Origin of the sequence: Maricaulis salignorans (assembly GCF_900103475.1) — a bacterium.
Lineage (GTDB): Bacteria > Pseudomonadota > Alphaproteobacteria > Caulobacterales > Maricaulaceae > Maricaulis > Maricaulis salignorans.
In genome coordinates this window covers 1-55658 of the sequence record NZ_FNHG01000011.1, presented here as the reverse complement: position 1 = coordinate 55658, position 55658 = coordinate 1, and the positions used below count along the sequence as shown (strand labels likewise).

The 55658-nt window shown below is 63.2% G+C and carries 57 protein-coding genes (1 of these 57 running past the window's edge); 35 read left to right on the top strand and 22 right to left on the bottom strand.

Translation table 11 applies throughout. From position 1 onward, the window contains the following. Positions 1–1416, bottom strand: partial view of a LytTR family DNA-binding domain-containing protein gene (locus BLT42_RS09715; protein ID WP_091770188.1) — the 5' portion only. It extends 117 nt beyond the left edge of the window; the window shows 1416 of its 1533 coding nt (coding positions 1–1416); it begins with the start codon at positions 1414–1416; its stop codon lies beyond the left edge, outside the window. A 141-nt stretch (positions 1417–1557) separates the two neighbouring features. Here BLT42_RS09715 and BLT42_RS09710 point away from each other — a divergent pair, with 141 nt between their 5' ends. The 13 genes from BLT42_RS09710 (at position 1558) to der (ending at position 11860) form a co-directional block, all read left to right on the top strand. Then, the gene (locus BLT42_RS09710) at positions 1558–3045 is read left to right on the top strand and encodes an alpha/beta fold hydrolase (protein WP_233342421.1); all 1488 of its coding nucleotides are present in this window, start codon (positions 1558–1560) and stop codon (positions 3043–3045) included. Positions 3046–3116: 71 nt separating this feature from the next. Next, positions 3117–3965 (top strand): redoxin domain-containing protein, encoded by an 849-nt coding sequence (locus BLT42_RS09705; RefSeq protein WP_091770184.1) that lies wholly within the window; start codon positions 3117–3119, stop codon positions 3963–3965. 101 nt (positions 3966–4066) lie between these two features. Continuing rightward, positions 4067–4480, top strand: a complete 414-nt coding sequence (locus BLT42_RS09700; RefSeq protein ID WP_091770182.1) for a hypothetical protein — start codon at positions 4067–4069, stop codon at positions 4478–4480. After that, on the top strand, positions 4480–5019 hold the full coding sequence (locus BLT42_RS09695; protein ID WP_091770180.1) for an RNA polymerase sigma factor: 540 nt from the start codon (positions 4480–4482) through the stop codon (positions 5017–5019). The genes BLT42_RS09700 and BLT42_RS09695 overlap by 1 nt, the downstream gene beginning before the upstream one ends. Further along, on the top strand, positions 5009–5329 hold the full coding sequence (locus BLT42_RS09690; protein WP_091770178.1) for a hypothetical protein: 321 nt from the start codon (positions 5009–5011) through the stop codon (positions 5327–5329). The genes BLT42_RS09695 and BLT42_RS09690 overlap by 11 nt, the downstream gene beginning before the upstream one ends. Before the next feature lie 77 nt (positions 5330–5406). After that, the gene (locus BLT42_RS09685) at positions 5407–5964 is read left to right on the top strand and encodes an NnrU family protein (RefSeq protein ID WP_091770176.1); all 558 of its coding nucleotides are present in this window, start codon (positions 5407–5409) and stop codon (positions 5962–5964) included. Continuing rightward, the gene (locus BLT42_RS09680; protein ID WP_233342420.1) at positions 5964–6428 is read left to right on the top strand and encodes a DUF6249 domain-containing protein; all 465 of its coding nucleotides are present in this window, start codon (positions 5964–5966) and stop codon (positions 6426–6428) included. The genes BLT42_RS09685 and BLT42_RS09680 overlap by 1 nt, the downstream gene beginning before the upstream one ends. Before the next feature lie 11 nt (positions 6429–6439). Beyond that, on the top strand, positions 6440–6982 hold the full coding sequence (locus BLT42_RS09675; RefSeq protein ID WP_091770174.1) for an RNA polymerase sigma factor: 543 nt from the start codon (positions 6440–6442) through the stop codon (positions 6980–6982). Beyond that, on the top strand, positions 6979–7320 hold the full coding sequence (locus BLT42_RS09670; RefSeq protein ID WP_143024103.1) for a hypothetical protein: 342 nt from the start codon (positions 6979–6981) through the stop codon (positions 7318–7320). The genes BLT42_RS09675 and BLT42_RS09670 overlap by 4 nt, the downstream gene beginning before the upstream one ends. A gap of 113 nt (positions 7321–7433) precedes the next feature. Continuing rightward, a complete protein-coding gene (gene panB / locus BLT42_RS09665; RefSeq protein WP_091770170.1) occupies positions 7434–8261 on the top strand; it encodes a 3-methyl-2-oxobutanoate hydroxymethyltransferase in 828 nt (275 codons plus the stop codon). A 74-nt stretch (positions 8262–8335) separates the two neighbouring features. Further along, the gene (locus BLT42_RS09660) at positions 8336–9091 is read left to right on the top strand and encodes a tetratricopeptide repeat protein (RefSeq protein WP_091770168.1); all 756 of its coding nucleotides are present in this window, start codon (positions 8336–8338) and stop codon (positions 9089–9091) included. Further along, positions 9084–10451: an outer membrane protein assembly factor BamB family protein gene (locus tag BLT42_RS09655; RefSeq protein WP_091770166.1), complete on the top strand. Its 1368-nt coding sequence runs from the start codon at positions 9084–9086 to the stop codon at positions 10449–10451. The genes BLT42_RS09660 and BLT42_RS09655 overlap by 8 nt, the downstream gene beginning before the upstream one ends. Positions 10452–10462: 11 nt before the next feature. Then, the gene (gene der / locus BLT42_RS09650; protein WP_091770164.1) at positions 10463–11860 is read left to right on the top strand and encodes a ribosome biogenesis GTPase Der; all 1398 of its coding nucleotides are present in this window, start codon (positions 10463–10465) and stop codon (positions 11858–11860) included. Between the two features lie 49 nt (positions 11861–11909). Here the strand turns inward: der and BLT42_RS09645 are convergent, their stop codons facing one another. The 9 genes from BLT42_RS09645 to rpsF form a co-directional block, all read right to left on the bottom strand. Next, positions 11910–12620: an SDR family NAD(P)-dependent oxidoreductase gene (locus BLT42_RS09645; RefSeq protein WP_091770162.1), complete on the bottom strand. Its 711-nt coding sequence runs from the start codon at positions 12618–12620 to the stop codon at positions 11910–11912. Then, positions 12617–14098, bottom strand: a complete 1482-nt coding sequence (purF, locus tag BLT42_RS09640) for an amidophosphoribosyltransferase (RefSeq protein ID WP_091770160.1) — start codon at positions 14096–14098, stop codon at positions 12617–12619. Before purF ends, BLT42_RS09645 begins: the two co-directional genes overlap by 4 nt. Beyond that, the gene (locus tag BLT42_RS09635; RefSeq protein WP_091770158.1) at positions 14095–14751 is read right to left on the bottom strand and encodes a CvpA family protein; all 657 of its coding nucleotides are present in this window, start codon (positions 14749–14751) and stop codon (positions 14095–14097) included. Before BLT42_RS09635 ends, purF begins: the two co-directional genes overlap by 4 nt. Before the next feature lie 11 nt (positions 14752–14762). Further along, complete coding sequence (gene radA, locus BLT42_RS09630) at positions 14763–16139, bottom strand: DNA repair protein RadA (RefSeq protein WP_091770156.1); 1377 nt, start codon at positions 16137–16139, stop codon at positions 14763–14765. 60 nt (positions 16140–16199) lie between these two features. Then, a complete protein-coding gene (alr, locus tag BLT42_RS09625) occupies positions 16200–17324 on the bottom strand; it encodes an alanine racemase (protein WP_176780321.1) in 1125 nt (374 codons plus the stop codon). Next, positions 17296–18777, bottom strand: a complete 1482-nt coding sequence (locus BLT42_RS09620; RefSeq protein ID WP_091770153.1) for a replicative DNA helicase — start codon at positions 18775–18777, stop codon at positions 17296–17298. Before BLT42_RS09620 ends, alr begins: the two co-directional genes overlap by 29 nt. A 173-nt stretch (positions 18778–18950) precedes the next feature. Then, a complete protein-coding gene (gene rplI / locus BLT42_RS09615; RefSeq protein WP_091770152.1) occupies positions 18951–19577 on the bottom strand; it encodes a 50S ribosomal protein L9 in 627 nt (208 codons plus the stop codon). A gap of 12 nt (positions 19578–19589) precedes the next feature. Continuing rightward, positions 19590–19829 carry a 30S ribosomal protein S18 gene (rpsR, locus tag BLT42_RS09610; RefSeq protein WP_091770326.1) on the bottom strand — a complete coding sequence of 80 codons (240 nt, stop codon included), beginning with the start codon at positions 19827–19829 and terminating at the stop codon, positions 19590–19592. Positions 19830–19856: 27 nt separating this feature from the next. Further along, positions 19857–20213: a 30S ribosomal protein S6 gene (gene rpsF / locus BLT42_RS09605; protein WP_091770150.1), complete on the bottom strand. Its 357-nt coding sequence runs from the start codon at positions 20211–20213 to the stop codon at positions 19857–19859. Positions 20214–20449: 236 nt separating this feature from the next. Here rpsF and fabD point away from each other — a divergent pair, with 236 nt between their 5' ends. The 7 genes from fabD (at position 20450) to gmk (ending at position 26444) form a co-directional block, all read left to right on the top strand. Then, positions 20450–21403, top strand: coding sequence for an ACP S-malonyltransferase (gene fabD / locus BLT42_RS09600; protein ID WP_091770148.1), 954 nt, complete (start codon positions 20450–20452; stop codon positions 21401–21403). Between the two features lie 2 nt (positions 21404–21405). After that, entirely contained in the window at positions 21406–22143 is a 738-nt protein-coding gene (fabG, locus tag BLT42_RS09595) for a 3-oxoacyl-[acyl-carrier-protein] reductase (RefSeq protein WP_091770146.1), read from the top strand. Between the two features lie 162 nt (positions 22144–22305). Then, on the top strand, positions 22306–22542 hold the full coding sequence (locus tag BLT42_RS09590; protein ID WP_091770144.1) for an acyl carrier protein: 237 nt from the start codon (positions 22306–22308) through the stop codon (positions 22540–22542). Between the two features lie 10 nt (positions 22543–22552). Beyond that, on the top strand, positions 22553–23830 hold the full coding sequence (fabF, locus tag BLT42_RS09585) for a beta-ketoacyl-ACP synthase II (protein ID WP_091770142.1): 1278 nt from the start codon (positions 22553–22555) through the stop codon (positions 23828–23830). 29 nt (positions 23831–23859) lie between these two features. Next, complete coding sequence (gene mltG / locus BLT42_RS09580) at positions 23860–24918, top strand: endolytic transglycosylase MltG (RefSeq protein WP_091770140.1); 1059 nt, start codon at positions 23860–23862, stop codon at positions 24916–24918. Between the two features lies 1 nt (position 24919). Beyond that, positions 24920–25801, top strand: coding sequence for a YicC/YloC family endoribonuclease (locus tag BLT42_RS09575; protein ID WP_091770138.1), 882 nt, complete (start codon positions 24920–24922; stop codon positions 25799–25801). Further along, the gene (gene gmk, locus BLT42_RS09570) at positions 25791–26444 is read left to right on the top strand and encodes a guanylate kinase (protein ID WP_091770137.1); all 654 of its coding nucleotides are present in this window, start codon (positions 25791–25793) and stop codon (positions 26442–26444) included. Before BLT42_RS09575 ends, gmk begins: the two co-directional genes overlap by 11 nt. Here the strand turns inward: gmk and rsmA are convergent. From rsmA to BLT42_RS09540, 6 genes are all read right to left on the bottom strand, one after another. Next, complete coding sequence (gene rsmA, locus BLT42_RS09565) at positions 26431–27291, bottom strand: 16S rRNA (adenine(1518)-N(6)/adenine(1519)-N(6))-dimethyltransferase RsmA (RefSeq protein WP_091770135.1); 861 nt, start codon at positions 27289–27291, stop codon at positions 26431–26433. The two genes, gmk and rsmA, sit on opposite strands and share 14 nt — an antisense overlap. Continuing rightward, complete coding sequence (gene pdxA / locus BLT42_RS09560) at positions 27288–28304, bottom strand: 4-hydroxythreonine-4-phosphate dehydrogenase PdxA (RefSeq protein ID WP_091770133.1); 1017 nt, start codon at positions 28302–28304, stop codon at positions 27288–27290. Before pdxA ends, rsmA begins: the two co-directional genes overlap by 4 nt. Next, positions 28304–29578 (bottom strand): peptidylprolyl isomerase, encoded by a 1275-nt coding sequence (locus BLT42_RS09555; RefSeq protein ID WP_233342418.1) that lies wholly within the window; start codon positions 29576–29578, stop codon positions 28304–28306. The genes pdxA and BLT42_RS09555 overlap by 1 nt, the downstream gene beginning before the upstream one ends. Positions 29579–29645: 67 nt before the next feature. Then, positions 29646–31829, bottom strand: a complete 2184-nt coding sequence (locus tag BLT42_RS09550) for an LPS-assembly protein LptD (RefSeq protein ID WP_091770131.1) — start codon at positions 31827–31829, stop codon at positions 29646–29648. A gap of 80 nt (positions 31830–31909) precedes the next feature. Further along, on the bottom strand, positions 31910–33007 hold the full coding sequence (locus BLT42_RS09545) for an LptF/LptG family permease (RefSeq protein ID WP_091770129.1): 1098 nt from the start codon (positions 33005–33007) through the stop codon (positions 31910–31912). A 3-nt stretch (positions 33008–33010) separates the two neighbouring features. Beyond that, the gene (locus BLT42_RS09540; protein WP_176780320.1) at positions 33011–34126 is read right to left on the bottom strand and encodes an LptF/LptG family permease; all 1116 of its coding nucleotides are present in this window, start codon (positions 34124–34126) and stop codon (positions 33011–33013) included. Between the two features lie 122 nt (positions 34127–34248). Between BLT42_RS09540 and BLT42_RS09535 the strand changes: the two genes are divergently transcribed. The 4 genes from BLT42_RS09535 to BLT42_RS09520 are packed head-to-tail and all read left to right on the top strand — an operon-like array spanning position 34249 to position 36936. Then, on the top strand, positions 34249–35727 hold the full coding sequence (locus tag BLT42_RS09535; protein ID WP_091770125.1) for a leucyl aminopeptidase: 1479 nt from the start codon (positions 34249–34251) through the stop codon (positions 35725–35727). Positions 35728–35772: 45 nt separating this feature from the next. Next, positions 35773–36225, top strand: coding sequence for a DNA polymerase III subunit chi (locus tag BLT42_RS09530; RefSeq protein WP_091770123.1), 453 nt, complete (start codon positions 35773–35775; stop codon positions 36223–36225). Then, positions 36222–36524: an I78 family peptidase inhibitor gene (locus BLT42_RS09525; RefSeq protein ID WP_091770121.1), complete on the top strand. Its 303-nt coding sequence runs from the start codon at positions 36222–36224 to the stop codon at positions 36522–36524. The genes BLT42_RS09530 and BLT42_RS09525 overlap by 4 nt, the downstream gene beginning before the upstream one ends. 19 nt (positions 36525–36543) lie before the next feature. After that, positions 36544–36936 carry an I78 family peptidase inhibitor gene (locus tag BLT42_RS09520; protein ID WP_091770118.1) on the top strand — a complete coding sequence of 131 codons (393 nt, stop codon included), beginning with the start codon at positions 36544–36546 and terminating at the stop codon, positions 36934–36936. An 18-nt stretch (positions 36937–36954) separates the two neighbouring features. On the opposite strand, the gene BLT42_RS09515 is transcribed toward BLT42_RS09520, so the two are convergent. The 3 genes from BLT42_RS09515 to BLT42_RS09505 all read right to left on the bottom strand — a co-directional run bounded on the left by BLT42_RS09515 (position 36955) and on the right by BLT42_RS09505 (position 40932). Beyond that, positions 36955–37875, bottom strand: a complete 921-nt coding sequence (locus BLT42_RS09515; RefSeq protein WP_091770116.1) for a calcium/sodium antiporter — start codon at positions 37873–37875, stop codon at positions 36955–36957. A 96-nt stretch (positions 37876–37971) separates the two neighbouring features. Further along, positions 37972–38367: a TspO/MBR family protein gene (locus BLT42_RS09510; protein ID WP_091770114.1), complete on the bottom strand. Its 396-nt coding sequence runs from the start codon at positions 38365–38367 to the stop codon at positions 37972–37974. Positions 38368–39048: 681 nt separating this feature from the next. Next, positions 39049–40932 carry an ABC-F family ATP-binding cassette domain-containing protein gene (locus tag BLT42_RS09505; RefSeq protein WP_091770113.1) on the bottom strand — a complete coding sequence of 628 codons (1884 nt, stop codon included), beginning with the start codon at positions 40930–40932 and terminating at the stop codon, positions 39049–39051. Between the two features lie 294 nt (positions 40933–41226). Here BLT42_RS09505 and BLT42_RS09500 point away from each other — a divergent pair, with 294 nt between their 5' ends. The 5 genes from BLT42_RS09500 (at position 41227) to BLT42_RS09480 (ending at position 44992) form a co-directional block, all read left to right on the top strand. Next, a complete protein-coding gene (locus BLT42_RS09500) occupies positions 41227–41895 on the top strand; it encodes a DUF2268 domain-containing putative Zn-dependent protease (protein WP_176780319.1) in 669 nt (222 codons plus the stop codon). 147 nt (positions 41896–42042) lie between these two features. Next, complete coding sequence (gene ndk, locus BLT42_RS09495; RefSeq protein WP_091770319.1) at positions 42043–42465, top strand: nucleoside-diphosphate kinase; 423 nt, start codon at positions 42043–42045, stop codon at positions 42463–42465. A gap of 128 nt (positions 42466–42593) precedes the next feature. Beyond that, the gene (locus BLT42_RS09490; protein ID WP_091770109.1) at positions 42594–43190 is read left to right on the top strand and encodes a demethoxyubiquinone hydroxylase family protein; all 597 of its coding nucleotides are present in this window, start codon (positions 42594–42596) and stop codon (positions 43188–43190) included. A 90-nt stretch (positions 43191–43280) separates the two neighbouring features. After that, on the top strand, positions 43281–43901 hold the full coding sequence (locus BLT42_RS09485) for a LysE family translocator (RefSeq protein WP_176780318.1): 621 nt from the start codon (positions 43281–43283) through the stop codon (positions 43899–43901). 71 nt (positions 43902–43972) lie between these two features. Further along, entirely contained in the window at positions 43973–44992 is a 1020-nt protein-coding gene (locus tag BLT42_RS09480) for an adenosine deaminase (protein ID WP_091770105.1), read from the top strand. On the opposite strand, the gene arfB is transcribed toward BLT42_RS09480, so the two are convergent. From arfB to purM, 3 genes are read right to left on the bottom strand one after another with little or no spacing between them, the layout of a single operon-like run. Beyond that, entirely contained in the window at positions 44989–45408 is a 420-nt protein-coding gene (gene arfB, locus BLT42_RS09475) for an alternative ribosome rescue aminoacyl-tRNA hydrolase ArfB (protein WP_091770103.1), read from the bottom strand. The two genes, BLT42_RS09480 and arfB, sit on opposite strands and share 4 nt — an antisense overlap. 19 nt (positions 45409–45427) lie before the next feature. After that, complete coding sequence (gene purN / locus BLT42_RS09470) at positions 45428–46078, bottom strand: phosphoribosylglycinamide formyltransferase (RefSeq protein WP_091770101.1); 651 nt, start codon at positions 46076–46078, stop codon at positions 45428–45430. A gap of 45 nt (positions 46079–46123) precedes the next feature. Next, the gene (gene purM / locus BLT42_RS09465) at positions 46124–47164 is read right to left on the bottom strand and encodes a phosphoribosylformylglycinamidine cyclo-ligase (RefSeq protein WP_091770317.1); all 1041 of its coding nucleotides are present in this window, start codon (positions 47162–47164) and stop codon (positions 46124–46126) included. A 130-nt stretch (positions 47165–47294) separates the two neighbouring features. Here purM and BLT42_RS09460 point away from each other — a divergent pair, with 130 nt between their 5' ends. The 6 genes from BLT42_RS09460 to BLT42_RS09435 all read left to right on the top strand — a co-directional run. Beyond that, entirely contained in the window at positions 47295–48374 is a 1080-nt protein-coding gene (locus BLT42_RS09460; RefSeq protein ID WP_091770099.1) for a DUF2066 domain-containing protein, read from the top strand. 22 nt (positions 48375–48396) lie between these two features. Beyond that, a complete protein-coding gene (locus tag BLT42_RS09455) occupies positions 48397–49077 on the top strand; it encodes a P-loop NTPase family protein (RefSeq protein WP_143024101.1) in 681 nt (226 codons plus the stop codon). Further along, a complete protein-coding gene (locus tag BLT42_RS09450; RefSeq protein ID WP_091770095.1) occupies positions 49074–51251 on the top strand; it encodes an RNA degradosome polyphosphate kinase in 2178 nt (725 codons plus the stop codon). Before BLT42_RS09455 ends, BLT42_RS09450 begins: the two co-directional genes overlap by 4 nt. Before the next feature lie 5 nt (positions 51252–51256). Then, positions 51257–52780, top strand: coding sequence for a Ppx/GppA family phosphatase (locus BLT42_RS09445; protein ID WP_233342417.1), 1524 nt, complete (start codon positions 51257–51259; stop codon positions 52778–52780). A 115-nt stretch (positions 52781–52895) separates the two neighbouring features. Then, positions 52896–55301: a putative bifunctional diguanylate cyclase/phosphodiesterase gene (locus tag BLT42_RS09440; RefSeq protein ID WP_176780317.1), complete on the top strand. Its 2406-nt coding sequence runs from the start codon at positions 52896–52898 to the stop codon at positions 55299–55301. 73 nt (positions 55302–55374) lie between these two features. Next, on the top strand, positions 55375–55658 hold a 284-nt coding region (locus BLT42_RS09435; RefSeq protein ID WP_143024100.1), incomplete at its 3' end, for an IS5 family transposase.

Below are 55658 nucleotides of genomic sequence, written 5' to 3'. Positions count from 1 at the left end.
GGCGCTGACATAGCCGGTATTGACGATATGGGAGCGGTGGACGCGCAGGAAGGTCGGCGGCAGGCTCGCCTCGAGGCCGGAGAGTGAGCCGGTATAGAGCGACGTCTGGCCGTTCTCGAAATGCACTTCGACATAATCACCGGCCGCCTTGAGCTGGGCGATGCGGTCGGTCGCGATGTAATCGGTGCGGCCGGCGCTGACGAGTTCGATCTGGACCGGGTGGTCCTTCTGGCGTGCCTGGCTCAGCGCGATCTCGAGCCGGTCGGCGCGGGTGGCTTCCAGCGCGCGGATGCGGCGTTCATTGACCAGGGCAATGGCTTGCTGTGCGAACAGGAAGAGCAGAAGGCCGGCGATCGCCTGGTAGAAATAGCGATCGATGAAGAGTTCCGGGAAGAGCACGGCCAGAGCGGCCAGTCCCGCCAGCACGGCGAGATGGGCGCGGGCGCCGGGCTTGCGCTGCCAGACCCAGACACCGCACCAGGCCAGGCCGGCCAGGATCGTGGTTTCAAAGGCGAAGAGAGTCTTGGCATCATAGCCCGCATGCATTTGCAGGATGGTTATGAGCAGGGCGCCGACGGCAAGCCCACGCAGGAGACGCGCGCGCAGGGAGAGGCCGGAGAAGCGGTGCAGGAGATAGGCGATCAGGGTCAGCCCGAAGGCGGCGGTGCAGGCGACGATCAGCACCAGACGCAGATCATGCATCGGATAGGGATAGGCATAGAGGCCGCGACTGGTCTCGATCAGCAATTGCGCCACGGCGATCAGGGACATCGCACTGATCAGGGCAGAGCCCTCCCGGTCGCCGCCGCGGATCGCCATCGCGGCGAAGAAGACGAAGCCCAGCACCAGAACGCCGAGTGTTACCAGGCTGGGCGCATAGACGGCCGCGAGCATGCTGGTCGGGGGCTGGTAGCGCTCCAGCCCGATCCAGTGCACCGGCCAGCCCAGCTCCAGAAAGCCATGCTGAGACGACATCAGCAGAACCAGTTCATTGCGTCCGGGCCGCAGGCGCTCGCGCGGGACATAGAGCACGGAATCCATGCGGCCGGGAATTTCCGTGGCCCGGTCCGGTCCCGGACGACCATTGGAGCCAAGCTCATGACCATTGAGCCAGGCCGTGCTTGCAGCCTTGCCGGAGATGAAGAGGCCGATCGGACGATCCTGTGGCCATTGCGCGCCGTCCCAGTCGATCTCGGCCCGGACCCAGACCTGCCGGCCCTGGGGATCAAGCTCGCTCAGCGTGATGTCGGTGCAATCCTCGCCAGTGAAATCGGGTGTCGAACCGGCCGCGCCATGGGTCGGGCAGACCCGCAGCGATGTCGCGCCCAGCGCAACAAGACGCTGTGCCGCGGCCGAGCCGACCGGCAGCGCCAGCAGAAGGAGGGCGAGGAGGAGGGTGAGGGGCGTGCGTGTCATGACGTCACTCTAGCGCGCAGGCGCGTGAACGTCCCGCCGTTCAACGGCCAGAAGTGACCATTGCCCGATTGGCGCGTGCATGGGCGTGCCTGGAAGGCAGGATGCGTGCGAGCCGGGGGGCTCAAGGTTACGGAGTGAAACATGATGTCCTGGAAGCAATCCATTCTGGCAACGGCGCTGAGTGCCATCTTGCTGTCGCCCGCCGTCTTCGCGCAATCAGTGCCTGGCGCCAATGCCTATGGCGAGGATGCCATCGAGTTCACCGCGCGCAGCGGCGACAGCGTCGCGGCCTTTCACGGGACGGTCCTTGTGCCGGAAAACCGTGCCGACCCGGCCAGCCGCATGATCGAGGTGAGCTATATCCGTTTTCCCGCGACGGGCGAGAATCCGGGCTCGCCCATCGTTTATCTCTCCGGCGGACCGGGCGGTTCGGGCAGCGGCACGGCACGCGGACCACGCTTCCCCCTGTTCCAGGAGATGCGCCAGCATGGCGATGTCATCGCCTTTGATCAGCGCGGCACGGGCGGTTCGACCGAATTGCCGCGCTGCGTCTCTTCGCAGCCAGTCTCCGAGACCCAAAGGGTCAGCGATGCCGAATACGCGGCGGCCTATCGGCGTGCTGTTGAAGAGTGTGGTGTGTTCTGGCGCGAGCAGGGCGTCGACGTCACGGGCTATACGACGCGCGAGAGCGTGCAGGACCTGGCCGCGCTGCGGGAGCATCTCGGCGCCGAACAGATTTCGCTGTGGGGGATATCCTATGGCAGCCATCTCGCCCTGGCGGCGCTGAAGGAGATTCCCGAACAGCTCGACCGGGTAATCCTGGCCAGCGCGGAAGGGCTCGACCAGACGGTCAAGATGCCGGCCGAAACCGATCGTTATTTCGCGCGTCTGCAGGCGGCCATCGACACCCAGCCGGCGGCGCGGGCCCTCTATCCCGATGTCGCTGGCCTGATGCGACGTGTGCACGCCCGGTTCGAGGCTGAGCCCATGCTGGTGCAGGTGCCGCAGGAGGATGGCGAAACACGGCCCTTCCTGTTGCAGCGCCGCAATCTGCAGGAATTCTCATCGGGCCTGATCTCGGACCCGCAATATGCGGCCCTGCTCTTGATGCTCTATACCGAGCTGGAGGCTGGCCATAGCACTCTGGCAGTCCTGCTGTTACAGCGCTTCTGGTCTATGGGTGAGCCTATTACACTGAGTGCGATGTCGACGGCGATGGATCTCGCCTCCGGGATCGATGATGAGCGCCTCGCTGAATTCGAACGCCAGGCTGAAACCGGTCTGATCGGTGGCTATCTCAACTTCCCGATGCCGCAGATCCGGGGCGCCTGGGACGGATTTGATCTTGGCGGTGAATTCCGCGAGCGCCCCCACGGTGATACGCCGGTCCTGCTGCTCACGGGGACGCTGGACGGGCGGACCTATCCCGACGCCCAGGCCGCTTCCGTCTCTGGCCTGAGCCATGTCGAGCAGATCATCGTGCGCAATGCGGGGCATAATCTCTTCATGACCACGCCGGAGGTCGCCGCGGCGATGCATCGCTTCATGCGCGGCGAGGCCGCAGCCAGCAGCGAAATCATCATCGATCTGCCGGACATGACTGCCAATCCGCTCGACCAACAGGGCTGATAACCCGCTCGTGACTGCCCCTGCGTGACCCCAGCTGCTAGAGCTGGCGTCACGCAAACGGGGAGGCGGTCATGAATACGCTCAAACGCATCTATGTGATGGTCTATCTGACCGGCGCAATCATCCTGGTGATCAAGGCCGGACAGGGCCTGGACTCCGGTCATCACTGGATCGGCTGGCTGGGTGTGCTGCTCACGGTCGCGCCGATCGTGGTGATCCTGTCGATCGCGATGCTGACACGCCGCATGGCCCGCACCAGCGCCAATCTCCCGCTCTTCATCGCCGCGGGCCTCGCGGGCGTGTTGCTGGCCGCCTGGGAGGCGCATTTTGCCGGCGGTGAACGCGATCTGGTCTATTGGGCGCTCGCGGGTTTTGCCAGCTTCCTGATCTATGTTTTCTGGTATTCGCGCTTCAACCGCAAGCCGAGCCCGGCGATTGCGGCGGGTAATGCCTTGCCGGACTTCGAGGTGCTCGACAGCGCGGGCGATGTTGTGAGTTCCCGGGCCCTGACCGAAACTCCCGCCGTGCTGATCTTCATTCGCGGCAATTGGTGTCCGCTCTGCATGGGGCAGGTCAATGAGATGGCAGCCGGGATTTCACCCTTTGTGGAGCGCGGCATCCGGGTCGCCTTCATCGCCCCGCAATCGGTTGGCAAGACGAGGGCGCTCGCCCGGGGCAGGCCGGACGGGCTGGAATTCTATTCCGACACCGGCAATGCCGCAGGACGCCTGCTCGGAATTGATAATCCGGCCGGCCTGCCGCTGGGGATGGAATTGCTGGGCTATCGCTCCGAGACCGTCTTGCCGACCGTGATTGCCCTTGCAGCGGGGGGCGGGATCCTGTGGACCCATGAGACCGATAATTACCGGGTCCGGCCGACACCGGCCGAATTGCTGACGGTCTTCGACGGCGTGGTGTGATGCGAGAGGCGGAATAATCTGCACAGGGTTTGCATCCATATCACGCCGCAGCGGCGACCTGTTTATGAAAGCAAGATCGCTACGGCACGAAAGGACTGATTATGATTGACCTGTTTCAAAGCTATTGGTGGCTCCTCTTCCCGCTCTTCTGGTTTGTCGGAGCCGGCTGGGGCAGCCTGATGCGTTTCAAGCGGACCCAGGCCAAGATCGATCTGATCAAGACCTATGCGGCTGCGGGTAAAGAGGCGCCGGCCGAATTGATTGCCAGCCTGGACGCGCCGGACACCTCCGACGATGACGATACGGGGTATGATGGCGAGCGGCATTCCGGCGGTGGCCGGGCCTTTCTGGTCGTTCTGTTTGGCGGTCTCGCCGGGGTGTTCGCCTTTACCGGCTATACCGGGTGGATTGGCGGCGTCGATACGGAACTCTACTTCGTCGCTATGATTTTGGGCGTGCTCTCCTTCGCCTTTCTGGTCTCGGCCATGTTCAAGAGCGGTCGCAAGGGCGGCTGATGTCGGCGCACGGGACCGATGCCGCGCTGGTCGCAGCGGCTCGGGCAGGCTCGGACAATGCGTTTGCAAGACTTGTGGACCGCCATCAACAGGCGGTCCGCAGCTTCTTGCGCCGTGTCTGCCGGCATGAGGCCGATGCGGATGATCTGGCGCAGGAGACTTTCCTGGCGGCCTGGACATCGCTGCGCACGCTGGACAAACCCGAACGTGTCCGGTCCTGGCTGTTCGGTATCGCCTGGCGGCGGGCCCAGGGCATGGCCCGGTCGATGTCGCGCAGCCGCCAGCGCGAGACCGACTGGCAGGAGGAGCGACCCGGGCATGACCAGCCCGGTACGGAAATGAATATTGCGATGCAGCAGGCGCTGGCACAATTGCCGCCGGACCAGCGCGCCGCAGTCGCCTTGTGTCTCGCCGGCGACTGGTCGCATGCCGATGCGGCGCAAATTTTGGAAATGCCGCTTGGTACGGTAAAATCACATGTCTCACGCGGCCGGGCCCGGCTGGTGGAGATATTGGGAGTGCGTGAAGATGACCACTGATCCGCTCAAGGCGTTTTTCGAGGCTGGCGAGGCGCCGGTTGTCGATCAGGCTTTCCGCGCCGCCACCATGCAGCGCATTGCCCAACGCCGGCTGCACCTGGGATTGGCACGCGCCGCGCTGGCCGGTCTCGTCGTGTTTGTCGCGCTCCTGCTGCTTCGCCCCATTCTCGTGATTCTGGTGCTGAACCTGCCGGCATCATTCGGGCAGGCCGTCTTGATGCTCGCGGCGACCGGACTGCTGGCGCTGGCGGGCTATTATCTGGCGACGCGCACCGTGCCCTTGCCGGCCTGGGTCCAGCGACTGCTCTAGCCGGCGGATCGTTTTGCAGGTTTTCCGTTCCTGAGCTGATGAATCGCCTATAGTCGCGGCGAAACGCGGGGGGCGACATGTTGATACTGGCAGCTGGACTGATCTTGTTTCTGGGTGTGCATTCGCTGCAGGTCATTCCCGGATTGCGCCCTCGGCTCAAGGCGGGCCTGGGCGAGATGCCCTACAAGCTGATCTACACGGCTCTGTCGCTGATTGGTTTCGGTCTTTTGATCTACGGCAAGATCATCGCCCATCCGCCAGTCGTCGTGTGGGTGCCGCCGATCTGGAGCCGGCATGTCGCCTTCCTTGTTGTGCCGCTCGCACTCATCCTTCTGATGTCGGCCTACGCGCCGGGCCATATCCGGCGCGTTGTGCGGCACCCGATGCTGGCCGGTGTTGCGCTCTGGTCGGGTGCGCATCTGCTCGCCAATGGGGAATTGTCGGCGATGCTGCTGTTTGGCGGCTTTTTCATCTGGTCGTGCATCACCTATGTCTCCGCCTGTCTGCGCGAAACGCCGCCGCCTGTGGTCAAGGGCTGGGGCGGGGACCTGACCGCGATCGTTCTGGGTGCCTTGCTCGCCCTGATAATCATCAATGTTCACATGTACTTGTTTGGTGTAGCCATCATTGGCTGATGTCTCTGCATCCGTTTGCGGGTCGGGATGCATCTTATCGATATGAGGCGGCGTGGTGTTGCCTGGTTATGGAGGTTGATATGGGTCCGGCAGTACTGGTGCCTTTCTTCGGTTGTGTCATGATTGCATTGATCGTTTTTATTGCGGTCAATGGCGGAACGCAAAAGCGCAAGGCCGCGCTTCACACGGTCGAAGAGGCTATTCGCGCAGGGCAACAGCTGACGCCCGAACTGGTGAGTTCGCTGGGCATGCCCAACAAGGATCGCGGTGGCGATCTCAAATCCGGTGCCATTTTGCTGGCAGTCGCCATCGCCTTCGTCGTGCTGGGCTGGACGGCCACGGGCATTGATGACGAAGTAGAGGACGCTTTCCGCGTCATGGCCGGCATCGCCGCGTTCCCGGGCTTGATCGGACTCGTCCTGATCGGGTTCGGCCTGATGGGTTCGAAAAAAGACGCGAAGTAGGGGCACGGGCCATGCGGGCGTCGGACGAAGAACTCACAGCTCTGGTGATGGCGACGAAGAATGTCGCCGCCTTCGGAGAGCTGGTCCGGCGCCATCAGGGCGTGGTGCGCGGCATGTTGCACCGTATGTGCCGCAATCATGCCCTGGCCGATGATCTCGCCCAGGACACATTCATCCGGGCTTTCGAGAAAATTGGCAGTTTCCTGGGTACGGGCAGCTTCAAATCCTGGCTGTGCTCGATCGCCTACACGGAATTCCTCAAATCGGCGCGCAAGCGCAAATCGACCGACAGGGCGATGGAGCGTTTCGGCAGCGGTATGGAAGATAGTGAGGCGCCCCGGGACATGGGCAATGTGGTTGATCTCGACCGCGCCCTCACCACATTGAAAGACGAAGAGCGCGTGGCGGTGGTGATGTGTTATTCTTGCGGGATGTCGCATTCGGAAGCTGCAGAGGCGACCGGCATGCCGCTGGGGACCATCAAGTCGCATGTCAATCGCGGGCGTGCCAAATTGCAGGCCTATTTTGCGGAATCGGAGGTAGTGGCGTCATGACTATGAACGATGCCTTTGACCAGCGGCTCATGGCGGCCTTCGCGGAGGCGGCAGAGCCTTTGAATGAACAGGCCGAGGCGGACGCCTTTTCGGCCAAGGTCGTGGCGCAGCTGTCGCATCCGGACCGCAAGCGTGCCCTGGTGCTCGGTGGGGCCGGCTCGATCGGCTCGGCGATTGCCGGCACCCAGCTGGAAGGCGTGTTCACCCAGGTGCAGATCCCGGCCGATGGCCTGATCGCGAATTTCGCTTTCCTGATGTCTCCGGAGACGATGGCGGCACTCGCCATGGCCGTGGCGTTGGGGATGGTGGCGCTGATCCTGCCGCGCCGGCTCGCCTAGAGTCTGACCAGCAAAAGTCGCAGCCAGTTTGACGGGCCGGAGTGCTCAAGACTTTTGCGCTGCAGCATGGTGCGCTAGTCTCAAGGCAATCCCAGCCCCGAGAGGCCGCACCCATGTCCGCCCAGACCCAGACCCGTCGTATCACCGCCGCCGATATCCGCGCGCGCAAGGGGCTCGAACCCCTGGTCTGCCTGACCGCCTATGATGCGCCGATGGCCCGCCTGCTCGACCCGCATTGCGACCTGCTACTGGTCGGCGACAGCGTCGGCATGGTCGTCCACGGCCTGGCGAGCACGATCGGTGTCACCCTCGACATGATGATCCTGCATGGCCAGGCGGTGATGCGCGGTGCGAACCGTGCCCTGGTGGCCGTCGACATGCCCTTCGGCAGCTATGAAAAATCACCACAGCAAGCCTTCGAGAACGCGGCCCGTATCATGAGCGAGACCGGCTGCCAGGCGATCAAGATCGAAAGTGGCACCTATGCTGGCGACACGATTGAATTCATGGCGCAACGCTCCATCCCGGTGATCGGTCATGTCGGCTTGCGGCCGCAGGCGGCGCTGGCCGAGGGCGGGTTCAAGGCGAAAGGCAAGACCGGTGCCGAGCGAGATCGCGTCATCGAGGAAGCGGTCATCGCGGAGAAGGCGGGCGCCTTCGCCATTGTGATCGAGGGGGTCGATGAGGAATTGGCCCGCGAAATCACCGGGACCGTCAAGGTTCCGACGATCGGGATCGGCGCGTCGGGCCATTGCGACGGACAAATCCTGGTCACCCAGGACATGCTGGGCGTGTTCGACTGGACGCCCAAATTCGTCAAGCGCTATGACAATATGGCCGAGCGCACCGATGCTGCCGTCGCACGCTATGCCAGCGAGGTGCGTGATCGCAGCTTCCCCTCGGGCGACGAGGTCTACACGCTGAGACGGATTGACGGTTGAGGTCTGTTGCCGCTTGGGCGCGCGGACGCTAGGGTCGCGCGGATATTATCCCATAAGCATGGAGCCGCTTCGACGTGGTCGATATTTTCGAAGAAGTTGACGAGGAACTTCGCAGAGACAAATACCAGGATCTGGCGCGCCAATACGGCCCGCTTGTGCTCGGTGTTGCCGCTGCGATCATCGTTGGAACCGCTGGCTATCAGGGCTGGCAGGCGTGGCAGACCTCAACGCGCGAGCAGTCCTCGGATTCCTATGAAGTGGCGATCAACGCGCTGGAGGCCGATCGTTCGGCCCAGGCCGTTGCGGGCTTTGACACTCTGGCGGAAACCGGAACCGCGTCCTATGCAACCCTGGCGCTGCTGCAACGCGCTGCCATGGCGCTCGAAGCCGGCGACAATGCGACGGCGGCCGCCTTCTATGAGCAGGCCGCCTCGCGTACAGCCGAACCGCTGATCCGCGACCTCGCCAGTCTCAAGGCCGTCTGGGCGTTGTGGGATACGCTGAGCTTCAGCGATGTCGAGATTCGCCTGACGCCGCTGACAACGGCGACTTCGCCCTATCGGCATCTGGCGCGCGAAGCGATTGCCGTTGCAGCCCTGCGCGCTGGCGACAGGGAGCGCGCCCAGCGCGAATATCAATTCCTTTCGACGAGTTTTGATGCACCGCAGGGTGTGGCCCGGCGGGCGCTGGAAGGCCTGGCACTGATTGCCGCCGACGGCGCGCCCGCGACCACTGAAATCGCGGCGCCTGCGCCGGTCGATGACGCTGCTGGCAGCGAGATCGAACCAGAGACTGAACAAGCTAGCGCCGGGGATTCGGGCGATGATTGATGTAAAGCGTTTTCGTACGGCCGTTCTGGCCCTCATGCTGGCCCCATTGGCGGCCTGTTCATCGGTGCCCAATCCGATGAACGCCTTCGACTTTCTGTCGAATGGCGATGAAGATAGCGATACGGCGCCAACCGACGGGCGTGTCTCGATCCTCAGTTTCGAGCAGACGCTGCAAATCAGCGCTGATGCGGACATCCCGGCCGTCACCTTGCCGCCGGCCTATGTCAATACGGTCTGGCCGCAGCCGGGCGGCTATCCGACGCACGCGCTGCAACACACCCAGGCCAGTGGCGATCTTGCCGTCGCCTGGCGCCAGTCTGTTGGTCAGGGCTCCAATAATGACCGCCGGCTCAATGCGCGGCCTGTTATCGCTGACGGCCATATCTTTGCAGGCGATGCGACCGGGCAGATTTCTGCGCTTGATGCTGAGTCCGGGCAGGAAGTCTGGTCCGTGCGTCTGGACGTTCCCAACCGCTATGACCGCATGTCCTTCGGTTCCGGGCTGGCCCATGATTCAGGGCGTATCTACGCTCATTCCGGATTTAATTTTTTCGTCGCGCTTGACGCGGCCACGGGCGCTGAAGTCTGGCGCACCGAAACGCTCGTCCCCTTCCATGGCGCCCCAACCGTCGCCGATGGCCGCGTTTTCGTCACCAGTGATGACAATGAATTGCTGGCGCTGGACGCCGCGACCGGATCGGTCCTGTGGACCTATCAGGGCATCGTCGAGACGGCGCGTCTGCTGACCGGGCCGAGCCCCGCTGTGCTGGGCGATATCGTCGTGGCCCCGTTTGCCTCCGGCGAGCTGGTGGCGCTGCGGGTGCAGAACGGCAATCCGGTCTGGTCCGACAGTCTCACGCGCGGCGCGGGCCTGACGGCCATGTCGGAAATCAATGATGTTGCCGGTAGCCCGGTCATCCTGGACGGCACCGTGTATGCGATGAGCCATTCAGGCACGCTGGTGGCGATTGAATTGCGCACAGGCGAGCGGATATGGACACAGCCGGCCGGTGGTCTCCACACGCCGTGGGTCGCCGGGGATTTCCTCTACGTCACCACCAGCGAAGCCGAACTGGTTTGCCTCAACCGCAATACCGGCGTGGTCCACTGGATCACCCAGCTCGATTTGTTCGAGAATCCGAACCGGCGCAAGAACCGTATTGCCTGGGCTGGTCCTGTTCTCGCTGGCGGCCGGGTTTTCCTGGCCTCGAGCAGCGGCGATGGTGTTTTGGTCAATGCATATGACGGCGAAATCATCCGTCAGTTCTCGTTGGGCGCCACGGTCTTTGTGGCACCGGTGATTGCCAACGAGACTGTTTATGTGGTTACCGATGAGGCGCGCCTGCTCGCGCTTCGATAGGCCAAAAATCCATGACTGATTTTATACCCCGCATCGCCGTCGTCGGACGGCCCAATGTGGGAAAATCGACGCTGTTCAATCGCCTGGCGGGCAAGCCGCTGGCGATTGTCGATGACCGGCCGGGCGTGACGCGCGACCGACGCGAAGCCGTGGGCCGTCTGGGCGATATGGATCTGCGCCTGATCGACACCGCCGGCTATGACGACGAGAAAAAGGAAGGTCTGGAGGCGGAAATGCGCGCCCAGACCGAGATCGCGATCAAGGATGCGGATATCTGTCTGCTGCTGATCGACGCGCGGGCCGGCATCATGCCGCTCGACCAGACCTTTGCCGAAGTCATGCGCAAGGCCGGTAAACCCGTCATTCTGCTGGCCAACAAGGCCGAAGGCCGGGCCGGGCAATCGGGCCTGCTCGATGCCTACAGTCTTGGCCTGGGTGAACCGGTTGCGATCTCTGCGGCCCATGGCGAGGGTATGAGCGAACTCTATCAGGCGCTCATTGATGCGATCGGCCAGCAGCCGCAAAAAAGTTCGAAGGCGCGTCCGGATTCGCCGCCCCTGCGCATTGCGGTCATTGGCCGGCCCAATGCGGGCAAGTCGACCCTGATCAATTGCCTGATCGGCGAACAACGCCTGATCACCGGTCCCGAGGCGGGCATCACGCGTGACGCGATCGCTGTCGACTGGTTGTGGGACGGGCGCAGGGTGCGCCTGCACGACACGGCCGGTCTGCGCAAGAAGGGCAAGGTCTCTGACCGGCTCGAGCGGATGAGCGTCGCCGATACGCTGCGCGCGATCAAATTCTCCGAAGTCGTGCTCTTGCTGATGGATGCCAGCCATCCCCTGGAGAAGCAGGACCTCCAGCTCGCCGACATGGCCTTCTCCGAAGGCCGGGCCGTCGCAGTGGCGATTTCGAAGTTCGACCTCGTGCCGGATCGCGAAGCCTATCTCAAGGAAGTGCGCGAGGAATTTGACCGGCTTCTGCCGCAAATGTCCGGCGCGCCGCTCCTGCCGATCTCGGCCCTGAAAAACAAGGGCCTCGACAAGATCATGCCGACCCTGTCGATCCTGCACCGAAATTGGGACGCCAAGGTGAAGACCCGCGATCTCAATGACTGGCTGCATGAGATGATCGAGCGGCATCCGCCGCCGGCCGTCAATGGACGCCGGATCAAGCCGCGCTATCTCACCCAGACCAAATCACGCCCGCCGACCTTCGTGCTGATGTGTTCGCGCGCCGCCGACCTGCCTGATAGTTATAAACGCTATCTGATCAACGGTTTGCGTACGGCATTTGATCTTCCCGGCGTGCCGATCCGTCTGATCGTCAAGGCCGGCAAGAATCCCTATGTCGATAGTGAGCCGGGCAATGAGCGCGGCGGCAGCGGGCCGGGCCCGAAGAAGCGCTAGCGCCGACGACACGTCAGACTGGGCGCCCGGGCCTTGGCCCGGGCCAGCCTCAGGCTTTGACGATTTCGCGGTGACGCTGGCAATCGTCCGAGACCAGCTCGGCGATCAATGGCCACAGGGTGGCCGGTTCCGGCAGTGAATTGGCGTCTTCGCCCGGGAAAGCCTTGGCGCGCATCACCGTGCGCACGGCGCCGGGATAGACCAGATTGATCCGCAGCGGATTATTATTGTGCTCATCAGCCCAGGACTGGACCAGGGCGTCGAGCCCGGCCTTGCTGGCCGCATAGGGCGCCCAGAAGGCGCGCCGTGAAGTCGCCGCACCCGATGAAATGAAAACGGCGCGTCCACCGGTATCCGATTTCAGGAGCAGGGCTTCGAAGGCGCGGATCATCCGCGCCGGCGCCAGCAGATTGACGCCAATCACCTCATTCCAGGTCTTCGCCTTGATCTGTGCGGCCGGCGTCAGGACGCCGAGCTGGCCGGCATTGGCCAACAGAATGTCGAGCTTGCCCCAACGCTCTTCGACGATGGCGCCGAGTTGCTCGATCCCGTCGCTCGACATCAGGTCGAGCGGGACCAGGGTCGAGGAACCGCCCGCAGCGCGGATCAGGTCATCGACCTCTTCCAGGGCACCGGTGGTACGGGCTGTGGCGATCACATGGGCGCCAGCCTTGCCGAGTTCGAGCGCCATGGCGCGGCCAATGCCACGCGAGGCACCGGTCACCAGGGCGACGCGGCCGGTCAAATCAATTGCGGTCATGCATCCACCAATAGGGAGAGTTGGAATTCTTTCGCCGACAGCGACCGGTCATGATCCATCAGACGCGTCGGATATTCGCCGGTGAAATAGTGATCTGAAAGCTGCGGCGCGCGGTCATTGCGTGGCCCGCCGGTAATCGCCTGGTACATGCCGTCGACGGTGAGGAAGGCGAGGCTGTCGGCCTCGAGCTTGGCCGCCATCTGCTCGACATCCATATTCGCCGCGATCAATTCCTTCTGGCCGGCCATATCAATACCGTAGAAGTCGGGAAACTTGATCGGCGGACAGGCCGAGCGGAAGTGGACTTCCGTGGCGCCGGCCTCGCGCATCAGGCGCACGATTTTCAGCGAGGTGGTGCCGCGGACGATGGAATCATCAATCAGCAGGACGCGCTTGCCGCGAACGGCGGCGGCATTGGCCGAGTGCTTGAGCCGCACCGACATGTCGCGGCGGTCCTGATTGGGCTGGATGAAGGTGCGGCCGACGAAGTGGCTGCGGATAATGCCCAGTTCGAAGGGGATGCCGCTGGCTTCCGAATAGCCCAGCGCGGCCGGCACGCCGCTATCGGGCACGGGAATGATGACATCGACATCGACCGGCATTTCGCGGGCCAGCTGGCGGCCCATTTCCTTGCGGGCTTCATAGACGCTGCGGCCACCGATATTGGAGTCCGGCCGGGCAAAATAGATGAATTCGAAGGCGCAGGGCCGTGCGGCGCGCGCGGGCGAGAAACGTTCGCTGCGCATTTCGCCATCGGACAGGATGATCGCCTCGCCCGGTTCGACATCGCGGGTATAGGTGGCGCCGACCATGTCGAGCGCTGTCGTTTCCGAAGCGAAGACGACCGCATCGCCCAATTGACCCATCACCAGCGGCCGGATGCCATGCGGGTCGCGGGCAGCGATCAGGCGGTCATTGACCAGCACCACGAAGGCAAAGGCGCCCTCGATCTGCTTGAGGGCATGCGACAGGCGATTGGTGAGCTTGGACTTGCGCGACAGGGCGGCGAGATGGAGCACGACTTCCGAATCGCTGGTCGACTGGAAGATGGCGCCATTGGAGACGAGCTCCTCGCGCAGCACCCGGGCATTGGTGATATGGCCATTATGGGCCAGCGCGATGCCACCGCCGCGGACGTCGGAATAGAGCGGCTGCACATTGCGCAGCACCGAGGCGCCCTGGGTCGAATAGCGCACATGGCCGATTGCGACATTGCCGGGCAGGCGTTGGGGCATGTCGGCTGATGTGAAGTTCTCGCCGACCAGGCCGAGATAGCGTTCGACATGGAAACGCGACCCGTCATGGGTCGCGATGCCGCAGGCTTCCTGTCCCCGATGCTGGAGTGCGTGCAGGCCGAGCGCGGTGAGAACACCGGCATCTTCTGACCCGTAAACGGCGAAAACGCCGCACTCTTCCTGGGGGCGATCCGTGACGGGATCGTAAGTCAGCGTGGCGGGAAGTGCGTGCTTATCGCTCATCCATCGTCATCCTGGTCATCCGTGGTCGAACCGATCAGCTCATCTAGTCGGTTTCTGTCGCGGCTGCCATAGGAGGTCGCATCATTTCTTATAGTTTCTGCAATCGGGTCGCGGGCAGCGCCCGGGCTGGCCTCGGGCAGTAGGTCGGTGCCGGCAATTCGCGAGGTCGACGGCGCCAATGTCTGCAGCGCGTCTGCGGCAGCCTTCACGAGCGGATAGATCCGCGATTCGGTGACGGCGCGCGGCGGTTGCCCGTCTATGCCCAGGGTCGCCGCCATGAAGATGACGCCGAGGGCCAGCAAGACCAGGCCGCGCACCACGCCGAAGGCGAAGCCCAGCGTCCGGTCGACGACATTGACGTCATCACCCTTGGCCAGGCCGTTCGACAGCGAGGAGGTCACGAAGGTGATCGACAGATAGACCAGCAGGAAGATGACCGCGCCGATCGCCAGCGGCGCCAGCCAATCGGGATCGATCAATTCCCGTGCCGGACCGAGAAAGGCAGGCAGGGCCCAGAGTGTCGCCAGCGAGGCGGCGACAAAGGCAGTCACCGACAGGGCTTCGCGGACAAAACCGCGCACCAGGGCCAGCAGGCCGGAGACCAGAAGGATTGTCAGTCCTATTCCATCGAATGCACTCAGGGAGCCGTCCATCGGCGTCTTTCCTATTCGCCTGCCATCGCCTGCAGAGTTTGCACCAGTTCGAGCGCCGTGGCCACGCCCAGCACACGTACCGGCGCGGTATCATCAGCCGAGGCTTTCGGGGCAATGGCGCGTGTGAAGCCCAGCTTGGCGGCTTCCTTGAGGCGTGAATCACTCCGACCGACGGGGCGAACATCGCCGGAAAGACTGATTTCTCCGTAAACAACGCCGTCCGAGGGCAGGGCAACATCCAGCGCCGATGAGACAATGGCGGCCGCGACGGCGAGGTCGGCCGCGGGTTCGGCGATCTTCAGACCGCCGGCGACATTGAGAAAAATATCGCGATTGGAAAAATCCACACCGCAGCGCGCTTCCAGTACGGCGAGTACCATGGCCAGCCGGCCACTATCCCAGCCCACCACAGCACGGCGTGGTGTGCCAAACGCTGCCGGGGCGACCAGGGCCTGGATTTCGCTCAGGACGGGCCGTGTGCCTTCCATGCCGGCAAATACAGCGGCTCCAGAGGTCGATTCGCCGCGTCCATCGAGGAAGAGGGCAGAGGGATTGGCCACTTCGCCCAGTCCGGCATCACCCATTTCAAACACGCCGATCTCGTCGGTCGGGCCGAAACGGTTCTTCACGGCGCGCAGGATGCGGAATTGATGCGAGCGCTCGCCTTCGAAATACAGCACGGCATCGACCATGTGCTCGATCACCCGCGGACCGGCGATCTGGCCGTCCTTGGTGACATGGCCGACCAGGATGACGATGCAATTGCGCTGTTTGGCAAAACGCACCAATTCCTGTGAACAGGCACGCACCTGGGCGACCGTGCCCGGTGCAGCGGCGAGTTGGTCGCTCCACATGGTCTGGATCGAATCGATGACGACAATGTCGGGTTTTTCCGCCTTCAGCCCGTCGAGAATATTATTGAGCGAGGTTTCCGCCGCCAGCGAGACCGGCGCATCGGCCAGCCCGAGCCGCCGCGCGCGCAAGCGGACCTGGGCAACGGCCTCCTCGCCGGAAACATAGATCGCGCGGGCATCGGCGCGGGCCATCAGGGCGACGAGTTGCAGCAGCAGGGTGGATTTGCCGATCCCCGGATCGCCGCCGACCAGTATCGCCGAACCGCGCACCAGCCCGCCGCCGCAAACACGGTCGAGCTCGGGAATGCCCGATTTCAGCCGCGGCGCTTCGGGCGTATCGGCACCGAGATCGACCAGGTCGAGTGTATTGCCCTTGCCGCGGCGTTTTGCGGTCGTGGCCTGGGTGCCCAGCGGTGCCGCCGGGGTTTCCTCGACCAGCGTATTCCAGCTGCCGCAGGCATCGCAGCGCCCGGCCCATTTGCTCTGGGAGGCGCCGCAGCTCTGGCAGACATAGATGTTTTCAGCACGGGCCATGGCGAATCGTCTTCTGTGGCTAGGCGTCTAGTTCACACTCTGTTCCGCGCCGCCGCAAGCTCACTGCGCGGTGGCTGTGCCCGGCAGATAGACGCGCCGGAAGCGCAGGCCGAGCCGGACGAGGAATTCATAGGTGATGGTGTGGGCCGCCGCGGCCATTGGTTCGAGATCATCGCCGAGAAAGCTGACCCAGTCGCCCGGTGCGACCGGCGCTGTGACATCACTAAGATCGAGCGTGGTCAGATCCATCGAGATGCGCCCGATAATGGGCACTTTCATCCCGCCAATGCGGCCGAACCCGCCATCGCCGCAGGCCCGCAGCAGCCCGTCGGCATAGCCGGTGGCGACGGTGGCGATGCGCATTTCGCGCGTTGCCGTGAAAATGGCGCCATAGCCGGCGCAATCGCCGGCCCTGATCGTGCGCACCTGCAGCACCGGTGCCTCGACGCGCACGGCGGGGACAAAGGGATCGTCGCAGTCCTGGGCGGGGTGGCCGCCATAGAGTGCGAGGCCGGGCCGCAGGACATCGAAATGATAGCGCGCATCGAGCATGGCACCGCCGGAATTGGCAAAGCTGGCGGGGATATCGGGGAAATGCGCGCGGACTGCAGCAAAGCGTTCCAACTGGCGCGCATTGAGCGGGTGGGCCGGTTCGTGGGAACAGGCCAGATGGCTCATGATCTGGCGGACATCGAGACCGGTCAGCCAGTCGGGATTGTCGAGCAGGCTCTGCGTCGCATTCGGACCCAGGCCCAGCCGGTTCATGCCGGTATCGAAATGGATCGCGCAAGGCAGATCCGGCGCCAGGTCGCGAAGATGGTGCAATTGGTGCAGATCATTGATGACCGGGAAGAGCCGCGCCTCGCGTAGCGAGGCCAGTTCGGAAGGCCAGAAACCATTGAAGACGAATATCTCGGCCTCGCGCCCGTCCAGCGCTTCGCGGGCTTCACGGCCTTCGGCGGTATGGGCGACATAGAAGGTGCGGCAACCGGCATCGGCGAGGGCGGGGATGACACGTGACGCGCCGAGCCCATAGGCATTGGCCTTGACCACCGCGCCGGTCCGCGCCGTTGGAGCGAGGCGCTGCAGGGCCGCGAAATTGCGCTGAATCGCAGCCAGATCAATGACCAGGCGTGGTGCAGGCTGAGCTGCGGGTTCAGCCGGGTCCGTCTTCGTATCGTTCATCAAGATCGCTAAACTTCGTGCGGGCCCCGTCAAAGGCGAGTTTGGCCGTACCGATGGCACCATGGCGTTGCTTGCCGATGACCACTTCGGCCAGTTTTTCAATAATGCGGAATTCTTCCTGCCAGGCGAGATATTCAGGCGTGTCCTCGCGCGGCTTTTCGCGTTCCTTGTAATAGGCTTCGCGATAGACGAACAGCACCACATCGGCGTCCTGCTCGATCGAACCCGATTCACGCAGGTCGGAGAGCTGGGGCTTCTTGTCTTCGCGGCTTTCGACATTACGCGAGAGCTGCGACAGGGCGATGACGGGAACTTCCAGTTCCTTGGCCAGGGCCTTGAGGTTCTGCGTCACTTCGGAGACTTCCTGCACCCGGCTATCGCCCGGCCGGTTGCGTGAGGAAGTGACCAGCTGAAGGTAATCGACGATGATCAGATCGAGCCCGTGGGTGCGCTTGAGGCGGCGCGCGCGGGCGGCGAGGGCGCCGATGGGCAGGCCACCGGTGTCGTCGATATAGAGCGGCAGCGACTGGATCTCGAGCACCGCGTCGCGGATCTCTTCATACTGGGTCGCGTCGATCGTGCCCTGGCGGATCATATAGCCGGGGATGCCGGTGTAATCGGCGATCAGACGCATGGCGAGCTGTTCGGCCGACATTTCCAGCGAGAAAAAGCCGACAACGCCGCCCTTGGTCGTCTTGGTGGTGCCGTCGGGCTGTTCCTCGAACTCGTAGTTTCGCGCCACATCGAAAGCGATATTGGTCGCCAGCGCGGTTTTCCCCATCGAGGGACGTCCGGCGAGGATGATCAGGTCGGACGGGTGCATGCCGCCGAGCTTTTCATCCAGCGCCTTGAGGCCCGAGGAAATTCCCGACAGACCGCCATCGCGCTCATAGGCCGCGGCGGCGGTCTCGACCGATTCGGTCAGCGCCTGTTTGAAACTGACAAAGCCGCGTGAGGTCGAGCCGGCCTCGGCGAGATTGAAGAGTTGTTGCTCGACCGCCTCGATCAGTTTGCGCGGCTGGGTTTCGGCATCGGTGGTCGCGGTTGCGGACAGCTCGTCGCCGATGCGGATCAGATCGCGGCGTAGGGCCAGCTCGTAGATCATGCGCGCGTATTCGGTCGCTGCCGAATTATTCGCGGCGCTCTCGATCAGTACGGCCAGGTAGGTGGTGCCGCCGATTTCACGCAGCCCGTCATCGCGGTCGAAATGGGTTTTCAGGACCACCGCATCGGCCAGCGAGCCGCGGCCGATCAGATCGGAGGCGGTCTCGAAAATACGACCATGGACGGGGTCGTAGAAATGTTCCGGCTTCAGCCAGTCGGCGATGCGATGGAAGATCTCATTGTCGTAGAGCAGCGCACCGAGGAAGGCTTGTTCGGCCTCCAGATTGTGGGGCGCGGTCTCCAGCGTCGTCGGGACGCCGGAATCGAATGTCATCAGCTCAGTGGTCATACAGATGGGATACAGGCTCGGCGGCCGGGATGCGACCCCTCAATCCGCGCAGGGTGAATCTTTGCCACAGCATTTCCCCGGCCTGTGGAGAAGTGTGGATAAGTCTGGTGGCAAACAAAAACGGGCGGGTCTTGCGACCCGCCCGTTTCCGGCATTCAGCGTTGGCTGAGAGCCTAGTCTTCGTCGTCTTCGGGCGCTTCCGAATCGTCGGCGCCTTCGGCGCGGCGTTCGGCCAGTTCTTCGCCTTCTTCGCTGGCTTCGAACAGGTCGGCAGCCTGGGCTTCGGCGATGGCGCGATCTTCGTCGGCTTGTGCCGCGATCACGTCTTCACCAGAGGCCTGGCGTTCGGCTTCGTCGAGCGAGCGGGCGACATTGATCGTGACCATCACCGAAACATCGGCGTGCAGACGGATACGGATGTCGTGCAGGCCCAGCTTCTTGATCGGCGCGTGCAGATCAATCTGCGAGCGAACGACCGAGGTGCCGGATTCCGAAACGATCTCGGCAATGTCACGCGAGGAGACAGAACCGTAGAGCTGACCGCTCTCGCCAGCGGAACGAACCATGACGAAGGTTTCGCCATCGATCACTTCACCAGCGGTCGCTGCTTCAGCAGCCCGTTCGGCATTGCGTGCCATCAGGGCTTCTTTTTCCGCTTCGAAGCGGGCCATATTGCCTTCATTGGCGCGCAGCGCCTTGCCTTGTGGCAGAAGGAAGTTACGGGCGAATCCCGGACGGACCGAGACAACTTCACCCATGACGCCGAGATTTTCGACGCGTTCCAGGAGAACCAGTTTCATCGTGCGCTCTCCTTAATCCATCACATAGGGAAGCAGTGCCATCTGGCGGGCGCGTTTGATGGCGCGGGCCAGTTCACGTTGCTTCTTGGCGGATACCGCCGTGATACGGGACGGGACGATCTTGCCACGCTCGGACATGTAACGAAGCAGGAGCTTCGGGTCCTTGTAGTCGATCGCGGGTGCATTCTCGCCGGAGAATGGGCACACCTTGCGGCGGCGCATGAATGGGCGGCGAGCAGGCAGGTTTGCAATATTATCGGATGACATCTGTTTCTCTCCTTACGACCGGAAATCGCGGCGCGGACGACGGTCATCCTTCTTCGACAGAATCGCCGAAGGCTGATCGGTGTGCTCGTCGACACGAAGGGTCATGAAACGCATGACGTCTTCGGACAGGCGCTGCAGGCGCTCAAGTTCGTCGATCACGGCGCCATTGGCGTCGATATCGATCAGGCCGTAATGACCCTTGCGCGACTTGTTGATGCGGTAGGACAGGTTACGCAGGCCCCAATATTCGATCTTGCCGGTCTTGCCGCCATTGGTCTCGATCAGGGTCTTCGTTTCTTCCAGAAGAGTTTCCATCTGGGCCGGAGAAACGTCCGGGCGTACGATGAATACGTGCTCGTAAAGTGCCATCTTGGCTCCCTTCGTAAGCGGTTGCGGCGCAAGCCTCGCCGAAGGGGCGGGCAGGCTCGCGGTGGCTCCTGTACCGGTCCGCCACACCATGTGACGGGAATAGAGGGACAGGACCGCAACCAAGCGAAGCGCGCGTTTAGCCCATAGCGATCGGCCGCGCAAGCCGCATCCCCTCTTGCGCGTGCGCCGTGACAAGGGGTATCGAGCGTTCGATTCAATTCGCGGGAGGCGTTCCGATGGCGTTTGCATTCGTATTTCCCGGCCAGGGTAGCCAGGCCGTCGGCATGGGCCAGGAACTGGCCGCTGAATTTTCCGCCGCACGCGCGGTGCTGGCCGAGGTCGATGAGGCGCTCGGGCAGAACCTGTCAGGCCTGATGGCGAATGGTCCGATCGAGGATCTGACCCTGACGGAAAACGCCCAACCGGCCCTGATGGCGGCCAGCCTGGCGGTGATGCGCGTCCTGGAAACCGAGTTCGGGGTTGATGTCAGCGCGGCGAAATTCGTTGCCGGTCACAGCCTGGGCGAATACTCGGCCCTGGCGGCGGCGCGCGCCCTGACCATCAGCGATGCGGCGAAACTGCTCAAACTGCGCGGCCGTGCCATGCAGCAGGCTGTCCCGGTCGGGCTCGGCACGATGGCAGCGCTGCTTGGCGCCGATGAAGACATGGCGCAGCAGGCGGTTGATGCCGGTTCGCTGGTCGGCGTCTGCGCGATTGCCAATGACAATGCGCCGGGCCAGATCGTGATCTCCGGCTCGACCGCCGCGATCGAGGCGGCGATCGACCGCGCCACATCGCTGGGCGTCAAGAAGGCGATGATGCTGCCGGTTTCCGCCCCTTTCCATTGCGCCATGATGCAGCCGGCCGCCGATGCGATGGCCGAGGCACTGGCCTCGACGGTGATTCTGCCGCCAGCCGCACCCGTGATTGCCAATGTCACCGCCCGGCCGACATCGGATATTGAAACCATCCGGCGGCAATTGGTCGAACAGGTCACCGGCCGCGTGCGCTGGCGCGAGAGTGTATTGTGGATGGTTGAGGAGGGCGGCATCAAGACGCTCGCCGAAGCCGGTGCCGGCAAGGTGCTCACCACCATGCTCAAGCGCACCACCAAGGATGCGAATGGCGTGCCGCTCAATGTGGCCGCCGATCTGGAAGCCTTCGCGGCTTCGCTGAAAGAGGATAGCTGAGAATGTTTGATCTGACCGGCAAGAATGCGCTCGTCACGGGCGCCACAGGCGGCCTCGGCCAGGCGATTGCCAAGGCGCTGCACGCGCAAGGCGCGACTGTGGCGCTCTCCGGCACGCGCGAAAACGTATTGCAGGAGCTCGCCGCCGAGCTGGGGGACCGCACCCATGTCCTGCCCTGCAATCTTTCCGATGCCGACGCGGTCGACGCGCTGCCGAAACAGGCGGCCGAAGCGATGGGGTCGATGGATATCCTGATCGCCAATGCCGGCATCACCCGTGACCAGCTTCTGATGCGCATGAAGGATGATGACTGGGACATGGTTTTGCGGGTCAATCTGGAGAGCTATTTCCGGCTCTGCCGCGCCGCCCTGCGCGGCATGATGAAGGCACGTTGGGGCCGTATTGTCGGCATTACCTCCGTGGTCGGTGTCACCGGCAATCCGGGCCAGACCAATTACTGCGCCTCCAAGGCCGGCATGATCGGTTTCTCCAAATCCCTCGCCCAGGAAGTCGCCTCGCGCGGCGTCACCGTCAATTGCGTTGCACCGGGATTTATCGCCTCGCCGATGACCGATGTGCTCAATGAAGAACAGCGTAAAGCCATCCTGACGAAAATTCCTGCTGGTGATCTGGGTACGGGCGATGATATTGCTGCTGCAATTGTCTATCTTGCCAGCCAGGAAGCCAATTATGTGACCGGCCAGACACTTCATGTGAATGGCGGTATGGCAATGATTTAGCGTAGCAACTTGCCAGAGTGAGTACGGTTGCCCATTCTGGTCAGCGCTCGGGAAGTATGTTACTTGCCCGCGCATCTTGGTGAAGGCGGCCCGGTTTTGGGGCGCTATGCCTCCTTTCCTGTGCCGTCGATTTCCTGCGGCGAATTACCATGAGGGTCTGAAATGTCTGACGTTCTCGAGCGCGTTAAAAAGATTGTTGTTGAGCATCTCGATGTCGACATCGAAAAAGTTACGGATAATGCGAGTTTCATCGATGATCTGGGCGCTGACAGCCTGGACAATGTTGAACTCGTGATGGCGTTTGAAGAGGAATTCGACATCGAAATCCCCGACGACGCCGCCGAGCATATCCAGAAAGTCGGTGACGCTGTGAAGTTCATCTCCGAGAAAGTCGGTTAAAGACCACTCCATGCGGCGCGTTGTCGTCACTGGAATTGGTCTGGTCACACCGCTTGGCTGTGGCAAGGATATCGTCTGGGGACGTCTCCTTGCAGGCCAGTCGGGTTTGGGCCTGATCGAGCATTTTGAAACCGGCGATCTGGCGTGCCAGATCGCCGGTCTCGTGCCGCGTGTCGATGGCCGCGGCGGAGGCTCAGCCGACGATCCCGGTGCCTTTGCACCCGATAGCGTCATGAGCCCGCGCGACCAGAAGCGCGTTGATGATTTCATCCTCTACGGGATTGCTGCGGCCGATTACGCCATCGCCGATAGTGGCTGGACCGCGACCTGCGAAGAAGATCGCTGCCGCGCCGGCGTCATGATCGGTTCCGGCATTGGCGGTCTGGAATCCACCTATAACGCCTCCATCGACCTGCATGAAAAAGGTCCACGGCGGCTCTCTCCCTTTGTTATTCCCGGTCTGTTGATCAATCTCGCCTCCGGCCAGGTTTCGATCCGGCACGGGCTCAAGGGCCCCAATCATGCCGTCGTGACGGCCTGTTCAACCGGGGCCCACGCGATCGGCGATGCGGCGCGGATGATCGCCCATGGCGATGCCGACATGATGGTCGCCGGCGGCGCCGAAGCGGCGGTCTGCCGTCTGGGCATTGCCGCCTTCATCGCCTGCAAGGCGCTGTCGACCGGTTTCAACGATAATCCGACCGCCGGTTCGCGCCCCTGGGATCGTGACCGCGATGGCTTCGTGATGGGCGAGGGCGCCGGTGTCGTCGTGCTCGAGGAATATGAGAGCGCCAAGGCGCGCGGCGCGACCATTTATGCCGAGGTCAAGGGCTATGGCCTGTCCGGCGATGCTCACCATATCACCGCACCCGCCGATGATGGCGATGGCGGTTTCCGGGCGATGTCCGCTGCGCTGAAAGATGCTGGCCTGGATCCGTCCGATATTGATTACGTCAATGCCCACGGCACCTCGACGCCGAAGGGTGACGAGATCGAATTGCGCGCCGTTGAGCGCCTGTTCGGCAGCGGCGATGTCGTGATGTCCTCGACCAAATCGGCGATCGGGCACTTGCTCGGCGCGGCCGGGGCTGTCGAGGCGATTTTCTCGATTCTGGCGATCCGCGACGGGGTGTGTCCGCCGACCCTCAATCTCGACAATCCGTCGGTCTCCACATCGCTCAATCTGGCCGCCCACACGCCGGTGAAACGTCCGGTCCGCGCGGCGCTATCGAATTCTTTCGGATTCGGTGGCACCAATGCCTCCGTGGTATTTGTCGCGGTCGACTGAGTGCACCGCTAAAGTTCGGGATGGCCCCAATGAGTGATGTCAAAGCGCCCAAGGCGAAGCCTAATGCGAACACCAAGGGCGGTCTGGGCCGGCTGATTCTGTGGCTCTTTACCGGCCTGCTGGTGCTGGCGTTGATGGCGGCCGGGGCGGTTTATGGCGGTTATCGCTGGCTGCAGGCGGAATTCGTCGCACCCGGCCCGGCCCAGGAAGAGACTGTCATTCTTCTGCCGCGGGGCACCGGTCTGGTGCGGATTTCCAGCCAGCTTGAATCGGCCGGTCTGATCGAGGATGCCCGCCTGTTCCGCGCAGCCGTGACGCTCGATGGCGGCGATCGTTCCCTGCGGGCCGGGGAATATGCCGTGCCGGCGCAGTCAAGCATGGCGCAGATCTATGAATTGCTGCGCTCCGGACGCACGATGCAACACCCCGTCACCTTCGCCGAAGGCCTGACGAGCGCGATGATCGTGGCGGTGCTGGAAGAGGCCGATGTGCTGACCGGCGAGATTACTGATATCCCGCCTGAAGGCAGTCTCCTGCCGGAAACCTATCTGGTTGACCGGGGCACACCGCGCCAGGTCGTGCTGGATCGCATGCTTGCTGCCCAGCAGACTCTGCTCGACGAGCTCTGGCCGCACCGCGCCGAGGACCTGCCTTTCTCGACCCGCGAGGAGGCGATCATTCTCGCCTCTGTGGTGGAGAAGGAGACGGGGATTGGTGCCGAGCGCGCGGAAGTCGCTGCCGTCTTCGTCAATCGCCTGCGCCGCGGCATGCGGCTGGAGAGCGACCCGACCATCATCTATGGCATCAGCCGCGGTGAGCCGCTCGGTCGCGGCCTGCGCCGGTCCGAGCTCGACAATGCAGCCAATGCCTGGAACTCCTATCAGAATGACGGCCTGCCGCCGACACCGATCGCCAATCCGGGCGCGCAATCAATCGCTGCCGTGCTCAATCCCGCCGAGAGCCGCGCATTGTTCTTTGTCGCCGACGGGACCGGCGGACACGCTTTTTCAGCGACCTATGCCGAGCATCAGCGTCATGTCGCGCGCTGGCGCCAGATCGAAAGGGCCCGCCAGCGCGCGGGCGATTAATATGGCTCAATTGTCCGGCATGACGGGTTTTGCCCGAACCGAGGCCAGCTTCGAGCAATTCAGCTGGGTCTGGGAAGTGCGCAGCGTCAACGGCAAGGGGCTTGAGGCCCGCTTCCGATTTCCCGGTGGTTATGACCGTCTGGAGGCCGGGGCCCGCGATCTGGCCAAGGCGCGCTTTGCGCGCGGTAATATCCAGGCCAGCCTGACCCTCAATCGCGATGCCTCTGATGCGGCGCTGCGCCTTGATACCGCGCGTATCGAGGCGATCCTCGCCGCGGCTGAACCCTATGTTTCCAGCGGACGTGTCCGGCCGGTCAGCCTGGACGGATTGTTGGGTGTGCGCGGCGTCCTCGATGTCGAGGACCGCAGCGAGCCGGACGATGCCGATGAACTTGATGCGGCCCTGCTGGAAAGCCTGGCGCTGGCGCTCGACAGTTTGCGCGATGTCCGCCTGGTCGAGGGCGGTGAGCTGCAGGCGCTCCTCAATGGCCATGTCGACACCATCGAGACCCTGACCCACCAGGCCGAGACCAGTGCCGCCGTGCGCCTTGATGCGATCCGCGACCGCATCGCCGCCAAATATGCCGAACTCCTGCCGCAGGGGCTCGATCCGGACCGGCTGGCGACGGAGGCGGCGACGATGGCGGTGAAGATGGATGTCCGCGAGGAGCTTGATCGGCTGCATGCGCATATCCGTGCTGCGCGTGAGCTCTTGGCAGCGGGTTCGCCGACCGGTCGCAAGCTCGACTTCCTGTCACAGGAGTTTAATCGCGAGGCAAACACTCTATGCTCCAAGTCCTCCGATTCTTCACTGACCCAGATTGGCCTCGCCATGAAAAACGCGGTCGACCAATTCAGGGAGCAGGTACAGAATGTCGAGTGACGGACATCCCCCGATCTTTCGTGGCGGCCGCCGCGGCGTGCTGTTGGCTTTGTCCAGCCCGTCCGGCGCCGGTAAAACCACGCTGTCCAAGCGGCTGCTGAGCCAGAATCCGGACATGGTGCTGTCGGTCTCGACCACGACGCGCCAGCCGCGTCCCGGCGAGGTTGACGGGGAAGACTATAATTTCGTCACGGTCGAGGCGTTCAAGGCCCAGATCGAGGCCGGCGAGTTTTTCGAATGGGCCGAAGTGTTCGGGCGCTATTACGGCACACCGAAAGCCCTGGTGCTCAATGCCATCGAAGACGGGCGCGACGTGATATTCGATATCGACTGGCAAGGCGCCCAGGCACTCGCCGCACAGGCAGCGGAAGACACGGTTCGCGTCTTCATCCTGCCGCCTTCACTGGACCTGCTCGAGGACCGGTTGAGCAAGCGCGGTCAGGACACGCCGCAAATCATCAAGGATCGCATGGCGCGCGCCAAGGATGAGATCAGCCACTGGCATGAATATGACTATGTCATCGTCAATGATGACTTCGCCCGCGCCCTCGACAAGCTGAACCAGATCCTGCACGCGGAACGCCTCAAGCGTTCGCGTCACCCCTGGCTGAACGGCTTTGTTGACGCGCTTATGGCTGAGTAGCCCGCGCGGCTCGCCAGGCTCTGGCGAGCGCCTGGAAGCCGGCAATGTCAATCGTCTCCGCCCGGGCGCCGGGCTCGAGACCGGCGGCAGCAATCAGCTCTTCTGTTGAGGCCGTCGTCTGGCTCGCCGCCTGGCCGAGACTGCGGCGCAGGGTCTTGCGTCGTTGTCCGAAGGCCGAGGCTGTCACAATTCCCAGCGCCTTGAGATCATCAAACCGTGTGCCGTCCGGCAACGGATCCAGCATCACCACGGCCGACTCGACCTTGGGCGGCGGCGTGAAGGCCTGGGCGGGAATCTTCATCACCAGCTGGGCGGCACAGACCGACTGCGTCAGGATGGCCAGGCGGCCATAGGCCTTGTCACCAACGCGCGCGACAACGCGGTCAGCCACTTCACGCTGGAACATCAGGACCGCGCGCCGCCACCAGATCGGCTGCGCCTGCAGCCATTTGATCAACAGGATGGTGCCGACATTATAGGGCAGGTTGGAGAGAATGACCCGGTTCTCACCGCTCAGGATCGTCGCTTCATCAATCGTCAGCCCGTCGGCTTCCAGCACGGTCACCTTGCCGGGCCAGGCCGCGCTGATCTCTTCCAGTGCCGGCAGGAAGCGTGCATCCTTTTCCACCACGGTCAGGTGTCTGGCGCCGGCGCCGAGAATGGCGCGCGTCAGCCCGCCCGGACCGGGACCGATTTCGATTGCCTGACTGTTCGCCATATCGCCGGCAAAGCTGGCGATTTTGGCGGTCAGATTGAGGTCGAGCAGGAAGTGCTGGCCGAAGGATTTCTTCGCCGCCAGGTCATGGCGGGCGATGACATCGCGCAGCGGCGGGAGTGGATCATTCATGCGCGGTGTCCGGCGATACTGGCCGCCGCGTCGATCGCGGCAAGCAGGCTGTCGGCGCGGGCCACGCCCTGACCGGCAATGTCGAAAGCCGTGCCATGATCGGGCGAGGTGCGCACAATCGGCAGGCCGAGGGTGATGTTGACGCCGCCATGGAAGTCGAGCGTCTTGACGGGGATCAGGCCCTGATCGTGATACAGGCAGATCGCGGCATCATAACCGGCCCGCGCCTCGGCGTGAAACATGGTGTCTGGCGGCAGCGCGTCGGTGATGGCGATGCCCTCGGCGCGCAGGCGGGCGGCGGCGGGGTTGATGATGTCGATTTCCTCGCGTCCCAATGTGCCCGCTTCGCCGGCATGCGGATTGAGGCCGGCCAGGGCGAGACGCGGCTCGGCAATACCGAAATCGCGGCGCAGCGCCTGATGCGTCAGCCGGGCAATCTGTTCGATCCGCTCGGCCGACAGGCTCGCCACGGCGCGCGCCAGCGGTTCATGGATCGAGGTCAGCACAACGCGCAAACCGCCGCCGGCCAGCATCATGGCCGGGCCGCGCGTGCCCGGGACGGGATGGTCGCGGGTAAGTTCGGCGAGAAATTCGGTATGGCCGGGAAAACTGAAACCGGCCTCATACATCACGGATTTGGCGATCGGGGCGGTGACGAGGCCGAGCGCTTCACCGGCCAGACACAGCGCGACCGCTGCCTCGATACTGGCCTTGGCCGCCGCGGCATGACGCGGGTCAGGAGTGCCCGGGACGAGCGGTGCGGTGATGCCGACCGCAGCCGACAGGACGGGCAGGGCGTCAGGAAAGCAGTGTGCGGCAGTCGACAGCTTGGATATCTCGACCGGTGCGGTCAGGCCAAGACGTTCCGCACAGGCGCGCATCACTGCAGGATCGCCGATACAGGCAAAGAGCGGGCTGGAGACCCGCCGTGTGGTCCATGCCTTCAGGATGATCTCTGGGCCGATGCCAGCCGGATCACCCATCGAAATCACGACAGGTGAGGCGTTTGGCATTAGTCGCGAATCTCGACCGTGCCGTCGCGGCGCAAATCCCTCAGCCAGCGGCGCGAATGCAGCGAGAGCTGCTGGCCGCGAAGTTGCGACTCCAGATCATCACGGCTCGGGACGCCCGGGCCGGCAATGGTGCGGTCACAGACAATCAGGCTCTGCAGGCCGGCTGCGGTCTGCAGCACGCCGGTATTGCCACCTTCACGCAGGGGCTCGAGCGCTTCGCTGATTTGCGGAAGCAGGGCATCGGCGCCGATCGCGCCGAGTGGCGTGACGACCGAGCCGGGGATCCGGCTGGCGACGGCCTCCGCCTGCGAGCAGGTCGGATTTTCGGCGAGCGCCCGGGCCAGGGCGGCGCTGGAATTGGGTTGCACGGCACTGGCTGGAACGGTGATCTGGACCAGGTCGTATTGCAGGGTTGTGGTGCCATCACGCGCGGCCACGAGGGCGACAATCATGAAGCCGCCGGGAACGCGGACCGGATTGGACAGGGCGGCTCCGCCCTGGCTCTGGATGTATTGCTGCATGAGCTGCGGCACAATCGTGGCGACTTCAGGCGGCAATTGCGATGCAACGATCCAGCCGATATCGCCGCCATTGGCAGCCGACGGCGCGTCTGAATACTGACGAGCGAGTTCGGGGAAGGGGGCGCCACGCTGCAGCTGGTCCATCACGGCGATGACGCGCTGCACGGTTTCCTCTTCGCGACTGACGCTGGGAATCTCGAAAAACAGTTCGAAAATCCGATATTGCGGCTGAGAGGCGCTGGCGGCCAGGCGCTCAAGTGCCATCTCGATCTGTTGATCGCTGATGCGGATACGCGAGCCATAGCGGCCATTGACCAGAACCTGCCAGGCGATTTCCGCCTCAAGCTGGTGCCGCAAGGTCTGGATATCGACGCCGGACCGTTCCAGATCGCCGACGATCGAGGCGATCGTGGTGTTGTTTCGGTCGGCGAGGTCCTGGATCGACTGGTCGATCTCTTCCTCGGTGACCGCGATTTCATATTCCCGGGCGGCCTGCAATTGCAGGTTTTCGTCGACCAGGCCGCGAATCGCCTGGCCCTGGATCTGCGCCAGGGTCGCGGCGTCAATCTGGGTGAGGCCGGTCGAGGCAATGATCAGGCGCATACGATTGCGCACATCCACCGTTGTGATCGGTTGATCATTGACGAGCGCAGCCACGCCCTCGGTCGTTTGCGCCATGGCGCCAGGCGCCGTGATCACGAGCAGGGACGCCATCAGCGTCAGCACTAGGTTTTTAACGGGTATCATCAACATTCGCTATCCGGTTCCGCGCGGAACATTACCCAAAGACGCTGCTGGTGCAATCGCCCGGCACTGTTGTTTAGTCAGGAGCCACGCCACCCAGCGTGAACAGGGTGATGCGTATCTGTATCGATTCGGACGGGCCCAGCCGCGCAATGCGGTTGTCCTCGCGCTGATAAACGATGTCCAGCTCGGTGCATTCATCGGCAAAGCGGAAGCCCGCGGTCGTCAAACGTGACGTGCCGCGGTCAAGATCGCGGACCGTGCTGCCAATGGCGCTCCAGCGGTCGGTGAGTCGGGCCGAGAAATTGGCCCTGGCTTCGCGCTGGTCGCTGCGAGAGCTGTCGTCATCGCTGACTTCGAGATAGCTGATCTTGCCGCTGAACCGGTCGCTGACATAGCCGAAACCGAGATCGACCCGATTGATGTCGCCATCCATGGAGTCGAGCCGGGTCTGCAGGTCGGCGGTGAAGCCGGCAATCTCGAGCGAGCCGGCGACGATGTAATCTGAACGTTCTTCGTACAGGCCGCTTCCGGCAGTGAAGGCCGGGTCACCATCGATCCGGTAGCTTTGTCCGACAAAAATACTGGCCAGACCGCTCTCGCCCCATTGCCCGGTTGTGCGCACACCGTAGCTGATGCGCTGTCCCGGCTCCCAGATATCAAATCCCGAGGCCCGGATCGGAGCGAAGAGCAGGCTTTCATCGAGATCGAGGGAAACACTGTCTTCGTTGAAAATACGGTCCGATTCGGGATCATCCGTGGCCGCGACCGCGGAGAAAATCGGTTCAATGATCCAGTCGACCGTGTTGCCCGGGCGATAGAAAGGCCAACTGACCTCGGCGCCAACCAGCCCGAGTTGCCGCGAGAAACTGTCCTCCGGAACGGCATAGCTCGCGGGAAGGTCCTCGAAGGAATAGCTGTCACTGCGGGCATAGGCATAGGGCTCGACCACAATGCCATTGCCGGTGACCCAATGGGCGCGCCAATCAGCGGTGACGCTGGCGCGGGCATAGTCGGTGCCGGTCTCACGCTCGAGCATGACGGCCTGGCCGCTCAGATTGATGCGGCCCCACGCGCCGGGTGCGTTGAAGACGCGCTCATAGCGGATCAGGGGCGCGATGGTCGGTATGGTGTCGTCGTCTTCCAGCTCGCGCAGGCTCTGATACTCGGCGGCGACCAGCGAGCCATAACTGTTTTGCGTCCGGCCCTCGAGATAGATCTGGCTGACCAGACGGCGATTGCCGGCCTCGATCAGGGCGCCGCGATCACGGTCGATTTCCGAAAAGCCATAGCGGCGCAGGTGCAGGTCGTCGGAGGCGCGCTGAACGCCGAAGCCCCAACGCCAGTCGGGATTGATTTCCCACTCGCCGCCACCGAACAAATGCCAGCGCCAGGTCTCGTCGCCGAAACGCTCGCCATCGCTGTCAATCTCGGCTTCATGGGTCAGGCTGCCCTCGAAGGCCATGGCACCGGACCAGAAGCGCTTGCGGTACTCGGTGAAAAGCAGCGGATTGACATTGGTCATCACGCGCGGCGCCAGCGTGATGTCCTGCGAGGGCGAGATCGCCCAGTAATAGGGTTGCTGGTAGGAAAAGCCGAGCCGCGAGGAAACGCTGAATCCGGGAAACAGCAGGCCGCTATGCCGGTCTGCCGACGGATCGGGGTGGGCAAAGACGGGCGAGTAAAGCACCGGCACGCCCATCACCTCGAACTGGGCGTCGCGGTAATAGATCATTTGCTCGTCGGGATCCTGGATCACCTGACGGGCGCGCAAGCGCCAGGTCGGCTCCTGGGCGCCGTCCTCGCACAATTCGCAGGCCGTGTAATAGGCGTCCTCGAGCTGCATGGCGCCATTACTGCGGCGAATCGCGGCGGCAGCGGCCATCTGGCCATTATTCTCGAGCATGGTGGCAAAGCCGAGCGCCAGACCGGCCGACATTTCGGAGTCGAGCTCGACCTCGTCAGCATATTGCGGATGGGGGCCCTGACCGTGAATGATCACATTGCCGCGGGCGATGATGCGATTCAGGTCGGGATGATATTCCAGCTCGTCGGCATAGAGCGTGCGACCGCTCTGACGGGCGCGTACGTGCCCGGTCGCCAGAAAACCGGCACCTTCGCCCAGGTCTTCAAGATTGTCGGCTTCCAGATAGACGGGTGCCTCATCGGTCTCCGGACTCTGGGCCAGGACCGCAGGCGACAGGACGAGCACGCCAGAGCCCATCAATGCAGCCGCGAGGCGACTAAACTGCGACGCCATGCGTCACTCCTTGTCTGATCCGGTCGGGTTCGAATACCGGGCTTTATGACTAACGGAAGCCGCCGCAGTCGTCCATCGCGTCATCCGTCCTCGGTCGAGGCGATGTAGCTCATGGCCAGAAGGGCGGTCAGCGCGGGTGCGGCCCAGGCCGCCGTGGCAGCGGGAAGTGCGCCGGTCGCACCGAGCGAGCCGAGGACCTCCTGCAGGAAAAACATCAAGAAACCGGCCAGCCCCCCGGCCAGTGCGAAAGCCGCCGCGCCGCCGAGGCGGTGCAGGCGCAGGGTTGCCGCCGCTGCGATCAGGGTCGCCGCGAGCAGGGTCAGCGGCAGGGCCAGCAAACGGTGCAGGCGCAGCTCATAGCGCTCGGTCGCAAGGCCGGCCTCATTCGCCGACGCGATCAGGCCGGGAAGGTCCCAGACTGAAACACCGTCCGGAGAGCGTGCCCGTTCGAACAGGGCCTGGCGGTTGATCAGGGTCGGAATCGTCACCAGTCCAAGATCGAGAGCCGCGCTGTTCGGCGTCCGCTCGACGGCCTCGGTGACTTCCCAGAACCCGTCCCGCAGGCTGGCGCTTGCAGCGTCGATCCGGCGCTCGAGTTGAGGAACGCCCTCGGCATTGACCGAGAAATACATGAAGGCCGGCGTCATCAGGCGCTGGCTGTCCTCATCGAGCGACAGGGCGGCGATCACGGTGAAACCATCCAGATTGGTCTCACGCAGCCAGACCGGCTCCTCGACATTGGCGCTGCGGCGCACATCCATGAGGGCATCGCGGCGGTGTTCAAACTCGGCATTGCCCGCCGAGCCCAGCGGGTTCAGCGCCAGGGTTCCCAGCAGCCCGCCGACCAGCGCCAGGCCGATCGGTGCCGACAGGATCCGCCAGGCCGACATGCCCGAGGCGCGCATCACGATCAGCTCGCTGGAACGATTGAGCCGGAACAGCGAAGTCAGCACGCCGAACAGGAAAACGAAGGGCAGGGTGGTCTCGATCAGGGACGGGGTCTTGAGCAGGGTCAGCCAGAGCAGGTCGAGCGAGCCGATATCGACCCGGGTGCCGATGGCGCGGGATTGCTCGACGAAATCGACCAGGATGATGACCGTGCTGATCACCAGAAGGGCCAGGCACAGCCCGACCAGGGTCTGCACCATCATATAGCGATTGAGGCGGCTCATCAGCATGGCTCAGGCTCCGCCGGCCAGATGGCGGGCCGGGCGCACGCGCGTGGGCCAGTAGATGACCGTGAGCGCGCCGAGACAGCCCAGCAATGGCACCAGATACTGGCCGGCATTGACCGCGCCGTCGACGGCGCTGGCCGACTGGACCGCAAATCCGGTCAGTCGCAGGGAGAGGCCGAGCCCGACGGCAACCATCACGCGGCGACCATAACCCATGCGCGAATAGTCGCCGGCCAGGAAAACGGCGGCCGCGATGAGCACAAAGGCGAGATTGTAGAGCGGCGAGGACAGGCGGTAATGCGCTTCCGCCCAGGCGCGCTCGGGGCCACCGCTGCGGGCAATCGTGCTGGCATCGGGCCAGATCAGCTCGTGCAGGAAACGGTCGCTTTCCTTGAAGAACATCGCATCGATCGGGCCGATAAACTCGCCGAGGTCGAATTCGGTCCGGTCAAAGGTGACATAGCCCAGCTCGCCGGCGGCATCGATCTGCTGCCGGTTGCCGTCGGCCAGCACCATGGAAGACTGGGTCGAGGAGCGGACGATGAAGCCTTCGCGCGCCGTGATGGTGATCGGTTCATTGGCGACGCGGGTGTCGTGGATCAGCACGTCCTGCATATGGCCGTCACGGCCGCGCTCGCGGGCATAGAGCGTGACACCGGCACCGATCTGGGTGAAGGCGCCCGGCGTGATGAGGCTGGCGGCGGCATCGGAGCGTAGATCGTGCAGGCTGCGGCGCATCTCGCGGTAGGCCAGCGGCTGGACGAAGAGATTGATCGCGAGATTGAAGATCATGACATAGACCGCCAGGCGGATCAGCGGTGACAGCACGGCGAGCCGGCTCATCCCCGAGGCCGAGGCGATCACGAACTCGCTGTCGGCCGCGAGCCGGTTCATGCCCGACAGGATGGCGATAAAGATCGCGATCGGCACCAGCAGGGCGGTCAATTGCGGCAATGCCAGCAATGTCACCTTGAGAAAGGTGAAGGCGGTTTGCGAATAGCCCGACACCAGATCGACATTCGACAGGCTCTGCGTCAACAGCGCCAGACCGGCCAGGGCCGAGACCGCCGTGATGAACGGCCAGAGCATCTGCCGGAAGAAATAGCGTTGAACCAGAATCATGACCGAATTTTCGCTGCGTGATGCGCCTTCTATCTCACGACTGGATCGGATACCACTTCTGCAATCCATCTTTTCGGTTCCATCTGCATTTTGGGGCCCCCGCTTCTCGAGAAGGTCAAGCCATGAAGATCGAATTCGTTACTGCCGGTTCTGCCGCCGGCGCCATCGCCGTTCCAGCCTTTGACAAGGCCTCGCTCTCGGCGGCTGCCCAGTCGGTCGATTCAGCGACTTTAGGCGCGCTCGGCCGCGCCATTGCTGCGTCGCGCTTCAAGGGCGGCGCCGGCGAGACGCTGGAAATCATTGCACCGGCTGGCATCGATGCCGGACGCGTCGTGATTTTCGGTCTCGGCGACAAGGCCAAGCTGAATGAAAGCGTGCTTGAAAAAGCCGCCGCTGCCGTGGTCGCCAAGCTGCTGATCGGCGGCGAAACCGCGGTGACACTGCGCCTCGATGGCGAGACCAATGGCGAGGGCGCGGCCCGCGCTGCCCTTGGCGCGCGCCTGGCGGCCTATCGTTTCGACCAGTACCGCACCAAGCTTTCCGACGACAAGAAGCCGTCGCTGACCCGGGTTGCGATCGCCGTTGACGATGTCGCCGCCGCGAAGTCGGCCTGGGCCAATTGGGGCCCGGTCGCCGATGGTGTCGATACCGCACGCGAACTGCTCAACCAGCCGCCCAATATTCTCAACCCGGAAACCTATGCCAAGCAGATCCAGGGCATGGCCAAGCTCGGTCTCGAGATTGAAATCCTCGACGAGGCGCAAATGCTCGAACTGGGCATGCATTCCCTGCTCGGTGTCGGCCAGGCGTCGGAATTCGAGAGCCATATCGCGATCATGCGCTGGAATGGCGGCAAGGCCGGTGAAAAGCCACTCGTCTTCGTCGGCAAGGGGCTGACCTTCGATTCGGGCGGTATTTCGCTCAAGCCGGGTGCCGGCATGGACGAAATGAAGGGCGATATGGGCGGTTCCGCTGCCGTGGTCGGCCTGATGACCGCCCTGTCGGGCCGCAAGGCCAAGGTCAATGCAATCGGGATTGTCGGCCTGGTCGAGAACATGCCTGATGGCAATGCCCAGCGTCCGGGCGATATCGTCACCTCGATGTCGGGCCAGACGATTGAAATCCTCAACACCGATGCCGAAGGCCGTCTCGTACTCGCCGATGTCCTCTGGTATGCGCAGCAGACCTTCGATCCGAAACTCATGATTGATCTGGCGACCCTGACGGGCGCGGTGCTGATCGCGCTGGGCAATACGCGCGCCGCGATCTTCTCCAATGATGACACGATCGCCGATCGTTTGTTCGCCGCCGGTAATGCTTCCGACGAGCCGGTCTGGCGTCTGCCACTCGGCCCTGACTACGAAAAGCATATCGAGACCAAGAATGCCGATATGCGCAATGTCGGTGAAGGCCGTCTGGCGGGCTCGATCTCGGCGGCGGAATTCCTCAAGCGCTTCGTCAATGACAAGCCCTGGTGCCATATCGATATCGCCGGTACGGCGATGGGCGGCATGAAGGACGATCCACGTCAGCCCAGCTGGGGCACAGGCTGGGGCGTGCGCATGCTCGACCGCTTCGTGCGCGATAATTACGAAGGCTAGCCTTCGAAACAGGAGAGGGCGGCTTTCGGGCCGCCCTTTTTGTGTATGCCGGCTGATATCTGGTTCTATCATCTCGAGCGTTCCGGTCCTGAAGAGGTCTTGCCGGAATTGCTTGAAAAAACGCTGGCCAAGGGCTGGCGGGCCTTGGTGCGTTCAGGCGATGCCGAACGCCTCGCCTCGCTCGACCAATCGCTCTGGACCTGGCGCGAGACCAGCTTTCTGCCACACGGCCGTGCCGACCAGGCCGAGCCGGAGCGCCAGCCCGTCCTGCTCGCCAGCGACGAGGCGAACCCCAACCAGGCGCAATGCCTCTTCCTGCTCGACGGCGCCGTGCCGGACGCGCCTGATGCCTTCGAGCGTGTGATTGTCATGTTTGACGGCCAGGATGAGAGCGCCGTCAATGCGGCGCGCCGGCTCTGGAAACAATTGTCGACAGCCGAGCGAACTGTTTCATACTGGCGCCAATCGCCGGAAGGCCGCTGGGAGAAGAAAGCATGACCCGACGCATCCTGTTACCCGTGCTGGCCGCGCTGGCCGTTTCGGCCTGTGCCGCGACCGGCAATGGCGAGCCGCCGGCCACAAGCCTGCCCGGCTTTGAAACCGTCACCGACCCCTGCGGCGCCGACGCGCGCGGATATCTGATCGGGCAGCCGATCCGTGAAGTTGATCTGGAAAGCCTGGCGCGCATCGTGCGCCCGATCCATCCCGGCCAGCCCGTCACGATGGATCACCGGCCCGACCGCCTCAATATTGATCTCGATGGCGATGGTGCCATTGTCCGCCTCTGGTGTGGCTGAGCGCCCTGGATCTGATCTGATGAAACCTGTCCTTGCCCTGTTCACCGGCCTCGCTGCGGGCTTCCTGCTCGCCGGCTGTGCCTTCGACGGCGCGCCTGCGCCGCAGACCGTCATGCCCGAGCCGCAGCCGCAGGCGCCGGCCGTCAGCGAGCCTGTTTCCGACATGCCCTCAATGGGCGCCGTCCAGGATATCGGCACCGCGCCTTTCCAGCGCCCGATCACCGGGTCGTGCGGCATGGAGAATTTCCAGCACCATGTTGGCCAGCCCCGGATCGAGGTTGATAGCCGAAGCTTGCCGGCCAATTACCGCGTTGTCGGCCGCTATTCGCGGGTCACGATGGAATATCTGCCTGAACGCCTGACGATCCGGATCGCCGATGACGATACGGTGGAGAGCATTACCTGTGGCTAGGGGGGGCGCTGCGGGCGATCAGCCCTGCGCAAACCAGATATAGGCGACATACCCCGCCAGCATCACCGCACCGACGCCGCGGCCAATGGTCGGGCGTGTGAGCAGCAAGCCTGTCAGGACGAGTGAGGCGACCATCAGGACCGGCAGGTCGAAGACCAGAAAGCGCGAGGCGATCGGGATGGGTGTGACCATGGCGGTGACGCCCAGAATGCCCAGCAGGTTAAAGATATTGGACCCGATAATATTGCCGATGGCGATTTCCGACTGGCGCCGCAAGGCGGCGATCAGCGAGGTCGCCAATTCCGGCAATGAGGTGCCAATGGCCACGACGGTCAGACCGATAAAGGCTTCCGAAACCCCATAACCGCGCGCAATCGAGACGGCGCCATCGACCAGCATGCGGGCACCGGCCATCAGGGCAATCAGCCCGGCGATCACCCAGAGCAGTGAGACGAGGCTGGAGGCCGGCGCGGCATCCGTGCCGCTGTCGGCCGGCGCCTCACCGGGCCGCAGATAGGCCCGGGCCAGATAGGTCACGAGGCCGGCAAACAGGACCAGTCCCGCCAGGCGCGAGATTTCGCCCATGGCGAGCACCGGGATCAGCACCAGCGTCGCCGCCATCATGACAGCGGTGTCGCGGCGCAGGGTGGCGCCGCTGACACGGATCGGCCAGACCAGCGCCGAGACGCCGACGATCAGCAATATATTGGCGATATTGGAGCCGATAATATTGCCGACGGCGATATCGGGCACGCCGCGCAGGGCCGCATCGACAGAGACCAGCAATTCCGGCGTCGAGGTGCCGAAACCAACGACGGTGAGGCCGATCAGCAGGGGCGGCACCGCCAGCCGTCGGGCAATCCCGACACTGCCGCGCACCAGCGCATCGCCGCCAAAAAACAGGCCGATCAGCCCGGCGGTCACAAAGACATAATCCATGAAATTTCCCCGGTGGGTCCGCAGAGGCGCGACCCGATGCGAACGTGTGGATCAGGCCGCGGCGCTACAAGATGCCGCCGTAAATAAATGCTCCGGTCACCGGTTCCGTGCGGTGATCGTGTATTGCAACACTGTCGCGAAGCCGACCCAGATCAGATAGGGGATATTGGCATAAAGCACCCAGGGCGCGATCGGATAGATGCTGGCCAGGGCCCAGATCAGCGTGCCCAGTACCAGCGTGATATCCACCGCTGCCAGTAGATTGCTCCGCAATCCGAATTGCAGCGGCGTGAAGGCCGCGTTGAAGATCAGATTCAATACGAAGGGCAGGGCCAGCCAGGCCGAAATTTCCCCGGTGAAGGCGAGCCAGAATACAAAGCCGAAACTGCCCGCGATAATGAGATAGAGCACCGACCAGACCGGCCCGAACAGCCAGGCAGGCGGAGCCCAGGCCGGCCTTTTCAGTTGAGCATACCAGTCCCTGGTTTCCATGTTTGGCCTCGTGCGGCTGTTCGCATTGGGAGTTTGGGGGCAGTGCGGGTCTTGTTCAAGCGGGGACGGCGGTCTGCGGAACTCCCACACCCTGCCAATAAACCCACCGTCATCCCACGGTGCTCGGGCGCGCTTCGCGCACCGTGGGATGACGGTGGCGCGTTTGGTGCCGGTGATTATTCGGCGCTGACGTGGCTTATCCCCGCCCTTCGCCCATTGTCCCACGTCATCCTGACGCAAGTCAGGACCTCGAGACCGCAGGCTCCGCACTTGTTGCGTCGAGGTCCCGACTTGCGTCGGGATGACGATATTTTGTTGAGTTTATCCCCACCCCACCAACCTGCGCGCATAATCGCCCCGTTCCGGTCGCACGGGAGGCGTGAGCTCAGTCATTCGCGGCGGTCGGGAGCGTGGAGCTCATCCGCACGACGGCGTGACAGCCCGAGTTCCGGTGAGGCCATGATCGGGGAAGTGAGGCATTAGGGCTCGACCAATCTTCCACGGTCATTTCGAGGCAGGGCCCGCGAGGGACCTGAGTAAATCTCCACGTGCGGGACGTCTCGAATGTCTCAACTCATTATTGCGCTAACCGGCATTCGCCGGCGTCCCGCACACCTCCCAAACCGGGGAGGGCCACTCAAACCTCCAGCCGCTTGCGGCGTGGAGATTTTCGTGTGCCGCCTAGCCTGCGCGGGCGGCCTCGAGCTTTTCTTCCGCCGCCATCCATTTGGACTCTGCCGCATCGATCAGTTCGACGGCCTTGGCGCGTTTCATCTGCAAATCCTTGGCGGCCTTGGGGTCTTTCTTGTAGAGGCCCGGCGTGGCGAGGCCGCGATCGATCACGTCGAGAATGCCGCGCAGGCGATCAGCCTCCTTGGCCCAGCGCGTGGATTCAGCGCGCAGGGGTTTGAGCTCGTCGCGGCGGGCAGCCAGATTACGGCGCTTGACGCTCTTGTCGTCCTGGGGGAGCTCCTTCTTCTCGCGCTTGGCAGCGCGGGCCGGGCGGCCGGAGAAGCTCTGGCGATAGGTCTCGATATCCTCGTCATAGGCGGTCACCGAACCATTGGCGACGAGCCAGAGACGGTCGACCGAGCTCTCGATCAAATGCCGGTCATGGCTGATCAGGATGACGGCGCCTTCATACTCGTTCAGCGCCATGATCAGGGCCGAGCGGCTGTCAATGTCGAGGTGATTGGTCGGCTCATCGAGGATGAGAAGGTGAGGGCCATGGAAGGTGATCAGATTGAACATCAACCGTGCCTTCTCGCCGCCCGAAAGCGAGCCGGCGGGCGTTTCCTGACGGTCGCGCGGCAGACCGAAACGGGCCAGACGTCCGCGGCGCTGGGCCTCGGTCGCATCGGGCATCAGATCGATCACGTGCTGATAGGCCGAGGTGTCGGCGTGCAACCCGTCAATCTGGTGCTGGGCGAAATAGGCGATTTCCAGCTTCTTGTGATGGCGCATATGGCCCGACAGCGGAATCAACTTGTCGCAGAGCAGTTTGGCCAGGGTCGACTTGCCGGCACCATTGCGGCCGAGAATGCCGATCCGGTCATCCGGATCGATGCGCAGATTGACATTGCGCAGCACCGGCTTGCCCGGCGCATAGCCGGCATCGACCTCTTCAATCCGCACGATCGGCGGGGCCATCGCCTTTTTCGGGGCGGGAAACAGGAAGGGTGCGACCGGGTCGGAGACCATGGTGGCGACCGGCTGCATCTTCTCCAGCCGCTTGACGCGCGACTGGGCCTGTTTGGCTTTCGAGGCCTTGGCCTTGAAGCGGTCAACGAAGGCCTGGAGATGCTTGCGTTCGGCATCCTGCTTGTCAGCCATTTTCACCTGCAGGCGCTGGCGCTCGGCCAGGGCCTTTTCGAAGTCGTCATAGCCGCCTTCGAAAATATTGATCTTGCCGTCCTTGAGGTGGGCGATGCGCTGCATCGAACCGTTCAGCAAATCCCGGTCGTGGGAGATGACCAGCACGGCACCGGGGAAGGATTTGAGGTAGGTCTGCAGCCACATCACGCCTTCAAGGTCGAGATAATTGGTTGGCTCATCGAGCAGCAGCACATCGGGTTCGGCAAACAGGGTCGCGGCGAGGGCGACACGCATGCGCCAGCCACCGGAGAATTCGCGGCAGGCGCGCAACTGCTCTTCAGCCGTGAAACCCAGACCGGAGAGGATGGATCCGGCGCGGGCTTCGGCGGTGTGGGCATCGATATCGGCGAGGCGAATCTGGATTTCGGCAATACGATGCGGATCGGTCGCGGTCTCTGCTTCGGTCAGCAGGGCGGCGCGTTCCAGATCGGCATCGAGCACGACAGAGATCAGGCTCTCATCGCCGCTCGGCGCTTCCTGGGCGACCCAGCCAACGCGGGCACCCTTGCGCAGCGTGGTGTCCCCGCCCTCCGGATGGATATCGCCGCGGATCAGCCGGAACAGGGTCGACTTGCCGGTGCCATTGCGCCCGACCAGCCCCATCTTGCATTTGGGGGGCAGGTGAAAGGTCGCCTGGTCGAACAGCATCCGGCCTTCGATACGATATGTCAGATCATTGATGTGTAGCATGGGCAGGCGCGTAGCCCGGCTTCACGCATTGCGCAAGCGTGGAGGGGCGTGGCGGCGCGGGAGCCGTTCTCGCCGGGGGATGCACACGCCCATAATCCCCCTTCTGGAACGGCATGCTACGGTGTAACCGTCCTCTTTGCGCCTGGGGGCGTGCGCGAGGCCTGGTCTCGCCTTGTCTTGGATAGATTCATGAAAGACTCCTGTTTTGTGCGCGCGGTGCTGCTAGCCGCCGCGCTGCCTGTATTCCCGGCATATGGTGCCTCCGCGGAGCTCCTCGAGAGCCTCGAGACCCAAATGGGTCAGGCCGCCATCAGCGCCCGTTTCCAGTCGAGCGACGCATTCAGTTTTACGGAGGCACAGGAAGTGCGGACGCTTGCTGTGCTCGAGGCGACCTACCGCGCCGTGAGGGCTGATTTTCCCGCTCTGGCCGACCAGGTTGCCGTCACCATCATTCCGGTTGATCGCGATCTCTCGGCTGTCGGCCATGTATCCGGCCGCTCCGACGCGCCCGGTGTTGTGGTGCTCGAAATCTCGATGTCGGGAGCCGGCGGTGTCGATGGCGCCATCCTCGACGGGCTGGAGTCGACCTTCGCGCATGAACTGCACCATCTGGTGCGCGGCTGGACGATTTCCGGCAATCGTTTCGGCCCCGGGATCGCGATAGCGGCTGCCAATGAGGGGCTGGCTGTCGTGTATGCCGCGACCCTTACTGGCAAAGCCTATGCGGGTAATGCGCCCCCGGCGGCGGGATTGGCAATCGAATGGGCCCGTGAAGTTCGCGGCCTGCCGCTGCATGCCGATTACGGACAGTGGATGTTCGCCCATCCGGACGGGCGGGCCGCCGTCGGTTACCGTACCGGTAGCTTCATCGTGCGCCGGGCGATGGAAAATTCCGGTCGCGAGATTGTCGATCTGAGTACGCTCAACCCGGATGAGATCTGGAGTTTGGCTGAGATTGACTAGACGCAGTCCGGTGCGGTGGGCGCAGGACTCTGCATCCTGTCGCGCCGCCAGCTTCCCATTCGGCGCAACGCCCGCTATAAGCCGCGCAAATTCCGTGGCCGGGCCTTTCCGGTCGAACACCACCAATCGCTTCAAGGACCATTTATCATGGCGCTGCAACGCACCTTCTCGATCATCAAACCTGACGCTACCGCCCGCAATCTGACCGGCGCCATCAATGCCAAGATTGAAGCCGCCGGCCTGCGCATCATCGCGCAGAAGCGCATGCAGCTGAGCAAGGCCCAGGCCGAGACCTTCTACGGCGTCCACAAGGCTCGCCCATTCTTCAACGACCTCGTCTCCTTCATGATCTCAGGCCCGGTTGTGGTCCAGGTTCTTGAAGGCGAAAACGGCATTGCGAAATATCGCGACGTCATGGGCGCCACCAATCCCGAGCAGGCTGAAGCCGGCACGATCCGCAAGGAATTCGCCGAGTCGATCGAAGCCAATTCGGTTCACGGCTCCGATGCACCGGAAACCGCTGCTGAAGAGATTGCCTATTTCTTCGCCGGTATCGAACTGGTCGGCTAAGGCTGAAGCTTCGATCTGCAGACAAGGGGCCCGGTGGAAACGCCGGGCCTTTCTTGTGAGCATGGCTTGATCGGTGGCGAGAGCAATCTACTGATGGACCTCTCGCCGATCACATCGACAGGCTCATTATGACAAACTCGGATATCGATGCACAATTTCCGCTGGAGCGGACGCGCAGACGCATATTGCGGGTCAACACTGCGGGTGAAGCGGGTGCTATCGCGATCTACAGCGCTCAGCTCGTCGCGAGCCGGATATTACGGTCGGAGACCGCGACTTTTCTCCGTGCGGCAAGAGTCCATGAAATGGATCACCACAGGCGCTTCCGGCTGGTCATGGTCGAGCGTGGGCTGTCGCCTTGCCCGGGTACGGTGTTGTGGGTTGCGGGGGGCTGGCTGCTGGGGCTGATCAGTTTGCTGGGCGGCGAACGCGGCATCATGGCTTGTACGGCGGCGATCGAGAGCACGGTGCATGGGCATCTGAACGAGCAAATTCGATTTCTTCAGGATCGCGACCCTGAGCTTGCCGGCGTGATTGAGTCGATCAGGGTCGAGGAGGAAGAGCACCTCGAGCACGGCTTGGCCGGGTATGACGCCCATTGTCGGGTCGCCCGAATTTTCACCGGCATCGTATCCGCCGTGACGGAGGCCCTGATCTGGATTGCGACGTTTGGCGATTCAGCCCGGCTACGCGCCGAATATTCGGACATGATTGCCCGATCCTGACATCGCGAAATGTGCGCATGTGAGCCTGCCCGCTTGCATCCGGTGCCTCGTCCGCTCATCAGGGCGCAATCACACTCAAGGACGCTTCACATGGACATGGCGCTCTATACCGGCCTGGTCAGTTTCGTCATCGTGATGTCGGTGACGCCGGGGCCGAATAATCTGATGTTGATGTCGTCGAGCGCCCTGTTCGGCGTGCGCGCGACCTTGCCGACCTGGCTCGGCGTCAATCTCGGTTTCAACATCATGCTGGTCGCGGCGGTCTTCGGGCTGGGGACGCTGGTCGCACGCTTTCCCTGGGCCATCACGCTGGTCAAGTTCGGCGGCGCGGTCTGGCTGTTGTGGATGGCCTGGCTGTTCGCGCGCGCCGGACTGGCCACGGCGGGGCCGGACGGCAAGGTGGCGGCGCCGGTCCGCTCGCGTCCCATCCGCAGCTATGAGGCGGCCCTGTTCCAATGGGTCAATCCGAAGGCCCTGCTGATGACCCTGTCCTCGGCCGGGGCCTATGTCGCCCTGGCCGACACGGCCCCCGAACGCGCGGTGCTGATGGTCGCAACCTTCATCCTGTTCGGCGCGCCCTGCGGCTTGCTTTGGGTGTTTGCTGGCGGCGCGCTGAAACGTTTCATGGCCGATGGCCGTTCGGCGCGGATCCTCAATCTCGCCATCGCTGGCATATTGCTTGTCACGGTCGCGATGATTGTTCTGGCCTGAGCCCCTTGCGGACAAGCCCGGCTGGGGTCAGTTTGCGCACGACTCATTCCAACGCAATTGCGAGGCCCGGCATGTCTTCTCTTCACGCCCTGATCGAACGCCTGCCCAAGGCCGAACTTCACCTTCACCTTGAAGGTTCGCTGGAGCCGGAACTGATGTTCGAACTGGCCCGGCGCAATGGCATCGAAATCCCGTTCGCGACGGTCGAGGATATCCACAAAGCCTATGATTTCAGCAGTCTGCAGGATTTTCTCGACATCTATTATGTCGGCATGAATGTGCTGATCACCCAGGCCGATTTCCACGATCTGACGATGGCCTATCTGGCCCGCGTCCATGAGGACAATGTCCGCCATGTCGAGGTTTTCTTCGACCCGCAGGGCCATACCGATCGCGGCATTGCCTTCGCGACTGTCGTCAATGGCATCACCTCGGCGCTCGATGCGGCAGAGGAAAAATGGGGCATCACCTCGAAACTCATCCTGTGTTTCCTGCGCCACCTCTCCGAAGAGGCGGCCTTCGAAACCCTGGAAATGGCGGCGGAACATCTCGACCGCATTGACGGCGTTGGTCTCGACAGTTCCGAGCTGGGCCATCCACCGTCGAAATTCCGCCAGGTCTTTGCTGCTGCCGGCACTTTGGGTCTGATGCGCGTTGCCCATGCCGGCGAGGAGGGGCCGCCGGAATACATTCATGAGGCGCTCGACATGCTGGAGATTGACCGGCTCGACCATGGCAATCGCGCCCTGGAGGACGGCACGCTGGTCGCCCGGCTTGGCCGCGAACAGATGACGATGACGGTTTGTCCGCTCTCCAATCTGCGCCTGTGCGTCATCGACCGGCTCGAGGACCATCCGCTCAAGACCATGCTGTCACTCGGCCTGCGCGCGACGATCAATTCTGATGATCCGGCCTATTTCGGTGGCTATATCAACGAGAATTTCCGCCGCACGGCCGACGCGATCGGTCTGACCGAGGCGGAGATCATCGAGCTGGCGAAGAATTCCTTCCGCGGCAGTTTCCTCGAACCCGCCGAGATCGAGGCGCACCTGGCGGAGATCGATGCTGTGGTGGCTGAAGCGTCAACCTAGTCTTCCGTACCCGGCTTTTGCCGTAGCGATTTCCGCGTCCCGCGGATCGCCTTCGCCGCCTTGACCTTCTTGATCGAGGATAGTGAGGGGCGCGACTTGATGCGCGGCTTGGGCGGGGCGAGGGCTTCGAGCACCAGCGCCTTGAGCCGCTCGCGCGCCGCGGCGCGATTGCGTTCCTGGGAGCGGGTTTCCTCGGCGCGGATCACCAGCACGCCATCCTTGGTCAGACGGCTGGCGGCAAGCCGCACCAGGCGCGCTTTCACCGCTGGCGGCAGGGAGGTCGAGGCGGCGAGATTGAAGCGCAGCTGCACCGCGCTTTCGGTCTTGTTGACATGCTGGCCGCCGGGACCGGAGGCGCGGGTATAACGCTCTTCCAGTTCGGCTTCGTCGATTTCGAGGGATGGTGTGATTTGCATCGCGAGATCCCTGATCGCCTCAGTCGTGCGGGTTCATCAGCAATTCGGCACCGAATTCGCGCACTTGCAGGCGGACACGGCTGCCGGCGACGCGGGCCTTGCCGGAGCAGGCCAGGGCGATGCACTGGCGGTAGAGCTTGTGTTCGGCGGTCACCACCCGGGTGGCCAGCGTGTCCGGTGTGTCATCCGGCAGGACCGGCACAGCGGCCTGGCCGATGATCGGGCCGTCATCCATTTCCGGGCGCACATAATGCACCGTGCAGCCATGAATGCGCACGCCGGCTTCCAGCGCCCGTTCATGCGTGTGCAGACCCTTGAAGGCGGGCAGGAGCGAGGGATGGATATTGAGCAGGAGGTCACGCCAGCGTTCGGTGAACCAGGGCGTGAGCAGGCGCATGAAGCCGGCGAGACAGACGATGCGGGTATCGTAGAGCTTCAGGACGGCGTCGAGCGCCTGCTCAAATTCTTCGCGGGTTTCAAACTCGCGATGATCGACGACTTCGGTCTCAATCCCGGCCTCGCGGGCGTATTCGAGCCCGGCAGCATCGGGGTTATTGGAGACGACTACCACGATTTCAGCGGGATAGCTCTCGGACTTCGCCGCCTGGATTATCGCCTGCATATTGGAACCGCGCCCGGAAATGAGCACAGCGATCTTGGTTTTCGCCATCTTGTGCATCCTTGGCTTTGGTTGACGTCTGGGGTGTTGACGGGGTCAGGCCGACTTGAGTTCGCCGATAATCATGGCGGTCTCGCCGGCCTGCGCAAGGGCGCTGATCGTCGCATCGATATCGCGCGGTGCGACGCACAACAACATGCCGATACCGCAATTGAAGGTGCGGTGCATTTCATGCGCCGAGATGCCGCCGGTCTTTGCCAGCCAGGCAAAGACGGGCGGAAGTTCGAAGGCGTCGTAATCGATGACGGGCACCAGATGGTCCGGCGTCATGCGTGGCGGATTCTCGACCAGGCCACCACCGGTGATATGGGCGAGGCCATTGACCAGACCGGCCTTGATCAGTGGCAGGCAGGCCTTCACATACAGCCGGGTCGGCGCCAGCAGGGCTTCGCCCAGTGTCTGGCCGGGGGCGAAGGGAGCGGGGTCCGACCAGGTCAGGCCGGACAGTTCGACGACCTTGCGCACCAGCGAGAACCCGTTGGAATGGACCCCCGAGGAGGCGAGGCCGATCAGCACATCACCGGCGGCCATGCGATCATGATCGGGCAGGAGCGCACCGCGTTCGGCAGCACCGACAACAAAGCCGGCGAGGTCGAAATCATCGCCCTCATACATGCCGGGCATTTCGGCCGTCTCGCCGCCGATCAGGGCGCAGCCGCTGTCGCGGCAACCGGCCGCAATACCGGCAATAATGGCTTCACCGCGCACCGGGTCGAGCCGGGAGGTGGCGAGGTAATCGAGAAAGTAGAGCGGCTCGGCGCCCTGGGCGAGGACATCATTGACGCACATGGCGACCAGATCGATGCCGACCGTGTCAAGCTTGCCGGTATCGATCGCCAGGCGCAGCTTGGTGCCGACACCGTCAGTGCCGGAAATCAGGATCGGATCATTATAGCCCGCGGCCTTGAGATCGAAGGCGCCGCCAAACCCGCCCAGATCGGCCGCAGCGCCGGGGCGGCGGGTCGATTTGGCCAGCGGTTTGATCCGGTCGACCAGCGCATCGCCGGCATCGATATCGACGCCGCTGGCGGCATAGGTCAGCCCATTCGGGTGTTTTTTGTCATCGCTGGCGGTCATGCTGGTTTCCAAGCCCTGTGTGAAACGCGGCGGAGTACAGTCGAAACCTGCCTGAGAAGCAAGTCACGGGCTTCACGCGCGACTGTGTCTGGCTATACTAAAGACCAATCGATACCAAGGAGTCGTGCCTGTGCGACCGATATTTGCCGCTATCTGCCTGTTTCTCGTCAGTCCCGCCCTCGCGGTCGCGGACGATCCCTATACGATTCTCGGTGTCTCCATTGATGCCACCGGCAGTAATGCGCTGGATGCCCAGACCATCGCCATGCGCCGTGGACAGGCGATGGCGGCGCAGCGCCTGATCGAACGCATGACCCTGCCGGAGGATCGTGTCGGCACGCCGCTCGATTTCGGCTCGGCTGGCGCGATCGATTCCATCTTCGACGCCTCCGCGATTGCCGAGCTTATTTCCGGCTTGCAGATTGACAATGAGCAACGCAGTGCGACGCGTTATCTCGGCGAGCTGGACGTGAATTTTGACCGCCGCGCCGTGGTCCGCCTGCTCACCAGCTATGGCGTGCCCTTCGTGGAGTCCCAGGCGCGGCCGACCCTGGTGCTGCCGGTCTATGAAGCGGGCGGGCAATTCTATCTCTGGGACCAGAATCCCTGGCTATCGGCCTGGACGAGCCGGTCCTATGCCCATGCCCTGGCACCAATGATCGTGCCGGGCGACAGTGCGGCCCGCTCGATCCTGTCGGCGCGTGATGCCCTGGCGCTGGATGAGGCGGGGCTGCGCGAGATGGCCTCGCTCTATGGTGTCAGCCGTATCGCCGTTCTGCGCGGCCAGGAACGCGATGGCGTGCGACGCATGGGCGGTTTTCTCGTCAGCTTCGACGCCGGTGCCGAGATGGCTGTCGATACCTGGGGGCCGGAAACGGTCTATGGCAGCTGGCGCGATGGCGCGATGAGTTTTGTTGTCGGGCGCGAAAATGCCTGGAAGCGCGAAGCAATCGTGCGCAACACCTCGACCGAGGAGATGCGCATCACGGTGATCTATGGCGGCCTGACCGAGTGGCAATCGCTGCAGGCGGCTGTCACCGGCGCCTCGCTGGTCAGCGATGCGCGGCTCGATGCCATCTCGCGCGATGGTGCCCTGATGACGGTCAGTCATCGCGGTGCGCTTGAGCAGCTGATGTCCGAGCTTGCCGAACGCGGTGCGGCGCTGGAAGAGCATCCCGGACTGGGCTGGGTCGTTCGCAGCGCTTTTTGAGCCAGAATCGGACCTTGAACGCATGACCGGGCAATTAGTGCTCAACCTGCCTGTACGGGTGGATTTCAGCGCGGAAAGTTTTGTTGAAGGCCGCGCCAATGCGGACGCCGTCGCGGCCCTGTCGCGATGGCGTGACTGGCCGCGTGCGGTCTTGGCGCTGACCGGTCCGAGCGGGGCCGGCAAATCCCATCTCGCCGCGATCTGGGCGCAGCGCGCCGGTGCCCGGACCACCGATGCAGCCAGCCTCGCCGCCTGCCTGGCTGTTTTGCCCTCGGGCGTCAGCCTGCTGGTCGAGGACGTCGATGACGGAATTGATGATGCGGCGCTGTTTCATGCGATCAACCGCGCGGCGGAAGGCGATATTCCCGGCCTGCTGATTACCGGGCGCGCACCGCCTGTCTTGTGGCGCGCCAGCCTGCCTGATCTGGTTTCGCGCCTGCGGGCCCTGCCGCATGTCGAATTGAGCGAGCCCGACGATGAATTGTTGACCCGGCTCTTGCTGAAGCAATTCCAGGATCGCGGCGCGCCGCTGCGTCCGGGAGTGGTTGAGTATATGCTGCCGCGGATGGAACGCTCGGTCTCGGCGGTGCGAAGCCTGGTCGATCGCATGGATAAACTCGCCCTGGCCCGGCAGACGCCGGTCAATCGTGCCGTGGCGCGCGCGGTGCTGGGTGACCTGCCCGAGCATGGAGACAATGAATGAGTTTGCCCGTCACAACCGGTAACCCGCCAGACATCGCCGCATTGATGAACTCGCCCGAGCGTTTCCTGAACCGCGAACTCTCCTGGCTTCGCTTCAACCGACGCGTCATCGGCGAGGCGGAAAACCCCAATCATCCGGCGCTCGAACGTTTGCGCTTCCTGTCGATTTCGGCGAGCAATCTCGATGAATTCTACATGGTGCGCGTCGCCGGTTTGCGGGCCCAGATCCGCAATGGTGTGACCGCGACCAGTCTCGACGGGCTGACGCCGGCCGAACAGGTCGAACAGATCCATGTCCTGGCCAGCGAGCTGATCGGCAAGCAGCAGGCGCTTTGGTGCGCCCTGCGCGACGAGATCGCTGCGCTCGGCGTCTGCGTGCTCGCCGAGGCCGATTTGTCACGCGCTGATATCGCCTGGCTGCGTGGCGAATTCCTCTCCCACACCTTGCCTGTAATCACGCCGCTGGCGATTGATCCGGCGCATCCATTCCCCTTCATTCCCAATCTGGGGTTCGCGCTGGCGCTGCAATTGCGCAATAACCGCACCGGCAAGATCATGAATGCGCTGATCCCGATGCCGTCGGGCGTCAAACGCTTCGTCGAATTGCCGGCGCGCTCGCATGGCGAACGGGGGCGTCCGGCCCGGCGTTTCGTGGCGCTGGAAACCGTTTTGTCGATGTATGTCGACGAGCTCTTTCCGGGCTATGAAATGCTCGGGCGCGGCGCTTTTCGCGTCATCCGCGACAGCGATATCGAGATCGAGGAGGAATCCGAGGATCTCGTGCTCGAGTTCGAACGCCTGATGAAGCAGCGCCGCCGCGGTGTGATTGTGCGCCTGACGCTGGATGCGGAAATGCCTTCGGGGCTGCGCGACTTTATCGTCGCTCACCTGCACGCCGAAGAACAGGATGTGGTCCCGATGCCCGGGCTTCTGGGCCTGGCCCAGGTGGACCAACTCATCCCCGATGATCGTTCGGATCTGGTTTTCCCCGCCTATGAGCCGCGCTATCCGGAACGCATTCGTGACCATGGCGGCGATTGTTTCGAGGCCATCCGGGAGAAGGATATCATCATCCACCATCCCTATGAGAGCTTCGATGTGGTGGTGAAATTCCTGCGCCAGGCGGCCGCCGACCCGGATGTCGTCACGATCAAGCAGACGCTCTACCGGACCTCGAAGAATTCGCCGATTGTTGCTGCCCTGATCGAGGCTGCCGAAGCGGGCAAGAATGTCACCGCCCTGGTCGAGCTGAAGGCGCGCTTCGACGAGGAAGCCAATCTGAAATGGGCCCGCGATCTGGAGCGCGCCGGGGTGCAGGTCGTTTATGGCTTCATGGAGTACAAGACCCACGCCAAGATCTCGCTTGTCGTGCGGCGCGAGGGCACGGCCCTGCGCACCTATGCCCATTTCGGTACCGGCAATTACCATCCGATCACGGCAAGGGTTTATACCGATCTCTCGCTCTTCACCGCAGATCCGGCCTTTGGCCGCGATGCCGGGCGGATCTTCAATTTCGTCACCGGTTACGCGCGCCCGGAAAACCTGGAACGCCTCTCGGTCTCGCCGCTACGCCTGAAGGAAGACCTGCTGGCGCACATGGAAATCGAGATCGCCAATGCCAAGGCCGGCAAGCCGGCCGCGATCTGGGCCAAGCTCAATGCGCTGGTTCATCCCGAAATCATTGACGGCCTCTATCGCGCCAGCCAGGCCGGCGTGCGTATCGAACTGATCGTGCGCGGGGTTTGCTGCCTGCGTCCGGGCATTCCCGGCCTGTCCGAGAATATCCGCGTCAAGAGCCTGGTCGGGCGTTTTCTGGAGCATTCGCGTATCGCCTGTTTCGCCAATGGCAGCGAAATGCCGTCACCGGCGGCGAAGGTGTTTATCTCTTCGGCCGACTGGATGCCGCGCAATCTCGACCGCCGCGTCGAACTGCTCTGCCCGATCCAGAATCCCACCGTGCATCGCCAGGTGCTCGACCAGATCATGGTCGCCAATCTCAATGACACCGCCCAGAGCTGGTATATGGACGGGCAGGGCGAGTATCGCCGGGTCGATACCTCGGGCATGAAAAAGGCCTTCAGCGCCCATGCCTATTTCATGACCAATCCGAGCCTGTCCGGTCGCGGCCACGCCCTCAAGAATGACCAGCCACCCGTTCTCACGGGGGATGGTTAGCGCTCTTGGACCCGGTCAGCATCACCCATCAGGTTTTCGCGGAGAATGCCGTCGAACGTGATATCGCGGTGATTGATGTCGGCTCCAATACCGTGCGTATGGTGCATTTCCGCCTTGAGGGACGGGCGATCTGGCCGGTTTTCAATGAGAAAGTGATGGCCGGGCTCGGACGCGGCCTGCGCCAGCGCGGCACGCTGCATCCCGACAATATCGACATTGCCATGCGGGCGCTGAAACGTTTCGAACGCCTGCTCGACGCCAAGGGCGTCGGCGAGCGCTATGCGGTCGCGACGGCGGCAGTGCGCAATGCCAGTGACGGACCGGACTTCGTGCGCCGCGTCGCGGCGGAAACCAGTTTCCGGCTGCGTGTCCTGTCCGGACCGGAGGAGGGCGAACTGTCGGCGCTCGGCCTGGTGACCGGCATTCCCGGCGCGCACGGGATGATGGGTGATCTGGGCGGCTCCAGTCTCGAACTGACACCGCTTGATCACGGCGCGCTCGGCGCCGGGCAGACCTTTGCGCTCGGTCCCCAGGAAGCGATTCCGCCGGGCCCGTGGGATGCCGATGCGGTCTGCGCCGTGATTGATCAACGTTTGCGCGAGGATGGTGTCCTGCTCGGGCAGGGCGGTGAATTCTATGCGATCGGCGGTGCGTGGCGTTCGCTGGCGCAGCTGGCTTTCGCGCGCTCCGACTATCCACTGCGCGTCGCACACCAGTTTCGCATTGATGCCAGGGGCGTGCGGGAATTGACGCGGCTGGCGAGCCGTCTCAGCACAGCCTCGCTGGCTGGCATTCCCGGCATTTCCTCGCGCCGGGCTCCGAGCATTCCCTATGCCGCCCTCCTGCTCAGCCGCATCGTCGAGATGGGAAAATTCTCCCATGTCGTCTTCTCCGCTTATGGTCTGCGCGAAGGCGTTTTGATGCAGGGACTGCCTGCGGCCGTGCAGGCGATCGATCCGTTGATTGCCGGTGCTGAAGCGCTGGCGCGACCGGTCTCGCCGACCCCGGATTTCGGACGGTCGCTGGCCAGCTGGATTGCTCCGGCGATGGCCAATGTCGACACGGTCTTCACGCCGCGCCGCGACCGGGTCTTGCAGGAAACGGCCGCTCGGCTGGCTGATCTGGGCGCGCGGCGCCATCCCGACCATCGCCTTGAACTGACTCGTGACAGCGTGCTCTACGCGCCCTTTGCCGGCATCAATCATGCCGAACGGGCCTTCCTCGCCGCCGTGATGCATTACCGGTATGGTGGCCGCCGCAGTGCGCTGGACGAACTCCCGGTCTTCCATCTGATCGACGAAGCCCAGCACGACGTTGCCCAGATGCTCGGCTGCACCCTGCGGCTGGGCGCCAAGCTGTCGGGTCGCTCGGCCAGCCTGCTCGATCGTTTCACACTGCGCGTCGAGCCCGGCCTGGTCTGCCTCGATGTCGATGAAAGCGTGCGCGACCTCTATGTCGAGCGCTCTGTCTCCCTGCTCGGTCATCTGGCCGGCGCAATCGGCCGCAAGGGCGAGGTGCGCTATCTCTAGACGGCTGACGCGTAGGTCCTGCGCAATATCGGCATTGGAAAGTGCATAATTTATGCGCGTTTACGACCGGGTGTGTACACGGTTTCTGAAATGCATTCCGCTACTTCCCGAGAGCATGGGACGTAGCCTTTCACACAATCAAGGTGTCAGCAGCCTCATCCGGGACGGGTGGCGCCGGTTGGCGGGTGCGGCCAGGATTGCCGTCGATATTCCAGCCGAAAGCGCTGGCTGGGTCCGGGCGCAACAACTCGCGGTCTTCCAGCATTTCGCGCCGCTGATTGTTCTCGCCAATCTTTTGAACGCGGGCTTGATGCTAGGCCTGATGTTCGGCACCGAAGCCCGCACGATTGTCGTCGGCTGGGCTGTAGCGATCACCGGGCTGATGCTGGTTTTCGCGGCTCGATCGGCGCGTTCGGCGCGTCGGCACAAGCGCGCGCCCGTCCAGACCCGGTCCCAACGTTCGATCGGCGCCAATACGCGCGATACGGCGTTGATGGGCATGGTCTGGGCCCTGCTTCCGGCCTTGTGCTTCAGTAGTGCCACACCGCAAAACCAGATGGTGATCGCGGTGGTCGCCGTCGGCATGATGTGCGGCGGCGCCTTCATCATGAGCACAGTACCGCGTGCAGCGACTGTTTTCATCGGGCTTCTCGCGCTGGGTGGCTATGTCGGCCTGCTTCGGGAGCCTACGCCTCTCAATCTCTTCGTCAGCGGCATGTTGACGGTCTATGCGAGTACGCTGCTCTACGGCGTGGCGCGCGTTTACAAGGAATTCGTTGGCCGTTTGCTCGGCGAACGTCTGGCACGTGAACAGGCTGACCTGATCGGGATGTTGCTGCGTGATTTCGAGGAAGCGGCGTCGGACTGGTTGTGGACGACGGACGCGACCGGGCGGCCGACCGGTGGCGGGGCGCGTTTTGTCTGCGATTCCGCCGCAGCCGGCCACGAGACGACTGATGACTTTCTGACCTTTTTCGAACCCGATTCACAGAGCCGGGAGCTCGGCGAACTGATGCAGCGGGACGGGAGTTTTTCCAACCACGTCGTGCGCACGAGAGTGGAAAATGGCGCGCGCTGGATCGCGCTGACCGGCAAACCCGTGCGTCAGAATGGCGTGTTTGCAGGCTATAAAGGCGTTGCGTCTGATATTACCGGCGAACGCGAAAGTGTGGACCGCATTGCTCATCTGGCCGCGCATGACAGTCTGACCGGACTGGCCAATCGCAGCACATTGCGCGCTGTTCTCGGTGAGGTGCTCGGCCACCCGCCGGCGCGCAAGCAGGCCAGCAGCCTGCTGCTGATCGATCTCGATCGCTTCAAGATCATCAATGACACGCTCGGCCATGCCGCCGGCGATGCGGTGCTGGTGGAGGCTGCGCAGCGTATCCGCGCTGTGATCCGCAGTGCCGGACTGGTCGCCCGAATGGGCGGTGATGAGTTCGCCGTGGTCATCAACCAGCCCGGCCATAATGCCGAATTGCTGGCGCGCCAGATCATTGATGCGATCGAGCAGCCCTATCTGATCGATGGCAGTGTCGCGAAATGCTCGGCCAGTATCGGATTGCGCCCGGTCTGCGAGCATGATGATGATATGGAAGTGCTGCTGCGCCAGGGCGATCTGGCCCTGTATCGCGCCAAGGCCCAGGGGCGCGGCCATGTCGTTGAGTTCGACTGGACGATGGATCTGGAAGCGCAGGAATTAATGCTGCTGGAACATGATCTGCGCTCGGCCATCGCCGGGGAGGAATTGCACCTCGTCTATCAGCCGCTGGCCGGGACATCGACAGGCATCATCGCTGGTTGCGAGGCGCTTCTGCGCTGGGAACATCCTCGGCTCGGCAATATCGCGCCGGATCGCTTTATCGATCTGGCCGAGCGCTCCGGACTGATCGTTCCGATCGGCGAATGGGTGATCCGCAGCGCGATTGCGGCGGCTGCGAAAATCGATCCGGGTATTCGCGTTGCGATCAATGTCTCGCCGATGCAATTGCGCAGCCCCAATCTGTGCGCCGTCTTCGTCAATGCCCTTGCGGCGAGTGGCGTCGCCGCCGAGCGGATCGAGGTCGAGATCACCGAGTCCGTCCTGCTGGCCGACACCGAGGCCAATCTGGCCGTGCTCCAGAAATTGCGCGCCCTCGGCCTGCGCATCAGCATGGATGATTTCGGGACCGGCTATTCCTCATTCAGCTATCTGCGCAAATTCGACTTCGACAAGCTCAAGATCGACAAATCCTTTATCGATTGCCTGGGTCAGGAAGACAGTTCCGATGCGATTGTCGGCGCGATCATTGCGCTGGCCCGGGTGCTCGGCATGCGCACCGTCGCCGAGGGCGTGGAGACATCGGCACAGCTCGACCTTATCCGTCAGCTCGGTTGTGATGAGGCCCAGGGTTATCTGTTTTCCAGGCCGATTGATCTGGAGGCCCTGGTCGCGCTGGTCGGATCGGCGCCGGCGATGCAGGCGATCGATCGCGACGCGGTCATTGCTCCGGACGCGATCCAGATGCGCACGGCCAGCTAGGGTCTGTACTCAATAAGGGGATTCCCGGATCGTTGATTGCGTGATTCACTTCTGCGCGAAGCAGGAGGAGATCATGGCACGTTATGATTTGAGCGATGAAGAGTGGGCGCTTGTCGGGCCGCTCTTGCCCAAGCCGGGCAAGGGCAAGCGGCGGGTGGACGATCGGCGGGTGGTGAACGCGATCTTCTATGTGCTGCGCACCGGGGCTCCGTGGCGCGACCTTCCCGGTCGGTACGGCCCTTACACAACGGTCTACAACCGGTTCAATCGCTGGGCCAAGCGAGGTATCTGGTTGAGGGTGTTCGAGGAATTGGCCCGGCGCTCGCCGCAGTCGCTGCAGCTGATCGACAGTTCCAT

Bases quoted from the DNA above. Each gene is read 5' to 3' on its own strand.
- BLT42_RS09710 (WP_233342421.1), top strand. From the start codon at position 1,558: ATGATGTCCTGGAAGCAATCCATTCTGGCAACGGCGCTGAGTGCCATC.
- BLT42_RS09705 (WP_091770184.1), top strand. From the start codon at position 3,117: ATGAATACGCTCAAACGCATCTATGTGATGGTCTATCTGACCGGCGCA.
- BLT42_RS09700 (WP_091770182.1), top strand. From the start codon at position 4,067: ATGATTGACCTGTTTCAAAGCTATTGGTGGCTCCTCTTCCCGCTCTTC.
- BLT42_RS09695 (WP_091770180.1), top strand. From the start codon at position 4,480: ATGTCGGCGCACGGGACCGATGCCGCGCTGGTCGCAGCGGCTCGGGCA.
- BLT42_RS09690 (WP_091770178.1), top strand. From the start codon at position 5,009: ATGACCACTGATCCGCTCAAGGCGTTTTTCGAGGCTGGCGAGGCGCCG.
- BLT42_RS09685 (WP_091770176.1), top strand. From the start codon at position 5,407: ATGTTGATACTGGCAGCTGGACTGATCTTGTTTCTGGGTGTGCATTCG.
- BLT42_RS09680 (WP_233342420.1), top strand. From the start codon at position 5,964: ATGTCTCTGCATCCGTTTGCGGGTCGGGATGCATCTTATCGATATGAG.
- BLT42_RS09675 (WP_091770174.1), top strand. From the start codon at position 6,440: ATGCGGGCGTCGGACGAAGAACTCACAGCTCTGGTGATGGCGACGAAG.
- BLT42_RS09670 (WP_143024103.1), top strand. From the start codon at position 6,979: ATGACTATGAACGATGCCTTTGACCAGCGGCTCATGGCGGCCTTCGCG.
- panB (WP_091770170.1), top strand. From the start codon at position 7,434: ATGTCCGCCCAGACCCAGACCCGTCGTATCACCGCCGCCGATATCCGC.
- BLT42_RS09655 (WP_091770166.1), top strand. From the start codon at position 9,084: ATGATTGATGTAAAGCGTTTTCGTACGGCCGTTCTGGCCCTCATGCTG.
- der (WP_091770164.1), top strand. From the start codon at position 10,463: ATGACTGATTTTATACCCCGCATCGCCGTCGTCGGACGGCCCAATGTG.
- BLT42_RS09645 (WP_091770162.1), bottom strand. From the start codon at position 12,620: ATGACCGCAATTGATTTGACCGGCCGCGTCGCCCTGGTGACCGGTGCC.
- purF (WP_091770160.1), bottom strand. From the start codon at position 14,098: ATGAGCGATAAGCACGCACTTCCCGCCACGCTGACTTACGATCCCGTC.
- BLT42_RS09635 (WP_091770158.1), bottom strand. From the start codon at position 14,751: ATGGACGGCTCCCTGAGTGCATTCGATGGAATAGGACTGACAATCCTT.
- radA (WP_091770156.1), bottom strand. From the start codon at position 16,139: ATGGCCCGTGCTGAAAACATCTATGTCTGCCAGAGCTGCGGCGCCTCC.
- alr (WP_176780321.1), bottom strand. From the start codon at position 17,324: ATGAACGATACGAAGACGGACCCGGCTGAACCCGCAGCTCAGCCTGCA.
- BLT42_RS09620 (WP_091770153.1), bottom strand. From the start codon at position 18,777: ATGACCACTGAGCTGATGACATTCGATTCCGGCGTCCCGACGACGCTG.
- rplI (WP_091770152.1), bottom strand. From the start codon at position 19,577: ATGAAACTGGTTCTCCTGGAACGCGTCGAAAATCTCGGCGTCATGGGT.
- rpsF (WP_091770150.1), bottom strand. From the start codon at position 20,213: ATGGCACTTTACGAGCACGTATTCATCGTACGCCCGGACGTTTCTCCG.
- fabD (WP_091770148.1), top strand. From the start codon at position 20,450: ATGGCGTTTGCATTCGTATTTCCCGGCCAGGGTAGCCAGGCCGTCGGC.
- fabG (WP_091770146.1), top strand. From the start codon at position 21,406: ATGTTTGATCTGACCGGCAAGAATGCGCTCGTCACGGGCGCCACAGGC.
- BLT42_RS09590 (WP_091770144.1), top strand. From the start codon at position 22,306: ATGTCTGACGTTCTCGAGCGCGTTAAAAAGATTGTTGTTGAGCATCTC.
- fabF (WP_091770142.1), top strand. From the start codon at position 22,553: ATGCGGCGCGTTGTCGTCACTGGAATTGGTCTGGTCACACCGCTTGGC.
- mltG (WP_091770140.1), top strand. From the start codon at position 23,860: ATGAGTGATGTCAAAGCGCCCAAGGCGAAGCCTAATGCGAACACCAAG.
- BLT42_RS09575 (WP_091770138.1), top strand. From the start codon at position 24,920: ATGGCTCAATTGTCCGGCATGACGGGTTTTGCCCGAACCGAGGCCAGC.
- gmk (WP_091770137.1), top strand. From the start codon at position 25,791: ATGTCGAGTGACGGACATCCCCCGATCTTTCGTGGCGGCCGCCGCGGC.
- rsmA (WP_091770135.1), bottom strand. From the start codon at position 27,291: ATGAATGATCCACTCCCGCCGCTGCGCGATGTCATCGCCCGCCATGAC.
- pdxA (WP_091770133.1), bottom strand. From the start codon at position 28,304: ATGCCAAACGCCTCACCTGTCGTGATTTCGATGGGTGATCCGGCTGGC.
- BLT42_RS09555 (WP_233342418.1), bottom strand. From the start codon at position 29,578: ATGTTGATGATACCCGTTAAAAACCTAGTGCTGACGCTGATGGCGTCC.
- BLT42_RS09550 (WP_091770131.1), bottom strand. From the start codon at position 31,829: ATGGCGTCGCAGTTTAGTCGCCTCGCGGCTGCATTGATGGGCTCTGGC.
- BLT42_RS09545 (WP_091770129.1), bottom strand. From the start codon at position 33,007: ATGCTGATGAGCCGCCTCAATCGCTATATGATGGTGCAGACCCTGGTC.
- BLT42_RS09540 (WP_176780320.1), bottom strand. From the start codon at position 34,126: ATGATTCTGGTTCAACGCTATTTCTTCCGGCAGATGCTCTGGCCGTTC.
- BLT42_RS09535 (WP_091770125.1), top strand. From the start codon at position 34,249: ATGAAGATCGAATTCGTTACTGCCGGTTCTGCCGCCGGCGCCATCGCC.
- BLT42_RS09530 (WP_091770123.1), top strand. From the start codon at position 35,773: ATGCCGGCTGATATCTGGTTCTATCATCTCGAGCGTTCCGGTCCTGAA.
- BLT42_RS09525 (WP_091770121.1), top strand. From the start codon at position 36,222: ATGACCCGACGCATCCTGTTACCCGTGCTGGCCGCGCTGGCCGTTTCG.
- BLT42_RS09520 (WP_091770118.1), top strand. From the start codon at position 36,544: ATGAAACCTGTCCTTGCCCTGTTCACCGGCCTCGCTGCGGGCTTCCTG.
- BLT42_RS09515 (WP_091770116.1), bottom strand. From the start codon at position 37,875: ATGGATTATGTCTTTGTGACCGCCGGGCTGATCGGCCTGTTTTTTGGC.
- BLT42_RS09510 (WP_091770114.1), bottom strand. From the start codon at position 38,367: ATGGAAACCAGGGACTGGTATGCTCAACTGAAAAGGCCGGCCTGGGCT.
- BLT42_RS09505 (WP_091770113.1), bottom strand. From the start codon at position 40,932: ATGCTACACATCAATGATCTGACATATCGTATCGAAGGCCGGATGCTG.
- BLT42_RS09500 (WP_176780319.1), top strand. From the start codon at position 41,227: ATGGGTCAGGCCGCCATCAGCGCCCGTTTCCAGTCGAGCGACGCATTC.
- ndk (WP_091770319.1), top strand. From the start codon at position 42,043: ATGGCGCTGCAACGCACCTTCTCGATCATCAAACCTGACGCTACCGCC.
- BLT42_RS09490 (WP_091770109.1), top strand. From the start codon at position 42,594: ATGACAAACTCGGATATCGATGCACAATTTCCGCTGGAGCGGACGCGC.
- BLT42_RS09485 (WP_176780318.1), top strand. From the start codon at position 43,281: ATGGACATGGCGCTCTATACCGGCCTGGTCAGTTTCGTCATCGTGATG.
- BLT42_RS09480 (WP_091770105.1), top strand. From the start codon at position 43,973: ATGTCTTCTCTTCACGCCCTGATCGAACGCCTGCCCAAGGCCGAACTT.
- arfB (WP_091770103.1), bottom strand. From the start codon at position 45,408: ATGCAAATCACACCATCCCTCGAAATCGACGAAGCCGAACTGGAAGAG.
- purN (WP_091770101.1), bottom strand. From the start codon at position 46,078: ATGGCGAAAACCAAGATCGCTGTGCTCATTTCCGGGCGCGGTTCCAAT.
- purM (WP_091770317.1), bottom strand. From the start codon at position 47,164: ATGACCGCCAGCGATGACAAAAAACACCCGAATGGGCTGACCTATGCC.
- BLT42_RS09455 (WP_143024101.1), top strand. From the start codon at position 48,397: ATGACCGGGCAATTAGTGCTCAACCTGCCTGTACGGGTGGATTTCAGC.
- BLT42_RS09450 (WP_091770095.1), top strand. From the start codon at position 49,074: ATGAGTTTGCCCGTCACAACCGGTAACCCGCCAGACATCGCCGCATTG.
- BLT42_RS09440 (WP_176780317.1), top strand. From the start codon at position 52,896: ATGGGACGTAGCCTTTCACACAATCAAGGTGTCAGCAGCCTCATCCGG.